This window comes from Candidatus Macondimonas diazotrophica (genome assembly GCF_004684205.1).
GTDB lineage: Bacteria > Pseudomonadota > Gammaproteobacteria > UBA5335 > UBA5335 > Macondimonas > Macondimonas diazotrophica.
In genome coordinates, this window is sequence record NZ_SRIO01000015.1 from 1 (window position 1) to 56748 (window position 56748).

General features: G+C 63.2%; 55 protein-coding genes and 1 tRNA gene (1 of these 56 only partly in view). 34 read left to right on the forward strand and 22 right to left on the reverse strand.

All coding sequences use genetic code 11. The features are described 5' to 3' along the window. Nucleotides 1-22: 22 nt before the first annotated feature. Nucleotides 23-96: transfer RNA gene (locus E4680_RS10730), tRNA-Gly, on the reverse strand. Between the two features lie 127 nt (nucleotides 97-223). On the opposite strand from E4680_RS10730, the gene thiS reads away from it, so the two are divergent. From thiS to E4680_RS10780, 10 genes are all read left to right on the forward strand, one after another. Beyond that, nucleotides 224-442: a sulfur carrier protein ThiS gene (thiS, locus tag E4680_RS10735; protein WP_135282415.1), complete on the forward strand. Its 219-nt coding sequence runs from the start codon at nucleotides 224-226 to the stop codon at nucleotides 440-442. A 17-nt stretch (nucleotides 443-459) separates the two neighbouring features. Further along, nucleotides 460-1275, forward strand: a complete 816-nt coding sequence (locus E4680_RS10740) for a thiazole synthase (RefSeq protein ID WP_135282416.1) — start codon at nucleotides 460-462, stop codon at nucleotides 1273-1275. A gap of 12 nt (nucleotides 1276-1287) precedes the next feature. Beyond that, nucleotides 1288-2007 (forward strand): tRNA (guanosine(46)-N7)-methyltransferase TrmB, encoded by a 720-nt coding sequence (gene trmB / locus E4680_RS10745; protein ID WP_135282417.1) that lies wholly within the window; start codon nucleotides 1288-1290, stop codon nucleotides 2005-2007. A 3-nt stretch (nucleotides 2008-2010) separates the two neighbouring features. Continuing rightward, a complete protein-coding gene (locus tag E4680_RS10750; protein WP_135282418.1) occupies nucleotides 2011-2928 on the forward strand; it encodes a phosphoribulokinase in 918 nt (305 codons plus the stop codon). 17 nt (nucleotides 2929-2945) lie between these two features. Next, nucleotides 2946-3992, forward strand: coding sequence for an NADP(H)-dependent aldo-keto reductase (locus E4680_RS10755; RefSeq protein ID WP_135282419.1), 1047 nt, complete (start codon nucleotides 2946-2948; stop codon nucleotides 3990-3992). A gap of 143 nt (nucleotides 3993-4135) precedes the next feature. Then, on the forward strand, nucleotides 4136-4456 hold the full coding sequence (locus tag E4680_RS10760) for a DUF883 family protein (RefSeq protein ID WP_135282420.1): 321 nt from the start codon (nucleotides 4136-4138) through the stop codon (nucleotides 4454-4456). A 28-nt stretch (nucleotides 4457-4484) separates the two neighbouring features. Next, nucleotides 4485-4856, forward strand: coding sequence for a phage holin family protein (locus E4680_RS10765; protein WP_135282421.1), 372 nt, complete (start codon nucleotides 4485-4487; stop codon nucleotides 4854-4856). Next, nucleotides 4849-5226, forward strand: a complete 378-nt coding sequence (locus tag E4680_RS10770) for a hypothetical protein (protein WP_135282422.1) — start codon at nucleotides 4849-4851, stop codon at nucleotides 5224-5226. The genes E4680_RS10765 and E4680_RS10770 overlap by 8 nt, the downstream gene beginning before the upstream one ends. 241 nt (nucleotides 5227-5467) lie before the next feature. After that, nucleotides 5468-6568: a sulfotransferase domain-containing protein gene (locus E4680_RS10775; RefSeq protein ID WP_135282423.1), complete on the forward strand. Its 1101-nt coding sequence runs from the start codon at nucleotides 5468-5470 to the stop codon at nucleotides 6566-6568. Nucleotides 6569-6802: 234 nt separating this feature from the next. Further along, nucleotides 6803-7354: a hypothetical protein gene (locus E4680_RS10780; protein WP_135282424.1), complete on the forward strand. Its 552-nt coding sequence runs from the start codon at nucleotides 6803-6805 to the stop codon at nucleotides 7352-7354. 16 nt (nucleotides 7355-7370) lie between these two features. Here E4680_RS10780 and E4680_RS10785 read toward each other — a convergent pair whose 3' ends face one another. The 8 genes from E4680_RS10785 to E4680_RS10820 form a co-directional block, all read right to left on the reverse strand. After that, entirely contained in the window at nucleotides 7371-8846 is a 1476-nt protein-coding gene (locus tag E4680_RS10785) for a PepSY-associated TM helix domain-containing protein (RefSeq protein WP_135282425.1), read from the reverse strand. Further along, nucleotides 8843-9382, reverse strand: coding sequence for a hypothetical protein (locus E4680_RS10790; RefSeq protein WP_135282426.1), 540 nt, complete (start codon nucleotides 9380-9382; stop codon nucleotides 8843-8845). The genes E4680_RS10785 and E4680_RS10790 overlap by 4 nt, the downstream gene beginning before the upstream one ends. Before the next feature lie 59 nt (nucleotides 9383-9441). Continuing rightward, on the reverse strand, nucleotides 9442-11583 hold the full coding sequence (locus tag E4680_RS10795) for a TonB-dependent siderophore receptor (RefSeq protein ID WP_135282427.1): 2142 nt from the start codon (nucleotides 11581-11583) through the stop codon (nucleotides 9442-9444). A 163-nt stretch (nucleotides 11584-11746) separates the two neighbouring features. Continuing rightward, nucleotides 11747-12940 (reverse strand): heparan-alpha-glucosaminide N-acetyltransferase domain-containing protein, encoded by a 1194-nt coding sequence (locus E4680_RS10800; RefSeq protein ID WP_135282428.1) that lies wholly within the window; start codon nucleotides 12938-12940, stop codon nucleotides 11747-11749. Then, complete coding sequence (locus tag E4680_RS10805; protein ID WP_205688904.1) at nucleotides 12937-15366, reverse strand: GNAT family N-acetyltransferase; 2430 nt, start codon at nucleotides 15364-15366, stop codon at nucleotides 12937-12939. Before E4680_RS10805 ends, E4680_RS10800 begins: the two co-directional genes overlap by 4 nt. Next, entirely contained in the window at nucleotides 15333-16520 is a 1188-nt protein-coding gene (locus E4680_RS10810; protein ID WP_135282429.1) for an MFS transporter, read from the reverse strand. The genes E4680_RS10805 and E4680_RS10810 overlap by 34 nt, the downstream gene beginning before the upstream one ends. Next, on the reverse strand, nucleotides 16517-17881 hold the full coding sequence (locus tag E4680_RS10815; protein ID WP_135282430.1) for a lysine N(6)-hydroxylase/L-ornithine N(5)-oxygenase family protein: 1365 nt from the start codon (nucleotides 17879-17881) through the stop codon (nucleotides 16517-16519). Before E4680_RS10815 ends, E4680_RS10810 begins: the two co-directional genes overlap by 4 nt. A 1-nt stretch (nucleotide 17882) precedes the next feature. Beyond that, a complete protein-coding gene (locus tag E4680_RS10820) occupies nucleotides 17883-19451 on the reverse strand; it encodes a pyridoxal phosphate-dependent decarboxylase family protein (RefSeq protein ID WP_205688905.1) in 1569 nt (522 codons plus the stop codon). A gap of 169 nt (nucleotides 19452-19620) precedes the next feature. Here E4680_RS10820 and E4680_RS10825 point away from each other — a divergent pair, with 169 nt between their 5' ends. Beyond that, complete coding sequence (locus E4680_RS10825; protein WP_135282432.1) at nucleotides 19621-21465, forward strand: ATP-binding cassette domain-containing protein; 1845 nt, start codon at nucleotides 19621-19623, stop codon at nucleotides 21463-21465. Here E4680_RS10825 and E4680_RS10830 read toward each other — a convergent pair. Continuing rightward, entirely contained in the window at nucleotides 21435-21983 is a 549-nt protein-coding gene (locus E4680_RS10830) for a Smr/MutS family protein (protein ID WP_240696191.1), read from the reverse strand. The two genes, E4680_RS10825 and E4680_RS10830, sit on opposite strands and share 31 nt — an antisense overlap. Before the next feature lie 127 nt (nucleotides 21984-22110). Between E4680_RS10830 and surE the strand changes: the two genes are divergently transcribed. The 5 genes from surE to rpoS all read left to right on the forward strand — a co-directional run bounded on the left by surE (nucleotide 22111) and on the right by rpoS (nucleotide 25954). Further along, the gene (gene surE, locus E4680_RS10835) at nucleotides 22111-22866 is read left to right on the forward strand and encodes a 5'/3'-nucleotidase SurE (protein ID WP_135282433.1); all 756 of its coding nucleotides are present in this window, start codon (nucleotides 22111-22113) and stop codon (nucleotides 22864-22866) included. Next, entirely contained in the window at nucleotides 22863-23525 is a 663-nt protein-coding gene (locus E4680_RS10840) for a protein-L-isoaspartate(D-aspartate) O-methyltransferase (RefSeq protein ID WP_135282434.1), read from the forward strand. The genes surE and E4680_RS10840 overlap by 4 nt, the downstream gene beginning before the upstream one ends. Continuing rightward, nucleotides 23522-24094: a YqaA family protein gene (locus tag E4680_RS10845; protein WP_135282435.1), complete on the forward strand. Its 573-nt coding sequence runs from the start codon at nucleotides 23522-23524 to the stop codon at nucleotides 24092-24094. The genes E4680_RS10840 and E4680_RS10845 overlap by 4 nt, the downstream gene beginning before the upstream one ends. Nucleotides 24095-24101: 7 nt before the next feature. Further along, the gene (locus tag E4680_RS10850; RefSeq protein WP_135282436.1) at nucleotides 24102-24863 is read left to right on the forward strand and encodes a peptidoglycan DD-metalloendopeptidase family protein; all 762 of its coding nucleotides are present in this window, start codon (nucleotides 24102-24104) and stop codon (nucleotides 24861-24863) included. A gap of 80 nt (nucleotides 24864-24943) precedes the next feature. Then, complete coding sequence (gene rpoS / locus E4680_RS10855) at nucleotides 24944-25954, forward strand: RNA polymerase sigma factor RpoS (protein ID WP_135282437.1); 1011 nt, start codon at nucleotides 24944-24946, stop codon at nucleotides 25952-25954. 59 nt (nucleotides 25955-26013) lie between these two features. Here rpoS and E4680_RS10860 read toward each other — a convergent pair whose 3' ends face one another. Together E4680_RS10860 and E4680_RS10865 are read right to left on the reverse strand one after the other, a co-directional pair. Further along, nucleotides 26014-26394 (reverse strand): Hsp20/alpha crystallin family protein, encoded by a 381-nt coding sequence (locus E4680_RS10860; RefSeq protein WP_135282438.1) that lies wholly within the window; start codon nucleotides 26392-26394, stop codon nucleotides 26014-26016. Between the two features lie 15 nt (nucleotides 26395-26409). Then, complete coding sequence (locus E4680_RS10865; RefSeq protein WP_135282439.1) at nucleotides 26410-26841, reverse strand: Hsp20/alpha crystallin family protein; 432 nt, start codon at nucleotides 26839-26841, stop codon at nucleotides 26410-26412. Between the two features lie 142 nt (nucleotides 26842-26983). On the opposite strand from E4680_RS10865, the gene E4680_RS10870 reads away from it, so the two are divergent. Both E4680_RS10870 and E4680_RS10875 read left to right on the forward strand, forming a co-directional pair. Then, nucleotides 26984-27919, forward strand: coding sequence for a DnaJ C-terminal domain-containing protein (locus E4680_RS10870; RefSeq protein WP_135282440.1), 936 nt, complete (start codon nucleotides 26984-26986; stop codon nucleotides 27917-27919). A gap of 4 nt (nucleotides 27920-27923) precedes the next feature. After that, nucleotides 27924-28232 carry a chaperone modulator CbpM gene (locus tag E4680_RS10875; protein WP_135282441.1) on the forward strand — a complete coding sequence of 103 codons (309 nt, stop codon included), beginning with the start codon at nucleotides 27924-27926 and terminating at the stop codon, nucleotides 28230-28232. A 28-nt stretch (nucleotides 28233-28260) separates the two neighbouring features. Here E4680_RS10875 and E4680_RS10880 read toward each other — a convergent pair whose 3' ends face one another. Beyond that, nucleotides 28261-28641: an Mth938-like domain-containing protein gene (locus tag E4680_RS10880; RefSeq protein WP_135282442.1), complete on the reverse strand. Its 381-nt coding sequence runs from the start codon at nucleotides 28639-28641 to the stop codon at nucleotides 28261-28263. A gap of 119 nt (nucleotides 28642-28760) precedes the next feature. Here E4680_RS10880 and alaC point away from each other — a divergent pair, with 119 nt between their 5' ends. The 4 genes from alaC to E4680_RS10900 are packed head-to-tail and all read left to right on the forward strand — an operon-like array spanning nucleotide 28761 to nucleotide 33475. Further along, nucleotides 28761-29969 (forward strand): alanine transaminase, encoded by a 1209-nt coding sequence (alaC, locus tag E4680_RS10885; protein ID WP_135282443.1) that lies wholly within the window; start codon nucleotides 28761-28763, stop codon nucleotides 29967-29969. Then, nucleotides 29969-31288: a homoserine dehydrogenase gene (locus tag E4680_RS10890; RefSeq protein WP_135282444.1), complete on the forward strand. Its 1320-nt coding sequence runs from the start codon at nucleotides 29969-29971 to the stop codon at nucleotides 31286-31288. Before alaC ends, E4680_RS10890 begins: the two co-directional genes overlap by 1 nt. 27 nt (nucleotides 31289-31315) lie before the next feature. Then, complete coding sequence (gene thrC / locus E4680_RS10895) at nucleotides 31316-32458, forward strand: threonine synthase (protein ID WP_135282445.1); 1143 nt, start codon at nucleotides 31316-31318, stop codon at nucleotides 32456-32458. A 6-nt stretch (nucleotides 32459-32464) separates the two neighbouring features. Continuing rightward, a complete protein-coding gene (locus tag E4680_RS10900; protein WP_135282446.1) occupies nucleotides 32465-33475 on the forward strand; it encodes a hypothetical protein in 1011 nt (336 codons plus the stop codon). Nucleotides 33476-33559: 84 nt separating this feature from the next. Here the strand turns inward: E4680_RS10900 and E4680_RS10905 are convergent, their stop codons facing one another. The 3 genes from E4680_RS10905 to E4680_RS10915 form a co-directional block, all read right to left on the reverse strand. Continuing rightward, nucleotides 33560-34792 carry a fatty acid desaturase gene (locus tag E4680_RS10905; protein ID WP_135282447.1) on the reverse strand — a complete coding sequence of 411 codons (1233 nt, stop codon included), beginning with the start codon at nucleotides 34790-34792 and terminating at the stop codon, nucleotides 33560-33562. 196 nt (nucleotides 34793-34988) lie between these two features. Further along, the gene (locus tag E4680_RS10910; RefSeq protein WP_167792478.1) at nucleotides 34989-36608 is read right to left on the reverse strand and encodes a class I adenylate-forming enzyme family protein; all 1620 of its coding nucleotides are present in this window, start codon (nucleotides 36606-36608) and stop codon (nucleotides 34989-34991) included. A gap of 224 nt (nucleotides 36609-36832) precedes the next feature. Then, nucleotides 36833-37330 (reverse strand): MarR family winged helix-turn-helix transcriptional regulator, encoded by a 498-nt coding sequence (locus tag E4680_RS10915; RefSeq protein ID WP_240696192.1) that lies wholly within the window; start codon nucleotides 37328-37330, stop codon nucleotides 36833-36835. Between the two features lie 375 nt (nucleotides 37331-37705). On the opposite strand from E4680_RS10915, the gene ectA reads away from it, so the two are divergent. From ectA to E4680_RS10940, 5 genes are all read left to right on the forward strand, one after another. Next, a complete protein-coding gene (gene ectA, locus E4680_RS10920; RefSeq protein ID WP_240696193.1) occupies nucleotides 37706-38266 on the forward strand; it encodes a diaminobutyrate acetyltransferase in 561 nt (186 codons plus the stop codon). A 60-nt stretch (nucleotides 38267-38326) separates the two neighbouring features. Next, nucleotides 38327-39601 (forward strand): diaminobutyrate--2-oxoglutarate transaminase, encoded by a 1275-nt coding sequence (ectB, locus tag E4680_RS10925; RefSeq protein WP_135282450.1) that lies wholly within the window; start codon nucleotides 38327-38329, stop codon nucleotides 39599-39601. 40 nt (nucleotides 39602-39641) lie between these two features. Beyond that, nucleotides 39642-40040 (forward strand): ectoine synthase, encoded by a 399-nt coding sequence (locus E4680_RS10930; RefSeq protein ID WP_135282451.1) that lies wholly within the window; start codon nucleotides 39642-39644, stop codon nucleotides 40038-40040. Between the two features lie 24 nt (nucleotides 40041-40064). Continuing rightward, nucleotides 40065-40985: an ectoine hydroxylase gene (thpD, locus tag E4680_RS10935; protein ID WP_135282452.1), complete on the forward strand. Its 921-nt coding sequence runs from the start codon at nucleotides 40065-40067 to the stop codon at nucleotides 40983-40985. 66 nt (nucleotides 40986-41051) lie between these two features. Further along, the gene (locus tag E4680_RS10940) at nucleotides 41052-42488 is read left to right on the forward strand and encodes an aspartate kinase (RefSeq protein ID WP_135282453.1); all 1437 of its coding nucleotides are present in this window, start codon (nucleotides 41052-41054) and stop codon (nucleotides 42486-42488) included. Between the two features lie 64 nt (nucleotides 42489-42552). Here the strand turns inward: E4680_RS10940 and E4680_RS10945 are convergent, their stop codons facing one another. The 4 genes from E4680_RS10945 to def all read right to left on the reverse strand — a co-directional run bounded on the left by E4680_RS10945 (nucleotide 42553) and on the right by def (nucleotide 47368). Then, complete coding sequence (locus E4680_RS10945; protein WP_135282454.1) at nucleotides 42553-44166, reverse strand: alkaline phosphatase D family protein; 1614 nt, start codon at nucleotides 44164-44166, stop codon at nucleotides 42553-42555. A gap of 337 nt (nucleotides 44167-44503) precedes the next feature. After that, a complete protein-coding gene (gene rsmB, locus E4680_RS10950; protein ID WP_240696194.1) occupies nucleotides 44504-45826 on the reverse strand; it encodes a 16S rRNA (cytosine(967)-C(5))-methyltransferase RsmB in 1323 nt (440 codons plus the stop codon). Then, nucleotides 45816-46748, reverse strand: coding sequence for a methionyl-tRNA formyltransferase (gene fmt / locus E4680_RS10955; RefSeq protein ID WP_135282455.1), 933 nt, complete (start codon nucleotides 46746-46748; stop codon nucleotides 45816-45818). The genes rsmB and fmt overlap by 11 nt, the downstream gene beginning before the upstream one ends. A gap of 98 nt (nucleotides 46749-46846) precedes the next feature. Further along, nucleotides 46847-47368: a peptide deformylase gene (gene def / locus E4680_RS10960; RefSeq protein WP_135282456.1), complete on the reverse strand. Its 522-nt coding sequence runs from the start codon at nucleotides 47366-47368 to the stop codon at nucleotides 46847-46849. 136 nt (nucleotides 47369-47504) lie between these two features. Here def and E4680_RS10965 point away from each other — a divergent pair, with 136 nt between their 5' ends. The 7 genes from E4680_RS10965 (at nucleotide 47505) to E4680_RS10995 (ending at nucleotide 55206) form a co-directional block, all read left to right on the forward strand. Continuing rightward, the gene (locus E4680_RS10965; RefSeq protein ID WP_167792479.1) at nucleotides 47505-48677 is read left to right on the forward strand and encodes a LysM peptidoglycan-binding domain-containing protein; all 1173 of its coding nucleotides are present in this window, start codon (nucleotides 47505-47507) and stop codon (nucleotides 48675-48677) included. Continuing rightward, nucleotides 48674-49807 carry a DNA-processing protein DprA gene (gene dprA, locus E4680_RS10970; protein WP_135282458.1) on the forward strand — a complete coding sequence of 378 codons (1134 nt, stop codon included), beginning with the start codon at nucleotides 48674-48676 and terminating at the stop codon, nucleotides 49805-49807. Before E4680_RS10965 ends, dprA begins: the two co-directional genes overlap by 4 nt. A gap of 14 nt (nucleotides 49808-49821) precedes the next feature. After that, the gene (locus E4680_RS10975; protein ID WP_135282459.1) at nucleotides 49822-50304 is read left to right on the forward strand and encodes a Smg family protein; all 483 of its coding nucleotides are present in this window, start codon (nucleotides 49822-49824) and stop codon (nucleotides 50302-50304) included. An 81-nt stretch (nucleotides 50305-50385) separates the two neighbouring features. Beyond that, nucleotides 50386-52683, forward strand: coding sequence for a type I DNA topoisomerase (topA, locus tag E4680_RS10980; RefSeq protein WP_135282460.1), 2298 nt, complete (start codon nucleotides 50386-50388; stop codon nucleotides 52681-52683). Continuing rightward, nucleotides 52673-53266 (forward strand): L-threonylcarbamoyladenylate synthase, encoded by a 594-nt coding sequence (locus tag E4680_RS10985; RefSeq protein ID WP_135282461.1) that lies wholly within the window; start codon nucleotides 52673-52675, stop codon nucleotides 53264-53266. The genes topA and E4680_RS10985 overlap by 11 nt, the downstream gene beginning before the upstream one ends. Next, nucleotides 53263-54198 (forward strand): oxygen-dependent coproporphyrinogen oxidase, encoded by a 936-nt coding sequence (hemF, locus tag E4680_RS10990; RefSeq protein WP_135282462.1) that lies wholly within the window; start codon nucleotides 53263-53265, stop codon nucleotides 54196-54198. The genes E4680_RS10985 and hemF overlap by 4 nt, the downstream gene beginning before the upstream one ends. 141 nt (nucleotides 54199-54339) lie before the next feature. Next, on the forward strand, nucleotides 54340-55206 hold the full coding sequence (locus E4680_RS10995) for an SAM-dependent methyltransferase (protein ID WP_135282463.1): 867 nt from the start codon (nucleotides 54340-54342) through the stop codon (nucleotides 55204-55206). A 379-nt stretch (nucleotides 55207-55585) separates the two neighbouring features. Here E4680_RS10995 and urtE read toward each other — a convergent pair whose 3' ends face one another. After that, on the reverse strand, nucleotides 55586-56281 hold the full coding sequence (gene urtE / locus E4680_RS11000; RefSeq protein WP_135282481.1) for an urea ABC transporter ATP-binding subunit UrtE: 696 nt from the start codon (nucleotides 56279-56281) through the stop codon (nucleotides 55586-55588). An 11-nt stretch (nucleotides 56282-56292) separates the two neighbouring features. Next, on the reverse strand, nucleotides 56293-56748 hold the 3' portion of the coding sequence (gene urtD / locus E4680_RS11005) for an urea ABC transporter ATP-binding protein UrtD (protein WP_135282464.1). It continues 369 nt past the right edge of the window; the window shows 456 of its 825 coding nt (coding positions 370-825); its start codon lies off the right edge, out of view — the gene reads right to left on this strand; its stop codon occupies nucleotides 56293-56295.

Below are 56748 nucleotides of genomic sequence, written 5' to 3' on the forward strand. Positions count from 1 at the left end.
GAGAGACGGAGACGGCTAGAAGTGGAGCGGGTGATGGGAATCGAACCCACGCCATCAGCTTGGGAAGCTGAGGTTCTACCATTGAACTACACCCGCATAGCTGCGGATTTTCAGGCGTTTCGGGCGTGATGTAAAGCGGCTGGCAGCGCACTCCCCCGCAATTCCGGGCGGGTCTTGGGGTAAAATTGCGGGTTCCGCATTTTACTGCCACCGCGGTGCCGCGATGACCGACACGATTTCAATCGAACTCAACGGCGCGCCGACGATGCTCGACGCGGATCTTACCCTGGCCGACCTGCTGCTCCGCGAGGGTCTGCTCGAGCGGCGCATCGCCGTGGAATACAACGGCGAGATCATCCCGCGCAGCCGCTACCCCGACATCCGCCTCCAGGCCGGGGACCGGCTCGAGGTGGTGCATGCCATTGGTGGTGGCGCGACATGACCGACGGAGAAGCTCCCATGACCTCGACCGACCTCAATCCGCCTACCGACCGGCCGCTGACCCTGGCCGGCCGCACCTATGGCTCGCGACTGCTGGTGGGCACCGGCAAGTATCGCGATCTCGCTGAAACCGAACAGGCGGTGGCCGCGAGCGGCGCCGAGATCGTCACGCTGGCCGTGCGTCGGGTGAACATCGGTCAGGACCCCAAGGCGCCCAATCTGCTCGATGCGATTCCGCCAGAGCGTTACACCCTGCTGCCCAACACCGCGGGCTGCTTCGATGCCGACAGCGCGGTGCGCACCTGCCGGCTGGCGCGCGAACTGCTGGGCGACTATCGGTTGGTGAAGCTGGAGGTCCTGGGGGACGAGAGAACGCTCTATCCCGACGTGCGGGCGACGCTGAAAGCCGCCGAGATCCTGATCCGGGACGGCTTCGAGGTGATGGTCTACACGAGTGACGACCCCATCGTGGCGCGCGAACTGGAAGCCATGGGTTGCATCGCCATCATGCCGTTGGGCTCGCTAATCGGCTCGGGAATGGGCATCGTCAATCCCTGGAACATCCTGACCATCGTCGAGCAGGCCAAGGTGCCGGTGCTGGTCGATGCCGGCGTCGGGACGGCGTCCGATGCCGCCTTCGCGATGGAACTCGGCTGCGACGGCGTGCTCATGAACACGGCCATTGCCGGCGCGCGCGAGCCCGTGCGCATGGCGCGCGCCATGGCGCTGGCCGTCGAAGCCGGGCGCGAAGCCTTCCTCGCCGGGCGCATTGCACGCAAGCGTTTCGCCAGCGCCTCTTCGCCCGTCGATGGGCTGTTCTTCACCCGGCCCTGAGGATCGATCGTGATGCCGTCCACCCTTCGTCCAGTGCGTAGCTTCGTGCGCCGCCAGGGTCGCATGACCCCCGCCCAGGAGCGCGCCTTCACGACGCTGATGGATTGCTACGCCGTCCCGGCGCAACCCGAAACGGTAGATCTGCCCGAGCTGTTCGGCCGGGTGGCGCCGACACTGCTGGAGATCGGCTTCGGAACCGGCGAAGCGCTGGTCGAGTTCGCACGAACGCACCCGGACTGGAACGCGCTGGGCATCGAGGTCCATCAGCCCGGCGTGGGGCGATTGCTCAATGCCGTGGACAAGGAAGGCCTCGCCCATGTGCGCGTGCACGCCGAAGACGCCGTGCCGTTTTTGTCGAATCGCCTGCGCCCGAGCCAGTTGGACCGGATCCATGTGTTCTTCCCCGATCCCTGGCCCAAGAAACGCCATCACAAGCGCCGCCTCATCCAGCCGGACTTCATCGCGCTGCTCAGCCGCCACCTCAAACCCGGCGGGGTCTTGCACTTGGCCACCGACTGGGAGGAGTATGCGTACCAGATGGCCGAAGTTCTGGGCAACCGACCGGAACTGAACAGTGCCAGCCAAGAAGCGTTCATTCCCCGCCCGCCCGAGCGGCCGCTGACCCGTTTCGAACAGCGCGGCCAGCGCTTGGGTCATGGTGTGTGGGACCTATGCTGCACCCGCGCGTCGGATGAGAACGCGGCGGACGTCCCGAGAAGTGCGGAGGGTTAAGCCATGTCGAAGCTACACCCGGTCATTGCCGTCACGGGTTCTTCCGGAGCCGGCACCAGCACCGCCCGGCTCGCTTTCGAGCACATGTTCACGCGCATGAACCTGCGCGCGGCCATCGTCGAGGGCGACAGTTTCCACGCCTACGACCGGGAAACCATGGCCCAGCAGCTGCATCGAGCCAGCGTGCGCGGCGAGCGTTTCAGCCATTTCGGCCCCTCGGCCAACCTGTTCGACAAACTCGAAGAATTGTTCCGCAGCTACGGCGCCAGCGGTCATGGCGAATCGCGCCGCTACCTGCATACCGACGCAGAAGCCTGCGCTTTCGGACAAAAAGCCGGCACGTTCACCCCGTGGACGCCCCTGCCGACGGACACCGACCTGCTGCTCTATGAAGGCTTGCACGGTGGTCTGGTGACCGACCGGGTCAATGTCGCCCAGCATGTCGATCTGTTGATCGGCCTGGTTCCCACCATCAATCTGGAGTGGATCCAGAAGATCCATCGCGACACCAACGAACGCGGCTACAGCCCCGAGCGTGTCAAGGAAACGATCCTCCGTCGCATGCACGACTACGTGCACTACATGGTCCCGCAGTTCTCCCAGACCGACATCAACTTCCAGCGCGTGCCCACCGTCGATACCTCCAACCCCTTCATCGCCCGCGACATTCCGACTCAGGATGAAAGTTTCGTGGTGATCCGTTTCAAGAATCCGCGCAAGTGGCCGGTGCATTTCCCGGAAATGCTGGCCATGGTTCAAGGCTCCTTCATGTCGCGGCGCAACACCATCGTCGTGCCTGGGGGAAAGATGGGCATGGCGATGGAAATCATCCTGATGCCGATCCTGGAGCAAATCATGCGCACTCGCGACAACGCCCGGCGCCGCAGCCGCAAAAAGATTTCGCCGCCCGAAACACGCTGAGCCATCCGGAGGTCTGCATGGACTACCGCCCCCTCGGTCGCACGCCCCTCACCACCAGCCTCATCGGGCTGGGCACCATGACCTGGGGGGAGCAAAACAGCGAAGTCGAAGCCCATGCCCAGATCGCGCAGGCGCTCGATGCCGGCGTCAACCTCATTGACGCGGCCGAGATGTATCCGGTCCCGCCGCGTGCCGAGACCCAGGGCCGCACCGAAACCATCCTCGGCAATTGGCTGGCCCGCAACCGGTCGCGACGCGATGACCTGATCATCGCCACGAAAGTGTCAGGCCGCGCGGATTGGTTGCCCTGGATTCGTGATGGACAAACCCGCCTGACGCGCGGCCAGATTACCGCTGCGCTCGATGCCAGCCTCGGCCGGTTGCAAACCGACTACATCGATCTCTATCAGTTGCACTGGCCGGACCGGGAAACCAACTTCTTCGGTCAGCTGGGCTATGAGCGTTCGGAAAGCGAAGCGGCCACCACGCCACTGTTGGAAACCTTGTCTACACTCGACGACCTGGTTCGCGCCGGCAAGATCCGGCAGATCGGCGTGTCGAACGAAACGCCCTGGGGACTGATGCGGTTTCTGGAAATTTCGGAGCGGCTCGGCCTGACGCGCATGGCCAGCATCCAGAACCCTTACAACCTGCTCAACCGCACCTTCGAGGTCGGCCTTGCCGAAATCGCCCATCGCGAGGATGTGCCGCTTCTGGCCTATTCGCCGCTGGCCTTCGGCGTGTTGAGTGGAAAGTACCTGGATGGGGCGCGCCCGCCCGCCGGCCGCCTCACCCGCTTCGAACGCTTCCAGCGCTACACCAACCCCCAGGCTGAAGCCGCTACCGCCGCGTATGTCGAGCTGGCGCGATCCCACGGACTGGAACCGGCGCAAATGGCGCTAGCCTATGTGCTGTCCCGGCCGTTCGTGAGCTCTGCCCTGATCGGCGCAACCACGACCGCTCAACTTGCCAGCAATCTTGCGGCGAGCGAGATTCGATTGCCCGATGCGCTCATCGCCGAAATCGAAGCCATTCATCGAGAACACCCCAATCCAGCCCCTTGACCCGAAAAGTCTCTCTTTTTCGAACTTTTCCGGCGTTTCCAGCCGCAGTTCCGCGGAACTTCAAGGACTTCAGTCGGTCCATTTGAACGAATCACGCCATTTGACTCGCTGGAACAGCGAATACCCACTGCGGGAGGTACCTCATGTTCGGACAACGCAAATCGATGACCGACCAAGCCCGTGCCAAAGCGCGCAAGGCCAGCCAGGAACTGAATCTGGATGCGCTCGATGACCTGCTCGATGACTTTGAAGCGATCACCATGGAGCGGTTGCAATCCCTGCGCGACAGCATTCGCAAGCGCACGGATCAGCTCCGCTGGGACGATTTGCGCGACAACGCCCAGCAGGAATTCAATCGGGCCAGTGAACAGACCGGTCGCTATGTTCGGCGCCATCCATGGCAGGCCGTTGGGCTGGCGGCCTTGGTGATCCTCGCGATCACGAGCCTGAAAGATCGCTCCTGAGCGGCAAGACCACCCAAGGATCCCAACGATGGCCACTCCCACACTCGGCGTTCAGGTCCGCCGTCTCGTCGCGCTTCTGGCCGAGACCGCCGGGACCCGAATCGATTTGGCGCGGCTGGAAATGACCGAATGGCGCGGCCACTGGGCTCGGGTCCTGGTGTTTTCCATCGGCGCATCGCTCAGTGGGTTCTTTGCAATCCAGACTCTGGTGATCGCCATTCTGGTGGAATGCTGGGACAGCTGCCGGGAAACCGCGGCGTGGTCGCTGGCGGGGGCGTTTGGCCTGGCGCTGCTGATCTGCCTCACCGGCCTGTATTTTGGGATCAAGGGCGGTCGCCGGTTTCTTCCCGCGACGCTCGAAGTATTGCGGGAAGATCTGGAGAACCTGAAAGATGAATAACAAGCGCCCATCGTCCACACAGACTCGAGCATCCGACAAAGCCCGGCTGCTGCGCCGGGCGGAACGCCAGCGCGGCCGCCTGCGCAGCCAGGCCGATCGGTTGCGTTCCCGGCTGGACCCGCGAACCCTGCTGAGCGGCGATCAACGCCCCGGCGCCGAACGGGCCGTCGCGTCGTCCTCGTCGAAGTTCTATCCGCTCGTGGTAGGCGCCGTCGGCTTGATCGTTCCGCGCTTGATCCGGCGCCATCCGGTGCTGCGAGTCGCTGCTTTGGGATGGAGCGCGTACCAATTCCTGAGCGGGTTTCGGCGCGAATCCGGGTCCACGCAGCCTGGCAGGCGCGGCCGGACCCGCGCTGAGCGCATCGACTAAAACGCTCGCGGGCTCGCGGGTCCGCACGAGGGGCGACTCGAAACGACGTCACTTGGCCACGCGGCACGGGGGTGCGATCATTGCCCCCGGGCCGTGCGCTGTCGGTGATGCGCCCCCCAAACGGCCAGGCCGCTGGGAACACATCGCGCTGGACCGCCCGGGCGATCCAGCATTTGCGGCCGAAAAGAAGAATTCCGGAAAGGATTCCGGGAGCGAACCGTGACCCAAGGAAGGATTGATCATGAAATCGCTGCTGCATGGGCTCGCCATCCTGATCGCGGGCGGCTTGCTGTATCTCATCGGGCTAATGGTCTGGGTCGAGATCCAGCGACGCGGGGATCGTTACTTTGCGCGCCCGCTCGCCGAGCGGCGCCGGTTCGTCCAGCGCCTCAAATGGCACGCCCGCTACGTTCGACCGATCTTCGAGGCGATCGCGCGCCTCAAGCGCCCGACCAAAGTGCCGCTCATGCGCTACGGCCGGGTTACGGGACCTTTGATGATGAGCAGCAAGAAATCCTACGCGGGCACGCTGCATTACCAGCCGGAGGCGGCTGACATCTTCATCGCCACCCAGATGAAATGCGGCACCACCTGGATGCAGCAGATCGTCTTTGAAATCCTGCACGGCGGCGCGGGCGATCTGTCCGACGCCGGCTATCGCCACATGTACGCGGTGAGTCCCTGGATCGAGACCAGCCCGACCTCCAGCGTGCCGATGGCGCGCGCTCCGCTCGTCGGCCCGCGCCGCAACCGCATCATCAAGACCCATATGCCGGCCCAGCTCATTCCGCACAGCGATCTGGCCAAATACATCTACGTCACGCGCCATCCGGTCAGCTGTTTCGCCAGCTGCGTGGATTTCATCTATAAGGGCATGGGGCCGCTGACACCAACGCGCGCAGACATGCTCGACTGGTTCTGCAGCGACGACATGTGGTGGATGTCCTGGCCGGACAACGTCGAGAGCTGGTGGCAGCGCAGCCAGCAGCATGCCAACGTGCTCTTCGTGCATTACGAGGATCTGAAACGCGATCTGGAAGGCGGAATCCGCCAGGTGGCTGCCTTCCTCGCGGTCCCGCTGACCGACGCCCAGGTCGCCACGATCGTGCACAAGGCCGGTTTCGACTACATGCGCGAGCACGAGGAGGAATTCGAGATGTTCGCACCCAATCTGTTCAGCGTGTCGACCCCCGAAAACATCCGCTACATGCAATCGGGCGCGCTCGACCGGCACAAGGACGCCGGGCAAGCCGAACGCGAACGCATTCTCGCCTTCTGCCGGGCCCGGCTCGCCAAGGCCAGCTACCCGGCGGAGCGGTTCTATCCTGACCTCGCACCATAGCGTCGAACGGAGAGCGGTGTGACCGGATTCGCCTGCACCCGACGGGATCCGGTCTGCGGACATCCACAGCCCGCGTGGTGGCCGAATCCGCTCAGTTTGATTACTGTTTCATGACAGCCCGCGCCGCCGTGCCGCTCCTGAAAGGTCGGTCAACCCGTGAAACACGCGAAACTCCCCGATCGCCGCCGATGGTCAGCGTGGCGCCTGGTGCGCATTGGCTTGACATGCGGAAGCGTGGCATCGATCAGCGTGGTGCTGACCGGATGTCAGGGATTGCTGCCGCGCACCTCGAGTGAGGTGCGTGATTCCTGGGCCGATTTCGGGCAGGCCCATGACGCCATTGAACGCATCGTGCCGTATGACACCGAGCGCGCCGAACTCGCCGCCAAAGGTCTGGAACCGGGAAAGAATCCCGCCATCACCCTGCTCAGCTTTGCGGACGTTTCCCAGCGATTCGCTTTGGGCAGCGCACTGACACCCGAGTCACTCGATCGGGGCCTGTCGGACTGCTTCGCTGCCGGCAAGCGCTGCACGGGCTATTCCGTCTCGGTGCATCAGGTCAAACGCCGCCGGGTCGGCAATTTCTGGCTCGATGCCTTCAACTTCGTTCGCATCACCGACTCCACCGGCTGGACATTCAATGCCTTGGTTCTTTTCGTGGACGATCAGGTCGTCTACACCTTGATGGGCGGTCAACCCCGCATCAGCGAACGGGATCAGGTCCGCAATCCGCTGGGCCCGCTGCAAAGCTGGGGCGACGTCCTCGCCAAGCGATCATTGAACTGACGCGACGGGACGCTGTTCACCGTGCCGCTCGACCGTGTCCGGCAGGTCTCGGCTGCGGTGTGGCCGCGTGGCGCTGTTGCCGGCGCCAGGCCATGAACGCGAGGATCGCGCCGAGGGCAATCGCACCATTGACCGCCCCGGTGGCCGGGTTGCCGGGCCGGTAGCCGAAAGTTGCCAGATGCGTGGCCAGAACGGCGAACAAGGCGACGGCCAGACTACCGATCAGGCGACGCCGGAGCGCAACGGCATCCGGCCCCAGCCCACTCGCTGACAACGCAAAGGCCAGGGCGGCCATGAGTCCCCACCACGGCCCCACGCCCAGCAGCGCTGTCCACGCCGCCCCGGCGAGCGCCAACGGCCAGCCCCACACCCAGGCGATCCACCCCCGATGCATCCAGCTCTCGTGCGCCCGTTTGGTGATCCACAGATTGACCCCGGTCACGCACAGCACCGTCAGTCCCAGACCCAGCAGGCCATACAACCACGGTGTCAGCCAGCCGCCGAACTGGCCGAAATGCAGCCGGTACACCGAATAGGCCAGTTGCCGCCCGACCGGTCCGCTAGCCAGTGCCTGATCGTCGATGAAGCGGCCATCCCGCGTGAATCGATAGATTTCCGAATAGACCAGTCTGCCCGGCAAGGTGGCTGCGATCTCCACGAGGGCGCGCGGTGTCCCCGGGTTTTGCAGCGCGATGTAGATCGGCTCGGCCGCAGGTTCGCGCGCGCGCAGCGCCTGCAGCGCCCGCCCGAGATCCAAGGGCGCCGCAGCATCTTGCGCAGGCTCGATGTCCGCGCCGTAAACGAGATCGTAGACCGCTTCGCGGTCATTCTGGTGGAACACGGCGGCATAGCTGCTGAAAAACACGCCGGCCAGCCCCATGAAGGCGCCGGTCAAGGCGATCATGAGCGCGAAAGGCAGGCCCCACACACCGATGCGATTGTGCAGATCCACCTGGAAAAGCCGCCCGGAAGCGCCACTACGCCAGCGAAAGGCGTCGCGGACGAGATTGGGATGGGCCAGAACGCCGGACAGCAGCAGGGCGCCCAGCATGATGCCGGTTATGCCGACCAGGATCAGTCCCCAGGTCTCGGCCAGATGCAACCGGACGTGCAGGGCCTGAACCAGACTGCTCCAGGGCGCCGCAAGCCGCTCGCCCAATGCGCCATCAGCTGTCACGAACCACTCGTCCTCCAGACCGCTGATATGGACATGCAGTCGCGGCGCGGTGGCCGTTGGCAGGATGAGGTAGAGCGTGTCGGGCGGCGTGGCCTGTTGCGCAAGAGCGGCCGCGACGGCCTGATGGAGCTGGGCCGGCGAGTACGCGAGGCGCTCGTCGATGTGCGGTTGCTCCCAGCGTTCGAAATCGCTGAAGAACACGGTCAGCGTGCCGGTCAGGCACACCACATACAGCAACGCGCCCAGCGCCAGGCCCAGCGCAGAATGCGCCTGCAGGGATTGCCGCACGGTGGCGGCCGCACGAATCGCCTTCATCCGGGCACCGCCATGTGCAGCACCAGACCGCTGGCGCCGGCCAAGCCGACCATGGTCATCAGCGGCCGCACCCTATTGGGGGCAGCCAAAGCCCAGAAGGTCAACGTTGGCCAAATCACGAGAAACAGCAGCATCGCCACCACCAGCCGGTCGGCAGGATCACCGGGAAGACCCGCAGCCCCTGCCACCCCGACCAGCAATGCCGCCAGCCCAGCCAAGGGACCGGCCAGCACGAACGGCCCGATCGCTCGCCCGGCCTGCGCCAAGCCCGCACGGGGTGCACGCTGCCGGGCCTTCGGCTCGACGGGCGCATGCCTGAACTCGCGGTTCAGAAATACCGCCACCCAAGCCAAAACGGTCCAGGAAACCAGCCAGTAGACGGCCGCGTACTCGGGGCCATCCCGACTGACCCATAAGATCAGCGCTGCAAGGGTGGCGATCAACGCCACCCCCGCCGCGACCGGGCGGCGCTGTTTCCAGGAGAAAAACAGCGCCGCCACCGCCAAGAGCTGCAGCGAGAGGATGATCACCGCCATGGGTGATCACCCGGGCCTGCCACAGCGGTACGCCCATTGCTGTTCACTTATAAAGCCCCTCAGAAGCTGTAGCGCAAACCTGCCGTGACCGTGCGCTCCTCGCCGAACCAGCAATTGTTGGCGTCATAGCAGCTGTAATAGCGCTCGTCGAACAGATTGGTCGCGGTAAGAGACGCCGTGAAGCCCTCCAGACTGCTCGACACCTGGCCGAGGTCATACAGCAGATTCATGTCCACTAGGGTGTGCGATGGCACGGTATCGGTATTGAGGGCATCGAGCTGGGTCTCGCCCAGATAACGCACGCCAGCGCCGAGTTCGGCACCGGCCACTGCGCCCTGCGTGAACCGGTAGGCCACCCACAGCGCAGCCATCTCCTCGGCGACCCAGACCGGTGTCTTGCCTTCCAGGCCATTGTTGTCCTTGGTGATTTCCGCGTCGAGCACGGTGGCGCTGAATGCGACCGCGAGATTGGCCAACGGCCGGCTGGTGAGATTCAACTCAACCCCCTGAGAGCGCGTCTCCCCGGCCTGGATGAGATCGTTGGGACCACCATCGGGATCGCGGGTGATGTCGTTTTCCTTGGTGATGGTAAAGCCGGCCAGCGTCGCACTGTGACGACCGTCGCCGGAGGTAAACTTGAGGCCGGTTTCCCACTGGGCTGCTTCGGCCGGGTCGAAGCGCTCGCCCCGGCGATTGCTGCCGGCCAGCGGCTCAAAGCTTTCCGAATAGCTGACGTAGGGCGCCCAGCCATTGTCGAACTGATACAGCGCACCGACGCGCCCGGTGAAATCGTCCTGATCAAAGTCATCATCCACGGAGGACCCATACTTGTCGCCGGATTCGCTCGATTCGTAGCGGTCGTAGCGGCCACCGCCGAGGAAGACCCACCGACCGGCCCGAACCTGGTCCTGGAGGTAGACCCCGGTCTGCTCATACGACAGATCGAAATCCGCACCAAAGGCGAAACGGGAGTTGAATGCCAGCGCCTGCGGATCGATCGCGCGGTTGTTCGGGTTGAACAGATCGATGGGAACCGTCGCCGCATCCTTGTACAGGATGCTGGAATCGAGCTTCAGATAATCAACACCCACCAGCAGATTGTGCTGGACACGTCCCCAATCAATCCGGCCGGAAAGTTGGTTGTCGATGGTGATGCCCTCGCTTTCCTCATCGGTGAGGTAGGCACGCCGCCCCAGTGTGCGATTGTCGGCCGCCAGGCCGGTGTTGTAGGTGTTTTCCTGATACACGCTGCCATCGAAGTAGCGCGCGTTCTGCAGGAAGTTCCAGCGATCGTTGAACTGGTGGCTGATCTTGTAGCCTGGCATCAGAACGTCGCGGTCGAAGGTGTTGTAGTTGGCATCGCCTGCGTAGAAGTCCGGATCCAGTCGCCCGTTGGGATTGTCGTAGACGGTGCCACGGGCGGGAATGGCGTTGTAGATTCCCGCCGACGGGTCCTGCTGCAGATAGAGGTTGAAGTTCAACAGCGTGGCATCCGTCACCTGCCAGTTCACGGACGGCACGAACAGATAGCGTTCCTCCTCGGAGGTCACCGCCTGCCCGTCGCGCTGGCGTCCCAGCGCCACCACGTTGTAAGACACGGATGGATCACCGATGGTGCCGGTGAACTCACCCTTGGCCTCGAGCAATTCACGGGTTCCGAATTCGACTCGCAGGTCGTTGTAGCGGGCCGTGTCCGGCTGCTTGGCAATCAGATTGACCAGCCCACCCGGCGGCTGGTTGCCGTAGAGCACCGACGTCGGCCCCTTGAAGACCTCGATTGCCTCCACGGCCCACGGATCGATCTGCGGCACCAGGTTCCAGCCGTTGTTCAGCAGCAGCAAGCCGTCATAGGCCGTCTTGGCTTCCTGGAAACCGCGAATGCTGTATTGATCCAGCCGCGTCACCGCCCCACCGCGCAACTCCGGCGTAACCCCCGGCGTGTAGCGCAAGGCCTCGCTGATCGAATCACCTCCGCGCGTTTCGATCGCCTCGCGATCGACCACATCCACGCTTCCCGGCGTTTCCGACGGCTCCAGCGCTGACTTGGTGGCGGTGCTGCGAGACAGGTCCCCCTGTACGATCACCGGCACCAGCGCCGTGTCCTCATTCGCAGATTGCGCCGCGACGGGATTTGCCACACCCGACATCACGCCCACGGAGACCAGGGTGAGGGAAAGCGGCATCGATGAGATGGACGACATGGCGTTGAGCTTCCTTCTATTTAATGCTGACGCAAATGATAACTAGAATCATTATATAAATTAAGAGCAATGAAACCACACTCACCTCCTCCCCTACAGGCCAACCCCAGCCACCGGTGTTCCATCCGGCTTCAGCCGCGGCGCAGGACCGGCCCGGAATCGGTCAGTCGGGCTGGCCGCGGCCCCGTGGCACGCCGTCAGGCACGGCCGGAACGTCCCCAATCGCCCATCCGCCGCGCATCAACCCAGCGGCGCGGCGCACGGCGTATTCGATCAGCAGGGTGGCGGCGATCATGACGGGCATCATTCCGGCGACCTGCCAAACCCCCAAAGTCTGATATCCGATCAGGCCCATGGCCCAACAGATCAGGGTCCACTGCACCACATAAAGCGTCGTGACATGCCGACTCAGATAAGTCAGGGCAGCACGAAACCCGCGCTGATGGCGCAAAGGCACGGCGAGAAACCGAGCGCCGAGGTAGAACACGCACAGCCCGGCACCGATCAGGTACACCGCCCCACCCGGCCCGGTGTGGAAAAAGTCATTGAAGTGATAATCCCAGTCGGTCATCGTCACCAGGCCACCCCCGATCAACAGGATCAGCCCAAGTGCGCCAGCCGCGCGCAGCAACGCCAGCTCGTCTCGCCCGTGCTCCCGATAGACCATGCCCAAAAACATCCCCACCAGAATGTTGGCAATCCAGGGAAACACCGGGAAATACACGTTCCACTCGGTTCCCCACAACAGATCCAGGACGGCATCCACCGGCGGATACCCGATACGTGTTCCGCGGACCAGCGCCGAAAATCCGACGGCCCCGAAAGCGAGCGCCAGGACGCCATATTTGTGGGTCACGAAGTGCCGAACCAGGCCGATCAGGAAGAACGAGATTCCCGCCATGGCCAGGATATCGCCCGTGCCGATCAGATAAAGGGCCTGGGTCAGCGTCAACGGCGAGTGCCAGCCGTAGGCCGCGATGAATGCCTCGGGCATGGTGCCGAAAACATAAATGGGCACGATGAACTTCAACACATTCAGGCCGTAGGCCACCAGCAGAATGACGGCGCCGCGGCGCAGCGCGCTGCCGAGACGCTGATCGCGCACCACCATGAACGAGAACCCCATGGTGATCAGAAAGGCGCAAGCCCCTTGCCCGGCGACGTGCACCCAATGCCCGAAGCTCGAATCCGCCTGCGCCTCACGGCTTCCGAACATCCACAGGGTGTGCACGGCGATCATGAAAAAAACCGCAGCGCCGCGCGCCAGATCAATGGAAAACACCCGCTGGCTAGCGGCGGGTGGCGCAGTATCCGGCACCACGTCCGTGTGGACCAGCGGATCGGCACGAACCGTCATGATGTGCTCCAAGGGGTTGGGCGGTGAGCCGCAAGAGGGTTGTCCAGCTGTCCGGCAAAGGACAGTCCTTCGAAAGGATCAGCCAGATCGATCAGCTGCTGGTTGTTCCGCAGTTGAAGCCGGTTCAGACAGGACAGATCGAAGCGCTCGACGAACAGGTCCCGTTCGGCAAACCGCCCGGCGAGCTCCGGATGCGCCTGCTGGTAATCGATCACACAATCCGCCACCCGAGCCCAGAAGCGGGCCGGGGAATAGCCTGCCTGATCGAGCAGAATGGCACTCAGGTATCGGAAAAAGCAGTCGAACACATCAGTGAAAATGGACAGGGTTTCCTTGTCCTCGGGCATCTTGACCGCGATCCGGGCGATTTTTCCCGGAACCGGAGTGTGCCCATTGAGCACGGCAACTTCCTCGCCGATGTCTTTCATGATCGCCCCAACCGGCACATCGTCTTCGATCACCAGGATGACGTTCTCGCCATGGGGCATGAACGCCAGCCCATAGCGGAAGTAACAGTGCATGACTGGCACGAGGTAGGCCCGAAAATAGCGGCTGAGCCACGCATCCACTGATTGCCCCGAACGCTGGATCAATGCCGGCAACAGAGCATCGCCGCGCGCATCGATGTGCAGCAGGGCGGCCATGGTCATCAGGCGTTGGTTGGCGCCGAGCCGGGACACCGGGCTCTCTCGCCACAAGGCGGCCAGTGTCTTGTTCAGATGACCGCGGCGCAGCGACGCCGCAGCGTAGGTCGGATGGCGGTAGCCGATGCCCGCAACCTCCCGCAATACGCTGAATCCCTGCCGCTGCAACTCGGCATCCTCCGCCACCAGTTTTGCCACCCAGTCGTTGACGGCCGGATTGGTCTGCATGTAGTCAGCCGACAGCCCGCGCGTGAACCCCATGTTCAATACCGACAGCGCCATCTTGACGTAGCGTTTGCCGGGGTTGCTGATGTTGAACAGGGTCCGGATGGACTGCTGAGCCAGATAGGCATCATCCCCGGGACCCAGATACACCAGATCGCCGGTAGCCAGTTCCCCCGCATACAGGTGCGAAAGCTTGTTGACCCATTGCCAGGGGTGGACGGGAATCCAGAGATAGTCTTCCGGCGCCCGCCCCTGATCGGTGAGCTGCTGCTCGAAACGCCGCCGCGTCGTCAGATCCAGCTCCTCGCCCATCAGCTGCTGGTAATCCAGATCCCGGCTGCCGGTGAACCGCGCGCGGCTCCGATGCGCAGCCAACCAGACGAGCTGCATCGGCGCTGCGGCCTCCGGCGCATAGCGCTGCATGTCGCGGGCATCGAAGCCGATCCGGCCACTGTTGGCGATGAATGCCGGATGCCCCTCGGTCATGGCCGTCTCGATGGTCTGCAGGTCTGCCCCGGCCAGCTCCTCCGCCGACCATGGGCACGCCTGGTATTTCCGCGCCCGGGCGGCGGCCGTGGCCGCGATTTCCTCGACGTATACCGGCAGGTTCTGCGGCTTGATCCCGAGCGTCTCGGCGAACTCCACGATGAACTCGGCGGCGTCCAGCACCCCAGGCTCGCCGTGGACGCGTCGCTGGATGGAGGCCGGATCGATGTCCCAGTGATCGAGTGGCAGCCGTCGGGCCTTGAAGGTGTACCGGACTGCGCCATCCGGGCTGGTCAGCTCGTAGCGTCCCCATTCGCCCTGCCAACCGGTCTGCAGCGGCCGGACGATGCGCTCGTGGGAAAACTCCGCCAGCGCTTTGCGCACCAACGCGCGATTGGCCGTCTGCCAGTGCATGCTGTCAATCATCTGGACCGCGTCAGCAGTCGCCACGGGGGTATCCTGGTTGGCCAGCGCCGTGCGCCACCGGCAAGCCGCCTCGAACTGGTCTCGCGTGCAAAACGCCAGATAGGCGGTTTTCTCGCCCATCTGCACCACCTGCCGATGAATGAATCCAACGCGCCGGTTCAAGGCATGAATCTTGTGATTCCGCCAGTCCGGCTCGACCACCACGCGACGCGTCCCAGGCAAGCTGAACAGATAGGCCATGACCGTGCGCATCACGGCCAGACTGAACCCGTGCAGCGGCTGATCGGCCGGCGCGATGAGCAGATGCATGCCCACATCGCCCGGCCGGACGCTGTAGCAACCGCCCACCGGATCGGTGGCCGGATCATAGCGTTCCACCAAAAAGGCCGGCGCGTCGTTGAACAGGCCAATGTAGGCGGCACAACCCGACTTGGCCTTCAGCTCAGCGTAGAACGCCGCAACATCCGACACCGAAGACTCCGGCATGCCCCAGTAGCGCGCATAAGGCGCACTGGTCCAGCGCTGGACTTGCCAGGCATCCTGCTCCGGCACCAGAGGGCGTAGGGAAAATTCACCGAGCGGATCGGTGCGGCAGAACAACCCCGGGGCATTCAGGCCGAGGGCATGCGTGCGAGTGATGGCCACAGGCGACTCCCGAACAGCACAAGGAAAACAGCAGCGGTCAGCGTGAATCCAGCCAGGGCGACGAAGAACGGCATCTGCAGACTGTACCCAGACACCACTGATCCAACCGCAAACGATGCCATGAGCACCCCGACATTCTGGAAGATGTGGATCTTGCTGAAATCAATGGCGTAGTGATGGCGACTGCTCAGCTCGAACACCAGCACTTCAAGCCGCACAGTGCCCTGGAACAGCGCCCAGCCGAAAATGACGCGACCCAGGACAATGGCCACCGGATGCGGCACGCTCTGAATGGCTGCACCGATCATGGCGACGACCAGCGCCTGGAGTACGATCGAAAAGCTGCTCCGCTCACGTTTGGAGCGGCTGTTCAGCCACAAACCCACCAAGGCCACCCAGGCCGGAATGGCGTAGATAATCCCGGCCACGAGTTCGCTGCCGCCCAGGGCGACCGATTCCCAGTAGCGGGAAAAGAACGGCCGCATCATGAACGCGCTGAGATAGAACAACAGACTGATCACGCCCAGCTGGATGATCAGCGGATTGCCCGTCGTTGCGACCGGCTCTACCTCCACCGGCGTGTCGAGAGGCGCTTGCCGCCAGGCGATGGCGCGCGCGCGGATGATCAGGCTGCACACGACGACCTGCAGCGCGTCAGTTGCGGCCATGATGAGATAGATGACGCGCGGCTCGGCAAACTCCAGCATGGCCCCACCGAGTAGCGCGCCGCCGATGGCACCGAAGTGCATCAGTACCGAGAACATTCCGGCCACACCCAAATGCCGGTCCTTTTCCTCCAGCCGCATCACCATTGGATAGATCAGCAGGTAGCTGGCCTTGAACACGAGCATGGTCTGGGTGATGACCCAGAAGTGCAGCAGCGATTCGGTGAAATACGCGGCAATCCCGAGACTTCCCGCAGCAATCTGCGTCACCACCCAGATATGGAACTCGTTGATGCGTCGCGCCAGCTTGGCCCAAAACGGCAGCGCCACCATCACCGTGAAGCAGCAGGCGGCGATGTAGAATCCAACATGCTCCGGGCTGGTGTTGCCGAATTCCCGGGCGAAGAACTGCGGATAGAACGGCAGCAGCATGGTGTCGGCCACTACGGACACCAGCGTCAGCAGGATCAGACCGTGTTTGAGCGTCATGAGGCCACCCGATCGAGCGCACGCGAAGGGGTCGCCAGATCGCCCGGCACGCCGAACTCCTGGAAGGCGATGCGTTCTTCGATGGGATAATGTTCCACCCCGGTCATCGCCCTGATGATGTGCGAATTGCGATAGCAGGCCATGCCCAGATCCGGCGTGACGAAGCCATGCGTATGCAGCTCGGCGTTCTGGACGAAGATCTCCTCGCCGGCACGGTCGATGGTGTAGTTCTGCGCAACGGCGAAGCGACCAGCCGTGTCGAAGCGGATCCGTCCGGCAATCCCGGCCAGGAAGGCCGGCGGGGTGTATCGATAGCCGGTTGCCAGGATCAAGCCGTCGGTGCCCAGCACATAGTCACAGCCCTGCTCGGTGTGGTGCAGCGATAACTGAAGCTCGCCGCCGACCCGCACCAGGCCGCGCAATTCACTGTTGGTGAACAGCCGAACCCGCTGGCCCAGATCCTCGCCCCGCGCATCCATGACCAGCCGCTTCTGGTAGAGCAGCTCATGGATGTCGTTGATCAACGAGCCGTTGATGCCCTTATAAAGATTGGTCTGGCTGGCGATCAGCGTATCGCGCGTCCGGGTGGGCAGGGCATGGAAATAGCGCACGTATTCGGGCGAGGTCATCTCCAGGGTGAGCTTGGTGTATTCCAGCGGCACGAAGCGCGGCGAGCGCGTCACCCAGTTGAGCGTGTAGTCGTGGCGCTCGATGCCCTGCAAGAGATCGACGAAGATCTCCGCCGCACTTTGGCCGCTGCCCACCACGGTGATCTGACGCAAGCGCTTGAGCGCTTCGTGCCGGTTCAGGTAGTCGCCGGCGTGATGCACATGGGCAGCCTTTCGGATCTCGGCTTCACAGCACGTCGGCCACCAGGGCGCGGGACCCGTCCCGAGAACCAGCCGTGCCGCCCGGTATGTGACCGGCGCACCACTGCGCACATCGCGCGTGGACACCTCGTAGCAGCCGCCGGGCTCGTCGTAGCGGATCGCTTCGACGCGCGTATTCCAGCGGATGCTGCCCAGCTGCGCTGCCGCCCATCGGCAATAGCGGTTGTATTCGCGCCGCAGCAGGAAAAAGTCCTCCCGGATGTAGAACGAATAGATCCGGCCCTGGCGCTTGATGTAATTGAGAAAGCTCAGTGGATGGGTCGGATCGGCCAAGGTCACCAGATCCGACAGAAACGGCGTTTGCAGGTGCGCGTCATCGAACATCACGCCGGGATGCCAATCAAATTCGGGATTCTGGTCGACGAAGATTCCGTCCAGTCCCGCGATGGTCGAGGTCAGGCAGGCCAGGCTGAGGTTGAACGGCCCGACGCCGATCGCCAGGAAATCGTGGATTCGTTGCGCGGCGCTCATGTCAGTTGACTCCACAGATCCGGGCGTCGCCCTGCAGTGCAGGCGAACAGGCATCCAGAAACGCCTGACCGTGCGTGCGCAATGCGCTCAGCACTGCCCGAATGTCGGTCAGCGTGGTTGCCGGATTGAGCAGGGTGAACTTGAGATACGACCGACCCGCCTCCCGGGTGGCGGCAACCAGTGCCCGGCCATCCCGCATCAAGGCCTTGCGGATGGCGGCATTCAACTCGTCGAGCAGCGCCGGATCGGTTACGCCCGCGGGCCGGTAGCGGAACACCAGCGTGCTAAGCTCAGGCCGGTGCAGGACCTCGAAATCCGCATCCTGTGTCAGCAGGGTGTGCGCCGCCTGAGCCAGCGCCATGACCTGCTCGAACGCCTCCCCCAACTTGTCGGGCCCCAATACCCGCAAGGTCATCCAGAGCTTCAAGGCATCGAAACGGCGTGTGGTCTGAAGGCTCTTGCACACCAGATTCGGCGTCTTCTCTTGGGTTTGGCTGCGCGGGTTGAGATAGTCGGCGTGATAGGTCAGACAGGACAGATGATCGCGGTCCTTGACCATGAACGCGCTGCAGCTCACCGGCTGGAGAAAGGACTTGTGGAAATCCACCGTGACCGAATCGGCCTGCTCGATGCCCGCCAGTCGTTCGCGACAGTTGGGAGACACCAGCAAACCGCAACCATAGGCCGCATCGGCATGGAGCCACAGCCCCGCCTGCCGGCAGATCGGCGCCAGCTCCGCGATGGGATCGATGCTGCCGAAGTCTGTCGAGCCCAGCGTCGCCACCACGGCGATCGGCGTGTGCCCGGTTCGTCGGCATTGATCGATGGCGTTCGTCAGCGCCACCGGTGACATCCGGTAGTCGGCATCGCAGTCCACCGGAACGACGGCGTCGGCCCCGAGACCGAGAACGGAAGCCGCTTTCTGCAGGCTGAAGTGAGCGATTCGCGAGGCCAGGATGCGGAAGCGCGCGGCCTCGGCCGGGAGCCCCTGCTTCTGGATGCTGTACCCGTCGAGCCGCACCAGACTGTAGTGGTCCCGGGCCAGCAGCAGGGCCATCAGGTTGGATTGCGTCCCGCCGCTGGTGAAAACCCCGTCTGCCCGGGCATCGAAACCGATCCGCCGGGCCGTCCAATCGATGAGGTGCTGCTCGATCAGTGTCGCGCCCGCGCTCTGGTCCCAGGTATCGACCGACGAATTCACCGCCGCAGTGATGAGCTCCGCTGCCACCGCCGGATAGGCGATGGGGCAGTTCAGGTGCGCCATGTAGCGCGGATGATGGAAATACACCGCGTCATGCAGATACAGCTTTTCGAGTTCATCGAGCGCCGCTTCGAACGACGCCAGAGGCTGGTCGAGCCCGACGGCTTCGAACGCGGTCGCCAGCTCGGCCGGTAGAACGCCCGAAAACGGCTGCTGAACCTGATCGAACCGCCCCAACAGAGTCTGCGTCACCTGCCCGACGGCGCTCGCGAAATCGGCTGCATTGCGGCCGTTGAGTAGCCCGCTGTCGATCCAGTCCTGTGAACGACCCCATGGCGCATCGTCGATCACCTCAACCCGTTTCCCCATCGACATTACACACCCCCAAAGCGGATCATGGTTACGTGCCGTAGATTATAATGATTCTCATTCGCTATTCAACAAGATTATTTTTCTCACTTGTAGGGCATCTGCGGGTAACGGTTACCCAAGCACCGCGGCGGGTTAAACTAGCCCTTTAGGCACCCCCCTGACCCTCATGCTGCTATCTCTGCACAACGTCGATCTGCGCCTGGGCGGCCCCATGCTGCTGAATCAGGCGTCGCTCACCGTGAATCCCGGCGAACGGCTCGCCCTACTGGGGCGAAACGGCGCCGGAAAGTCGTCTCTGTTGCGGCTCATCGCCGGCACGCTGACGCCGGATGCCGGGCACTGCCGGCTTCAGAGCGGCGCACGCGCGACCCTGCTGGCCCAGGAGGTCCCCACCGAGTGGACGGGAACCGTCGCCGCAGTCATCGAGGCGCTGTTCGCCGCTGCACATGGCGCCGACGCCCCGCCAACGCCGCCCTGGCACACCGAGCGCTGGCTCTCGGAGCTGGGTGTCGATCCGGCAGCCGACTTTGCCGCGCTATCGGGTGGCATGAAGCGCCGCGCCCTGCTGGCCCGCGCACTGGCCGATGAACCGGATCTGCTGTTGCTCGACGAACCCACCAACCACCTCGATCCCGCCCAGATCGAATGGCTGGAGAATCTGCTGCTGCAACGCTTCAAGGGCAGTCTGATTTTTGTGTCCCACGATCGCCGCTTCATTCGCCGCCTGGCCGGGGGCATCCTGCACCTGGATCGTGGCCAGCTCACCCGCTGGCCTGGGGATCTCGATCACTACATCGAGGAGCGCGAGGCGGCTCTGGCCATTGAAGATCGACACAACGCGCTGTTCGACAAGCGGCTGGCTCAAGAGGAGCAATGGATTCGACAGGGCATCAAGGCGCGCCGCACACGCAACGAAGGCCGGGTTCGGGCACTCGAAGCCCTGCGGCGTGAACGTGCGCAACGACGCAACGCCATGGGACAGGCCCGGATCGAGCTCGAGGCGGCCACGCCATCGGGGCGGCTGGTCGTGGAGGTCGACAGCATCGGTCATCGCTTCGATCCGACCCGCAACCTGATCACCGACTTTTCGACCACCGTCATGCGCGGCGACAAGATCGGCATTGTGGGACCGAATGGCTGCGGCAAGACCACGTTGCTGCGCATCCTGCTGGGCGAACTCGCGCCGGATCAGGGACAGGTGCGCCATGGAACGCGGCTGGAAGTCGCCTATTTCGATCAGCTCCGGACCGCACTGAATGATGATGAACGGCCGATCGATATCATCGGAGGCGGCAAGGAGACGGTGACGATCAATGGGCGCGAGCGGCATGTGATCGGCTATCTGCAGGATTTTCTGTTCTCCCCCGAACAGTCCCGCGCCCCCATTGCCAAACTCTCCGGTGGTGAACGCAACCGCTTGCTGATCGCTCAGCTTTTTGCCCGGCCCGCCAACCTGCTGGTGCTTGACGAACCGACCAATGATCTCGATGTCGACACCCTGGAACTGTTGGAAGAACGGCTCGTCGCCTTCGACGGGACACTGCTGATCGTGAGCCACGACCGTGAGTTTCTGGATCGCGTGGCCAGCAGTTGCATCGTTTTCGAAGGCGCTGGACAGGTAAGCGAGTACATTGGCGGTTACAGCGACGCTCTACGGCAGAGCGAAGCGCGCGCAAGCGCGACCCAGCCTTCCGCGGCGTCACCCGCCGCGCCCAAGCCCGTGCCGCCATCGCCGCCCAGCAGCAAGCGCAAACTCAGCTACAAGGATGAGCGGGAGCGCCTCGCGCTCCCCGAACGCATCGAACGCCTCGAAGCAGATCTGGAGCGCCTGGGCTCGCGCATGGCCGATCCGGATTTCTACCGCCGCGATGCGGCGGATATCGCCGCCGACCAGCACACGCTGCAGGAGCTGGAAGCTGCCCTTGTTGAGGCCTATGAACGCTGGGAATCGCTGGAAGCCCAAGCCCAGAGCGTACGCGCTCAGGAACCTGAACGACGCAGCAGCACATAAAGCGCGCCGGTTCCGCCATCGGATGACGGTGCCGAACAGAACGCCAGCACTTGGTCGCAACGCGCGAGCCATCGATTGACTGCGGCCTTGAGCACGCTGCGGCCCTGCGGCGACCGCAGGCCCTTACCGTGCACGATGCGCACGCAATGGATCTGCTGCGTGCGACATTCGCACAAGAACTGGTTGAGCGACTCATGCGCCTGGGCTTGCGTCAGGCCGTGCAGATCGATTCCGGCCTGGATGGCATAGCGACCCCGGCGCAGCCGCCGCAACAACTGGCTTTGCACGCCAGCACGCAGGTAGCGCAACTCCTCGCCGGTTTCCAGGTCGGGGTCGATGGGGCCATACAGCGATTCATGGAGCACCGCCGCTTCACCTGCTTGGTGACGGTGGGCCCGCGCGGGGATCGGCGGGAGCGTGACGGCACTGAACGTGTGAGTAAGTGGCACGACATCGGCCACAGCCTCGCGAAACAGGGCCGCATCGTCATCCGGCAAAGAGTGGTCGGATTTCGCCATGAGCATTCCCACGCAACGCGCCGCTACCGACTGAAAGAGCGCTTCCAGTATAGTGTGTTCCCATTCCACATGGACACCGGAGTGGCTCCGATGCCCGCGGCGTCCGGCTCAACATGGGACCTTGATCGTGCGCATCTTGCTGAGCAATGACGACGGCTGCCAGGCCCCCGGACTGCGGGCGCTGCACCACGAACTCGCCCGCTTCAACGAAGTGGTCGTGGTTGCACCGGACCGTAACCGCAGCGGGGCCAGCCATTCCCTGACCCTGAGCCGCCCCCTGCGGGTGGCCCGCCATGGTGAAGACCCTGTGTATTGCGTCGATGGGACACCCACCGACTCGGTTCATCTGGCGATCACCGGCCTGCTCGACCACACGCCGGACATGGTCGTCTCGGGCATCAACGACGGCGCCAACATGGGCGACGACGTGCTCTATTCCGGCACGGTCGCCGCCGCAATCGAGGGGCGCTCGCTGGGCTATCCGGCTATGGCCATCTCTCTGGTCGGTGAGGAATGCCGACATTTCGACAGCGCGGCACGGGTCGCCCGCGTACTGGTCGAGCGACTCGCACACACGCCGCTGCCCGCCGACACCATACTCAACGTCAACGTCCCGGATGTCCCCTTCGAGGCCCTGACAGGCTTCGAATCCACGCGGCTGGGCCGGCGGCACCGGGCCGAGGGCGTGATCTGTTCAACCGATCCCCGGGGCCGACCCATCTACTGGATCGGCCCGGCGGGAAGCGAGGCCGATGCCGGCCCCGGGACCGATTTTCATGCCGTGACACATGGCCGCGTCTCGATCACACCGGTTCAGGTCGACCTGACCCAATACACGGGCATCGATACCGTCGGCCGCTGGCTCGCCGGACTCGGGTCATGAGCGAAGCGGTTCTGCGCGGCAGCGGCATGACTTCGCTGCGCACGCGCAAGCGCATGGTGGAGCGCCTCGTTGCGCGCGGCATTCGCGATGAGCGGGTGCTGGATCTGATGGCTCGCATGCCGCGCCATCTGTTCGTGGAAGAAGCACTGGCCAGTCGAGCCTATGAAGATCTGGCATTGCCGATCGGCTTCGGACAAACCATTTCGCAGCCGTACATGGTAGCGCGCATGACCGAAGCGCTGCTGCAAAATGGACCGCTTGAGCGGGTCCTGGAAGTGGGAACCGGCTCGGGGTTCCAAACGGCGCTACTGGCCAGTCTGGTGCCGCAGGTCTACAGCGTCGAACGCATCGCGCCACTGCTGGAACAGGCGCGCCGCAGATTGACCCGGATGCGCATCGCCAACGTACGCTTTCATCACAGCGATGGACATTGGGGCTGGCCGGAACATGCGCCCTTCGATGCCATTCTGGTGGCAGCCGCGCCGAACGAGATTCCCGAGTCCCTGCTCATGCAGCTCAGGATCGAGGGCGCCCTGGTGATTCCCGTCGGCAGCGGCGTCAACCAGCGCCTGATGCGTTACACCCGCACGCCGTTCGGTTTTGCGGATGAAACCCTGGAAACCGTCCATTTCGTACCTCTACAGGAAGGCGTCGGATGAAGCTCTTTACCTGGCTCTATGATCGGATGATCCTGGCCGCAGCCCATCGTCGAGCACCGTGGTATCTAGGCGCCGTGAGCGTGGCCGAGTCCTCGTTCTTCCCCATCCCGCCCGATGTGATGTTGATGCCCATGGTACTTGCCCGGCCCCAACAGGCCTGGCGGTTGGCAACCCTCACGACCGTATGCTCGGTGCTGGGCGGCGTCCTGGGTTATGCCTTGGGATATTTCGCGGTGGAAAGCGTGCTGCCGCTCATCGAGCGGGCGGGTTACGGGGCGGGTTGGCACCAGGTCCAGACGCTTTACCTGGAATGGGGAATCTGGATCGTTTTCCTGGCGGGATTCTCACCTATCCCCTACAAGCTGTTCACCATCGCTTCGGGGTTCATGGCACTGCCCTTGATTCCGTTTATCCTGGCATCGCTGGTGGGGCGCGGCGGGCGATTCTTCCTGGAAGCCATTCTCGTCTCGCGCCTCGGCCCGCGCATGCAGGACAGCGTACGCCGCTCGATGGAGTGGATCGGTTGGGGCCTGGTGGCCACCGCGATTCTGTTCTACCTGATCGTATAGATGACCCATGGCCGAAGTTGATCGATTTCCCAAATGGATGAACCAGTGGACCGGGCACGGATTGGCGCTGGTCCTGAGTGTCCTGCTCGCTGGCTGCGCCGGCGCCTTGAACTGGCCCACACGAAGCGACAGTGGTGCGCCCCCAACCGCCCCCGTCACACGTGCGCCCTCACCGCCCTCAGCCCTCCCCCCGGAGCCGACCCACTGGCAGACCTATACCGTGCGGGCAGGAGAAACCCTGAATCTGATCGGTGCCCGCTATGGCGTGACCGGCGAGGATCTCGCCCGCTGGAACCGTCTCAGCAACCCCAACCTGATTCATGTCGGCCAACGCATCAAGGTACCCGCCACGGCCGCCTCGTCTTCTCCCGCCTTCCGGACCGGCGAGCCCATTGCGTCGGGCATCGACTGGCAATGGCCGGTGCGCGGTTCGGTGCTGACCCTGTTCCAAGGCGAAGGCGGCAGCAAAGGAATCGATATCGGCGGCTCGACCGGCATGGCCATCGCGGCGGCCGCCGATGGTCGGGTGGCCTACGCGGGGAGTGGACTCAAGGGTTACGGCGAGCTTATCATCATCAAGCACAACAATAATTTCCTGAGTGCTTACGCATACAACAGGACGTTGCATGCGCAGGAAGGAGACACGGTGCAGGCCGGCCAGACGATTGCCGAGATGGGAGAGGGCCCGAATCGGCAACCGAGCCTGCATTTCGAGATTCGTTACAACGGGCAGCCGGTCGATCCGCTCCAGTATCTGCCGGCACGCTGACCGTCGACGAATCAGGTCGTCCTTCTGCATCTCGGGTTGCGTGAAACCGAGGAGCCCCGGCAAGGGCAAGGAGGACGATCATGGATGACGTCAATACCACCCCCACGAAATGGAACGAAACCGAAACGCTTGCCTTGACGCATTTCGGTAACAGCGATGAAAACGACGAAGAACGCGATGACCCAACGGAGGGCGCGCTGGCCTCGCCACTGAGTGAGGAAGACGCCGCCCTCGAGTCCTGGGGCATCGACGACAGCAAGTCGCTCGACCTGACTCGCCTTTATCTGAACGAAATCGGCCATTCCCCGCTACTGACCGCCGCAGAGGAAGTCTACTTCACCCGCAAGGCCCAGCAGGGCTGCGGGGCCTCGCGGGCGCGCATGATCGAGAGCAACTTGCGCCTGGTGGTCAAGATCGCCCGACGCTATCTCAATCGCGGCCTGCCCCTGCTCGACTTGATTGAGGAAGGCAATCTCGGCCTGATCCACGCAGTCGGCAAATTCAACCCCGAACTCGGCTACCGTTTCTCGACGTATGCGACCTGGTGGATCCGCCAGACCATCGAACGAGCCTTGATGAACCAGACGCGCACGGTTCGGCTGCCCATCCATATCATCAAGCGGATCAACGGCTATCTGCGCACCGGCCGGCAGCTGAGCCAAGCCAGCCAGCGCGCGGCGTCCATCGACGAGATCGCTCGCGAGATGGAATGCCCCGTGCAGGAGGTCGAACGCATGTTAGGGCTCAACGAGCGAACCACGTCCATCAGCACGTTCAGCTCAGCCACCGACGAACGCTCGCCTCTCGACACCGTCGCGGATGAAAATGGGGTCGATCCGGCCCTTTATGTACAGGACTCCGACCTCAAGCACGGCCTTCGGGGCTGGCTCGACCGGCTCTCCGCCAAGCAGCGCGAGGTCATCGAACGGCGTTTCGGGCTCAATGGCCACGAACGCGCCACCTTGGAGCAGGTCGGCAAGGATATCGGCCTGACCCGCGAGCGGGTCAGGCAAATCCAGGTCGAGGCGCTGGGCCATCTGCGCCGCATCGTCGAGAGCGAGGGATTGACTGGCGATACGCTGTTCTGCTGAGGCCAATCGCCACCTCGCACCTCCCGAGTGGTGACCGTCGCGTCATCATTCAGGATCGGTCAGGCGATCTGTACCGCAATCTTGTGCGGTTGCGCATGTTCGGCCTTGGGTATCCGCAATTTCAGTACGCCATTGACCAGTTCAGCCGTCACTTTTTCGGGATCCAACTCCTTGGAAAGCGTGAACACACGCCGATAGCGGGGCAGCGCCACTTCCGTATGATGGACCGCCATCCCGTCGGGAACATCCAGCGCCACCTGCCCTTCCAGCGCCAAGGTATCCCCGTCGATATGGATGTCCAGCGCGTCTTTCGGAACACCGGGCATGTCGGCCATCAGGGTGATGCCGCCGGCGTCCTCGACCACATTGACCAGAGGCAGTAATGTCGCCATGCCTTCGTCGGACGCGACCGCTTTGCGCGTTTCGATCTGTTGATTCATCGCACTCTCCTCCGATTATTGGATGGTGATCCGACGCGGCTGAGTTAGCTCGCGGCGTGGAATTCGCACATGCAGGACACCATCGCGATAGCGTGCTTCAACCGCACTCGGGTCGACATCCTCGGGCAGACTCACCACACGACGAAACCGGCCTGAGAATCGTTCATCAATATGAACCATGGCTTGCGCCGGAGCCGGTTCTTCGGCGCGCTCGCCACTGATGGTCAGCACGCCTTTTTCGATCTGAACATCGAGGCTCGCTGGATCCAGGCCGGGCGCAAAGGCATACACCTCGACCGAGGCCGGCGTGGAACCGACGTTCATTGCCGGATAGCGGCGCGCCACACCGCGGATTGTGGGCGAATAGCCAGCGGCACGATCCAGTTCATTCTGCATGCGCTCGAACTCTGCAAACAGATCGCGCGGGAAAATGCTGCGATAGATCATGATTCATCTCCTCATTCAGGGGGTGAGCGTTTCCTGTCCCCATTGCATGACGCAAGATGTGTCCGATGCCACCGTGTTTCAAGCCCTTGATATCATCAAAACAAGCCGCACATCGCGAGCATCATCACTGTGGAGGCGATGCATGCAATATCAGGACTATTACAGCGTTCTCGGCGTGCCTCGGGATGCCACGGCTGCCGACATCAAGAAAGCCTTCCGCAAACTGGCCCGCAAATACCACCCGGACATCTCGAAGGAAGCGGACGCCGAACAGCGCATGAAGGAGATCAACGAAGCCAACGCTGTGCTGTCCGATCCGGATAAGCGCGCCGCCTACGATCAGCTGAGCCAGAGCTACCGGCCGGGACAGGATTTCCGACCACCACCGGACTGGGATGCCGGCTTCGAATTCTCCGACGGTACTTTCAATTCGCGTGAAGCGGCCGATTTCTCGGACTTCTTTGCCGAGTTGTTCGGACAGATGGGGGGCGGCCGTCAGCAGCAGCACGGCTTCCGCGCTCGCGGCCAGGATCATCACGCCAAGGTGTATCTCGATCTCGAGGACACATTCCATGGCGCCGTACGGGAGATCAGTCTGCGGACACCCAAAATCGATCCTCAAGGCCGCGTCACCCTCGGAACCCGGACCTTGAGCGTGCGGATTCCGAAGGGGGTCCGTGATGGCCAGTTGATCCGGCTCTCGGGACAGGGCGAGCCGGGGCTCGGCGGGGCGCCTGCCGGCGATCTGCTGCTGGAAGTGCATTTCAAGCCGCATCCGCGCTTTCGCATCGAGGAGCGCAATCTGTACCTCGACCTGCCCGTGACGCCGTGGGAAGCGGCGCTTGGCGCAATCATTCCCATCGACCTGCCCGGCGGCACCGTCAAGGTTCGCATCCCAGAAGGATCGCAGAGCGGTCGCCAGCTTCAGGTTCGCGGCAAGGGCATTCCAGGCGAGCCGCCGGGAGACATGATTCTCGACATTCGGATCGTGACGCCACCGGCCAACACCGCCCGTGCACGTGAACTCTATGAAACGATGGCAAGGGAATTGGCATTCAATCCGAGGCAGAGGAGCTGATGCAATGAATGACGACCAGATCTCAACCGACGATCCCCTGGTGCAGGATGAGCTGACGGCAGAACAACTGGCGGCCATCTGCTGCGTCGAAGATGCCTGGGTGATGACCCGCGTCGAACTGGGACTGTTTCCACAGGCCCATCAGGCCACCGGTGCCTGGCGACTCCCCTCCTCGTCCTTGCAGCGCGCACGCCGCATGCGCCAGATCGAACGCGATTTCGAGGCGGTCCCGGAACTCGCCGCCCTGATGGCTGATCTCCTAGAGGAAATCGATACGCTTCGAGCACGGCTGCGGCGAGCAGGGAGGATGTGAGGCCCTCCCCCAAACGCCCGGCTGAGGTTCAACCTCCCGCTTCAAGCATCAGCAGCGCCACCACCACGCGATCCTCGGCGAGCAGGACATTGAATGTCCGGCACGCCGCGCCGGTATCCATGACTTCGATGCCGACCCCGCGCGATTGCGGCTCGAACAGGAGTTCGCGCGGCGGGAAAATCAGGCGCGATCCAGTGCCGAGCAGGATGATTTCAGGTGCATGAGCGAGCAACCGCTCCAAGTGGCGTGATTTGAGCTGCGCCACGTCCGATGGTATCCCATCGAGTTCCAGCGCCTGAGGCGCCACGATCAGGCTCTGGTGATAACTCACCTCGTTGATGCGGATCTCGCCGCTGCCATACCCCCGGATGCGATTCTGGGCGTTGGGATTGTCCCGGTGCAGTTTCATGGGCTCGACCTCGCGATCATGCGAAATGATTGACAGGGCAACACACGGGCTTTACGTTTGATCATTTTACAAATTCGCCTTTGGCCAAGAGGCCGGGCCCCACTTGGACCACTACCTCCGTGATCGAAGATTTTCCCCGTATCCAGCGGTTGCCGCCCTATGTTTTCGCCATCGTGACGGAACTGAAAAACGCCGCACGCGCCAGAGGCGAGGATATCATCGACTTCGGCATGGGCAATCCCGACCAACCCACGCCGCAGCACATTGTCGACAAATTGGTTGAGGCAGTGCAGCGCGAGGACACCCATCGCTATTCCCAGTCGCGCGGCATCCCCCGCCTGCGCCGAGCGATGGCCAATTGGTACCAGCGCCGCTACGACGTGCAGCTCGATCCACAGGACGAGATCATCGTGACCATTGGCTCGAAGGAAGGTCTCGCGCACCTCGCACTGGCGACCGTCGGGCCCGGCGATTCGGTCCTGGTGCCCAATCCCGCCTATCCCATCCATCCCTATGGCTTCGTCATCGCCGGCGCCGACATCCGCCATGTACCGCTGGTGCCCGGCATCGATTTCTTTGCCGAGCTCGACCAAGCCATCCGCAATTCCTGGCCCAAGCCCAAGATGCTGGTACTCAACTTTCCGGGCAACCCGACCACGCAGTGCGTGGACCTCGATTTCTTCGAGAAAGTGGTGGCCATCGCGCGCGAGCATCAGATCTGGGTCATTCATGATCTCGCCTATGCGGATTTGGTGTTCGACGGCTACGTCGCACCCTCCATTCTGCAAGTCCCGGGAGCCAAGGATGTGGCGGTGGAGTTCTACACCCTGTCCAAGAGCTACAACATGCCCGGCTGGCGCGTCGGCTTCATGTGCGGCAACCCCACTCTGGTGGCCGCGCTGGCCAAAATGAAGTCCTATCTGGACTACGGGATCTTCACGCCGATCCAGGTTGCCGCCATCACCGCGCTGGAGGGACCACAGGACTGCGTGGAGGAAATCCGCCGCACCTACCAGCTGCGCCGCGACGTTCTGTGCGAAGGACTGAATCGGCTGGGGTGGGAAGTGGAGAAGCCCCGCGGGACGATGTTCGTCTGGGCGCGCATCCCTGAACGCTACCGCGACATGGGATCCATCGAGTTCAGCAAGCTTTTGCTCAGTGAAGCGAAGGTCGCCGTATCCCCCGGCATCGGTTTCGGCGAGTACGGGGATGATCATGTACGTTTCGGCCTGATCGAAAATGAACACCGCACTCGCCAGGCGGTCCGGGAGATGCGCCGCCTGTTCCGACGCACCCCGGCCGGCAGCGCTCAAAGCCAGGGAATCTAATGGACAGCGAAACAGTCAACATCGCCCTTCTGGGTCTAGGAACGGTCGGCGGCGGCACGCTCCAGATCCTCCAACGCCATGCGGATGCCATCGAGCGGCGCACCGGTCGCCGGGTGAAAGTCCGGCGCGCGCTGGTGCGCGACCCCAGCAAGCCGCGGCCGCCAGAAGCGGCGGATATCGCCGTGACCACCGACATCAACGAGATTCTGGACGATCCGTCCATCAGCATCGTGGCCGAACTGGTGGGCGGCTGCGACCCGACCCGCGATTGGATCATGCGCGCCATCACCAGCGGCAAGCACGTTATCACCGCGAACAAGGCACTGATTGCGCAACACGGCAACGAGCTCTTCGCCGCCGCCGACAAGCATGGCGTCATCGTCGCGTTCGAAGCCGCTGTCGGGGGGGGCATTCCGATCATCAAGACCATACGGGAAGCCTTGGCCGGCAATGACATTCAGTCCGTCGCCGGCATCGTCAACGGCACCACCAACTATATCCTCACCCAAATGCGCGACTGCGGGCTGGATTTCTCCGAGGCCCTGGCACAGGCCCAGGAACTGGGCTACGCGGAAGCGGATCCCACGTTCGACATCGGGGGTATCGACGCGGCACACAAGCTGACCATCCTTGCAGCAATCGCCTTCGGCACGCCCTTGAATTTCGCCAATGTGGCGATCGAGGGCATTGACACCATCAGCGCCGAAGATATCGACTACGCCGAAACCCTCGGGTACAGCATCAAGCACCTGGCCATCGCGCGCCGGGATGCCGAGGCGGTCGAGCTGCGCGTGCATCCCACCCTGATCCCTCAGCGGCATCTGCTGGCACGAGTCGATGGGGTGATGAATGCCGTCTTGATCGAGGGTGATGCGGTCGGCGAAACGCTGTTCTACGGCGCCGGAGCCGGCGCCCTCCCCACAGCCTCGGCCGTCGTTGCCGATCTCGTCGACATCCTCCGCCTGCTGTCCGCCGAACCGGATCACCGGGTTCCCTATCTGGGTGTGCGTCCCGGTGCCATCGCGGATCTGCCGCTGCGTCCCCTGGCGTCCATCCACTCGGCCTACTACCTGCGCCTGGCGGTCGAGGACCATCCCGGCGTGGTTGCGGACATCACCCGCATTCTGGCCGATCATGCCATCAGCATCGAGGCCATGCTGCAGCGCCCCGATCCCGCGCATCTGGACACCATGCCCATCATCCTGCTCACTCATCGGGTCTGGGAACACGCCATGGATCAAGCTCTTGAAGCCATTTCGCGGCTTTCCAGCGTGCGCGGCGCCATCACTCGCATCCGTGTCCAGACCGATGCGGCGTGATCCCCCATTTCCTTCTGCGAGATCCTTATGACCACCGCTTCGCTCTATACCGGATTGATCGACAAGTACCGCGATCGGCTGCCGCTCCCCGCCGACGCCCCGGCAGTAAGCCTGTGCGAAGGGCAAACACCGCTGATCCGTCTGGCCAACATCGAGCGCGATCTGGGCGGCGATCTGGCGATCTACGCCAAGTTCGAGGGACTCAACCCGACTGGATCCTTCAAGGATCGCGGCATGACGGTGGCCGTGACCCAGGCGGTGGCCGAGGGTAGCCGCGCCATCATCTGCGCCTCCACCGGCAACACCTCGGCCTCGGCAGCCGCCTATGCCGCCCGCGCCGGACTGACCGCCTTCGTGCTTATCCCGGAGGGCAAGATCGCGCTGGGCAAACTGGCCCAGGCCATGGCGCACGGCGCGGTGGTGCTGCAGATCCAGGGCAATTTCGACGACGGCATGCGCCTGGTGCGGGAGGTCGCGGCCGAGGCACCCATCACCATCGTCAATTCGATCAATCCTTTCCGCCTGCAGGGCCAGAAGACTGCCGCCTTCGAAATCGTCGAGGCACTCGGGCGCGCGCCCGACTATCACTGCCTGCCCGTCGGCAATGCCGGCAACATCACCGCCTACTGGATCGGCTATTCGGAGCTGGCTACGGCGGGCGGCGAAACGACCACGATCGGCTGCAGCCACTGCGCGGGCCAGTGCCCCTATCCGCGCGAGCCCGTCATCACCGCGCGTCCGCGCATGCTGGGCTATCAGGCCACGGGTGCCGCCCCCTTCCTCAAGGGTGGCCCAGTCGAGCACCCCGAGACCGTGGCCACGGCGATCCGCATCGGCAACCCCCAGAGCTGGTCCGGCGCGCTGGCCGCACAACAGGAATCCGGCGGCTGGTTCGCGGCTTTCACGGATGATGAAATCGTGGAGACACAGAAGTACCTCGCACGGCGCGAGGGCGTGTTCTGCGAACCGGCTTCGGCGGTCTCTCTGGCGGGCGCATTGACCGATATCCGCGCCGGTCGGATCGCCCGTGGGAGTACGATCGTGTGTACCCTGACGGGCCATGGCCTCAAGGATCCGGACTTGGCGATTGCACGCATGCAGGGCCCAGTGGTTCGGGTGGCGGCCGAGCGTTTGGCCGTCGAGCAGGCCCTGCTTCCTCATCTGAGCTGATTTCACATGACACGCAGCTCGGTAACCCTGCTGGTGCCGGGGCTGGCCGAGCCGCCCCGGGATGTTGGCGATTTCCCCGCGACGCCGGCGCTCGACCGGCTCTTTGCACGGGCACGGGCGACCCCAGATCCGGAAACGGGTTTCGAGCGCGCACTCGTCCAGGGATTTTTCGAGACAGCCCAGGCACCCTGGGCGGCGCTCTCCTCGTGGGGCGATACCGGCGCCCCGCCCCGGGGGGCCGTGCTCCGGGTCGAGCCCCTGCACTTGCAGGCCGGCACCCATCATCATGTGCACTTCGATCAGGCGCGCCTCGATCTCGACGCCCAGGAAAGCGCTGCCATCGTGAATCGCCTGAACGCCTTCCTGGAGGCAGAGGGCATGACCCTGAAGGCGCCGTCACCCGGACGCTGGTATCTGCATTTGCCCGCCGCGCCCGCCATGACGACCCAACCGCTGCATCACGGTCTGACACCGGGCACCTCACTCTGGATGCCCACCGGGCCTGATGCGGCTGAGTTCAAACGCCTCGTCACCGAACTGCAGATGCTATTGCACGACCATCCGGTCAATGTCGCGCGCGAACGGCTGGGTCAGCTGCCTGTCAACAGCCTGTGGCTATGGGGTGAGGGCACGCTTCCCCCAGATGGTCGCGCACCATTCGATCTCATCGTAGGCGCCGAGGCGATCGGCCGGGGACTGGCCCAGGCAAGCGGCGCGGCCTGGTACGCCAACGGGTCCACGCTGGGCCAATCCATTCCGATCCTGCCGCAGCGCGTCCTCTGGGTCGTCGACGCATTGCTGCGCCCGGCGCTCTGGAACGAACCGGAAGACTGGGTGCGCGCGCTGGTTCGGTTTGAACGCGATCTCGCAACACTGACCAGAACCTGTTTTCACCACGCGAACATCACACTGCGCCCGCTGGCGGGCCACGCTTATCACGCCCGTCCAGGGTCTTTCTGGCGCTCGTGGCGTCGGGCGCGCCCCTTCATTCGGCGACTTGGCCCGTCGCAGCCCTGAGGCCCGGGGACATTCGACCTCATCCTGCGCACAAGGAACCGCCGGCGTCGAGACCGGCGGTTGTCGATCCGGGGTGGGGGTGCCTCAGGTGGCGACAGCGAGCGCCTCCTCGTGCGCTGCGGCAGCCAGGAGTTCGGGCCGTCCGCTGCGCAGATTGGCTTCGTGCGCCAGCTGCCGTTCTTCCGGCGAGGCATAGACCCGATCCCATTCGAGCAGCGCCGGCGACCAGGTGCGATGCCACAATGCCGGGATGATGGCCAGACCAATGGCCCGGAAATAGCCCATGTTGTGGGGCAAGCGCGGCGCGTGCACATCCTCCAGACGCCAGAACTCACGCTGGGGGTCCAGATGATGCTGGGAATGGCGGCCGATGTTGTCGACGAACCAGTTGGTCACGCGATTGAACGAATCCCAGGAATGGTGCGCCTTGATCTCCGATCCGGGCACGCGAACGATGCCGTAGTGCTGGCTGTAGGTGCCGAGCTTGTAGCCGAAATGAGCGTTGAGCACGGCGAGCAGGAACCAGAACAGCCCCAACAGACCACTGACTGCAAAGACGAACAACACCAGTGCGGCCTCCGCCACCCACCCCTGCAGCAAACGGTTGCGCCAGCTCATGGCCGCTAGCCCCATCTTGTCCAGCCGATCCTTCTCGATGGCCCAGGCCGTTTGATAATCCTGGGGCGCGGTGCGCAGGAAATAGCGATATACGCTCTCACCGCGGAAGGCCGTGCTGGAATCAGCTGGCGTTCCGACCGTGAAATGGTGGCCATAGGGGTGCTCGATGGCGTAATAGGTAAACAGCCCAAAGAGGGAGCAGGCGCGCGAGCTGAAGACCGAATAGGGCTCCCAAGTGCGGTGGGACAGCTCATGGCCAATGGATACCGAGCCGATCGAGGCGATCTGAGAAAACAGCAGCGCACCGATGAGGTAGCTGCCCCAGCCGTCTCCGGCATGGGCGGCAACCATGTCGAACCCGCTCAGGGACTGCACCCACGTGGCCAGACCGAGCAGGTCGCCGCCGTTGTGTCCATGCGCCAGCATCCAAATGAACGCCCAGAAAGCCACGAGGCTGACGGGGAGATAAGTCCAGAGCATCCACACGAAGATGCGCGGGTGCCCATAGGCACGGGTCTGCTCGTCATTGCCGGACACCCGTTCGGCCAGGGAAAGTCCCAGAAGAACGGCAAGGACGCCGACCAGGACATTGGCCGGCCCGACGATGAGCGCATAGATCACGCCCAGAGACAGGGCGATCGGAACAAAAAAACGCAGGTAAGCCCACCCCGAACGGGCAAGCGCCATGATGCCGTCCATGTTGTCTCCTCCTGGACCACGCCCAATCCGCTGGGTGGCCTCGTTATATGAATATCAATCCCACTTCAGCTTGCGCCCACCGTTCAGCGCCGTCAAGCACCTGATCTTCAAGGTGATCGGCATCTCCGATGCGGACAAGCTGGCCGGGATCCAGAGGGTGTCATGGCCTTGCTGGGCCGCAACACCCTCGTGATCTTCAGGCTTCCTGCGCCTTCAGATCCAGTACATAGTCACGATAGCGCTGACGCAGATCCGCCTTGAGGATCTTGGCCATGGCGTTCTTGGGCAGCTCGTCCACAAAGACGACATGGCGTGGACTCTTGTAGTCCGCCAGATGCTGCCGGCAGAAGGCATTGATGGCCTCGGGGGTCAGAGAGCCCTCACCGCCCTTGAATCCCGGTTTCGGTGCGATCACAGCCAAGACATCCTCGCCGAGATCCGGATGGGGCACACCAATGACAGCCGCTTCCAGCACCTCAGGCATCTCCAGCAGCACGCGTTCCACCTCGACGGCAAAGATGTTGTAGCCGCCGCGCAGCACCATGTCCTTCTTGCGATCTGTCAGATACACGTAGCCGTCCGGCGCGATGTAGCCCACGTCGCCGGTATGTAGCAGCTCGCCGCGCCAGAGTTCCTGAGTGTTTTCCTCGCCCTTGTAGTAGCTGCGCCGCTCGATCCCCGAGCGGAAGCAGATCTCGCCGATCTCGCCCTGCGGCAGGGTGTTGCCGTTGTCATCGACGATCACCACCTCGCAGCCCACCGGTTTGCCCACCGAGCCCGGGTGATCGAGGATGTCGCGTGGGTTGGGCCCCAGCATGCAGGCTGCACCGGCGCCGCCCTCGGTCAAGCCATAGCCGTTGAGCATCATCACCTTGGGCCAGACTTCCAGCATCTTGCGCACCGTGTCCGGCTGGATCGGCGCCGCGCCGAAGAACACGAACTTGAGCGAGCTGTAGTCGTAGTCCTTCACCGATGGATGCTTCATGGCGAGATTCAGCATGGTCGGCACGCCCATGATCGAGGATGCGCGGTGCCGCTCGATCGAGGCCAGCAGCTGCTCCGGATCGAAGCGTGGCAGGACCAGCTGCGTAATGCCGGCGCGAATGCTCATCAGCATCAAGCCGTGGCAGCCAGTGAATCCGAACAGCGGCACGGCGTGCAACAAGCTTTCACCGAACAGTGCGGACAGGATCTGGGCCAGATTCTGCTGACCAGGCTGGTCCGCGAGATTACCTTCGGGCACCAATACCCCTTTGGGCATTCCCGTCGTACCAGAGGTGTAGAGCAGGTCGGCCGGATCCCGATCGGTCGGGGGTGGATCGAGCAGTGGAACATCGGTCGACCCCTCGCTCACGACGTTTCCCAGCGGCGTAAAGCCATCGATCGCCTCGCTACCGGTCACGAAGAAGTGCTTGAGATTGAACTGCCCCGGCCGGCCTTCGATCTCGACCGGCTTGCCTTGGGCGAGGGGAATCAATGCTTCCAGATGGCGCGGACCGCTGATCAGCGCCACAGCATCGCTGTGCTCGAGCACGAAGTACTTTTCCGGCATGGCCCAGCGCGTGTTGATTGGAACCGGCACCGCGCCGAGCTTGTGAATCCCAAAATAGCTCGCATTGAACAAGACCGCCTGGTCATTGGCGAGCACCAGGGCAACCTTGTCGCCGCGCTTGACGCCGGCCTTGTGCAACTGATGCGCAATGCGGCTGCTGGCCACATCGAGCTCGTGGAATGTGACCTCGCCATCCTGGGCGATAACCGCCTTTTTGTCGGGCTTTTTCTGAACGGATTGATGCAACAGATCGATGACGGCCATGACGTTCTCCTCCATGACTGAGCTGGCCAGCCGGCAGTGCGGCCTTCCTCTCTTCTTTCGGCCGACTATCCTGCGGCCTTGATGGCGAATCTACCATACTAGTCGTTCAAGAACGGGGCGTATAGCGTCGGAGTACCGCGCGCCGTATTGGCTGCGGAGCAGCGTGCCCAATAAGCGCTGACGGCAAGCAGGCTCGCCGGTGAAGGGCACCGCCCCGAATCAGGTCACGATTCGGGGCTCGAGGAGAGCTCTTGCTGATCCAGGGCGCCGATCGCCAGCATCGGTGCCGCATCGATATGCCCGGCGTCCATCATCCCGGCAACCCTCTGCAGTGCAGCCAGGATCATGTGCTGTTCCCAGCTCTGCAGCGCGTTGAATTCACGAATGAAATGCTCTTGGAGCGGCTGCGGGGCATCACGCAAAACATCCTCTCCGTCCGGCCCCAAACGCAAGAACACCTTCCGCTTGTCACTGCGCGCCCGCTCTCGAACGATGAGCCGGCGTGCGGACAAGCGATCGAGGATGCTGGTCACAGTGCCTTGGCTGAGACTGATCTGACGCGCCAGATCGCCTACGGTAATTTCACCCTTCTGATGAATCGTTCGCAGCACCAGTAGTTGCGGGGCCGTCAGCCCAGCGGTTTTCATGAGATGACGGGAGCGCAGATCGGTCGCTCGCATAATGCGACGCAGCGCGACCAAGACCTCAGCAATGACCTCCACAGAAGACTCCCGTGAGATTCGGCAATGGCGAGACCACGATTCTAGCAGCGCGCCGAGGTCCGCAGACCATGCAGCCTGACGATCGCGCCACGATGGATTCGTCATAACGACGCGGCACCTGCCCAGCGGGTCTGGAGTGCGGCCCAGTGACCAAGTTGCCCGGATAAAGAATTTTGTATACAATGGATTTTTTCGGCGTGAATTGTACCCGCCAGAAACTGACACACAATAGCCAAGAAAACAAAAGCTGCATAGACAATAATATATCACCATGCCCGACACGGATCAGCGCTTGGCGAAACTGTTTACCAAGTTGAACTCTCGGGTATTTGCATTGCATAGAAACGAGTTTATTCGAGAAACCGAGATCGAATCATGAAACCCTCTCATCATCCCGAGCCTTACCCTATGGGGAACGGCGCCGGCGATGCCCATCCGGCGCTGCACCTGCGTAGCCCCACTCCGGACGATGGCGTGGCGGTTTTCGAACTGATTGCCCGCTGCCCCCCTTTGGATCCCAATTCCCGTTACTGCAATCTGCTGCAGTGCAGCCACTTTGCCCAGACCTCGATCATCGCGCACGCGGAAAACGCCGCGAAGGCTTTGGGTTTTGTCTCGGGCTATCGGGTTCCGGACCGCCCCGACACCCTCTTTGTCTGGCAGGTCGCAGTGGATGAGGCAGCACGGGGCACCGGCTTGGGCTCACGCCTGCTGGAGGCACTACTCACCCGGCCTGCGCTGGCGGATTGCCGTTATTTGGAGACCACGATCGGCCCCGACAATCGGGCATCCTGGCGACTGTTCGAGCGGCTGGCCAAGCAGTTCGGCGCGGTAATCGAGACGACCACTTTGTTTGAATCCCAACGCCATTTCTCCGGGCTGCACCCGGATGAAATCCTGCTCCGGATCGGACCGCTCGAACGAATCGCGGACTGATCACATCTCGTCAAAGCCAATAAGAACAACACAACACAATCCACCGTGGAGGTATGACCCATGGAGATTTTCAACGAACTTGAATCATCCGCGCAGTCTTATGCGCGTTCTTTCCCGACGGTTTTCAACCGCGCCCAAGGCGCCGCTCTCCATGACGAGAACGGCATGAGCTACATCGACTTTCTCTCGGGTGCAGGCTCACTGAACTATGGCCACAACCATCCCGTGTTGAAAAATGCCTTGCTGGCCTACATCCAGAACGACGGCATCACCCACGGGCTGGATATGCATACCGCAGCGAAAGCGGATTTCCTGCGCGCGTTCCGCGACTGCATCCTGGTCCCGCGCTCGCTGGATTACCGCATGCAGTTCACCGGACCGACCGGCGCCAATGCGGTCGAAGCGGCGCTGAAGCTGGCCCGCAAGGTCAAAGGCCGCTCTTCGATCATTGCCTTCACCAACGGTTTCCATGGCGCCACGCTGGGCGCGCTGGCCGCCACCGGGAATCAACATCACCGAGGTGGCGCCGGCGTCCCGTTGACCGGGATCACCCGCATGCCATATGCCGGCTATCTGGGTCGCGACGCCGATACCCTGCGTTATCTCGACAAGATGCTGTCCGACCCGTCGAGCGGCATCGATCACCCGGCAGCGGTCCTCGTCGAAACCATCCAGGGTGAAGGCGGACTCAACGCGGGCAGCCCGGTGTGGCTGCAAGGCCTGCAACGGCTATGCCGCAAGCACGATATGCTCCTGATCGTCGATGACATCCAAGCTGGATGTGGACGAACGGGCACCTTTTTCAGCTTCGAGCCTGCTGGCATCACGCCCGACATGGTGACGCTGTCCAAATCCCTGAGTGGCTACGGCCTGCCGATGGCCCTGCTGCTCTACCGGCCCGAACTCGATATCTGGAAACCCGGCGAACACAACGGCACGTTCCGCGGAAACAACCACGCCTTTGTTACCGCGACGGCGGCGCTGGAGCATTTCTGGCGTGACGAGACGTTCGCCGAATCGGTGCGCGCCAAAGCAGCCCTGATGACCCAAGGGCTGCAGCGGATCAGCGAGCGCGTCGGTGTCACGCATCTGCGCGTCAAGGGCCGCGGTCTGATGCAGGGGCTGGAATGCAATGACGGCGAGACCGCCTCGCGCATCAGTCAGGCCGCATTCCAGCGAGGGCTGATCATCGAGACCTCCGGCAATCGCGGACAGGTGCTCAAATGCCTGTGCCCGCTCACCATAACCGACGCCGAACTGGGTGAAGGATTGAGCCGGCTGGCTGACAGCGCCCTAGAGGTGTTAAGCGGCACGTTGGCCGCCTGCGCCTCCTGAACCGGCTCCGCTCCAATCACGAACAAGAGGCCATTCAAGCATGATCGTTCGCCATCTTCCTGAAGCCATCGCATCCGGCCGTCGCATCCAGAGCACAGGGTGGGAAAGCACCCGGCTCGTGCTCAAGAATGACAATGCCGGTTTTTCGTTCCATATCACCACGATCTACCGTGGCGCCGAATTGCCGATGCACTACCGCAACCACATCGAATCGGTGTACTGCATCAGCGGCAGCGGCGAGATCGAAACCGTCGCCGATGGGAAGATCTATCCCATCGCCCCGGGCACGATCTACGTGCTGGACCAGCACGACCAGCACATCCTGCGCGCCGAGACCGAAATGGTCATGGCTTGCGTATTCAACCCACCGCTACACGGCACCGAGGTTCATGACGCCGATGGCGTTTACCCGCTCGAAGCCGAAGCGGTGACTGACTAAGCAGCAAGACTCAGGAGATGACTGATGCCCTCGGAAGCGATAGACCGCTATCCCTCCCGCGCCGGACGCCCTGCTTCGGTGACGCCTCGGACAGATCCCGTCGTTTATGCAGACGCGAATCGGGAACCACCCCTAGCGCGGCGCACCATCGCCAACTATGAGAATCAGGGATTTCTGAATCTTTATACCTTGTTCACCGATGCGGAGATCACCGCCATGCAGGCCGAACTCGCGCGCCTGCGCCATGACGCGCTGATCATGCAACGCAGCGAGGCGATCCGTGAACAGGAAACCGGCGACCTACGCTCGTTGTTTCGCGTTCACCAGCTCAGCCCGCTGTTCGCCGCCGTTGCCGCCGATCCGCGGCTGGTGGACCTGGCCCGCTACATCCTTGATGACGAGGTTTATATCCACCAGTCCCGGCTTAATTACAAGCCTGGCTTCGGTGGCAAGGAGTTCTATTGGCATTCGGACTTCGAAACCTGGCATGTGGAAGATGGGATGCCGCGTATGCGGGCGCTGAGCGTCTCCATTTCGCTCACACCCAATCACGCCCACAATGGCCCCCTGTTGCTGATTCCCGGCTCCCATCGCCGTTACGTGGTGTGCACCGGCGAAACACCGGAGAACCACTACCAGAAGTCCTTGGTGAAGCAGGAAATCGGTGTCCCAAGCAAGCGTTGCCTCCGTCAGCTCGCCGAACAGGGCGGTGGCCTGGTCGCGGCGACCGGCCCAGCCGGCACGGTCACCGTGTTCGACTGCAATACGATGCACGGCTCCAACGGCAACATCACGCCTGATCCGCGCAGCAACGTGTTCTTTGTCTATAACGCCATGAGCAACCGCCTCTGTGAACCCTATTGTGGCCACCCGCCTCGACCTGGATTCATTGCGGCCCGCGGCGAAGTCGAGCCCGTCCGCCCCACTCCGTTGCGGATTGGCTGAGATGGCTGAGCCGCGGGCTCGCCGGTCCCTCCTCGGGGACCCACGAATACAAGGAAAATCAACACCATGACCCATACGGTGGAAAAGATCGGCGGCAGCTCGATGAGCAACTATGCTGCCGTGCGAGACAATATCATTCTGCGTCCCGGTAACCGATACAACCGCATCTTCGTCGTCTCGGCTTACAGTGGAATCACCAACCTGTTGCTCGAACACAAGAAAACGGCCCAGCCCGGGGTATTCGGTTCGTTCGCTAATGCCCGTGATGAAGCGGCTTGGCGCGGCGAGCTGGCCAAGGTTCGCAAGCAGCTGCTTGAGATCAATCACGCCCTATTCACCGCCGCCATGGATCGCGCCGCGGCAAAATCCTTCATCGAGGAACGGCTGACGGCCGCCGAAAATTGCCTGAGCGACCTGGACCGTCTGTGCCGACACGGGCATTTCCAGCTCGACAGCCATCTCGCCACAGTCCGCGAAATGCTGGCCAGCCTCGGGGAAGCCCACAGCGCGTGGAATCTCAGCCGACTGCTGGCCAATGAAGGGGTTCGCACCCGCTTTGTCGACCTCACCGGCTGGCATGCCGATGCCGACGCACCGGTTCCTTCACTGGATGAGCGAATCCGCCGCAGCTTCCAGAACATCGACCTCGCGCGCGAGCTGCCGATCGTCACCGGTTACGCCCATTGCGATGAAGGACTCATGGCGCGCTTCGATCGCGGTTACAGCGAAATGACGTTCAGCCGAGTCGCCGTCGTGACCGGCGCTGCCGAGGCCATCATTCACAAGGAATACCACCTGAGCAGCGCTGACCCGCTGGTCGTGGGTGCCGAACGCGTCGTCCCGATCGGGCGGACCAACTACGATGTCGCCGACCAGCTCGCCAACCTGGGCATGGAGGCGATCCACCCCCGGGCCGCCAAAGGCTTGCGGCAAGCCGGCATTTCCCTGCGCATCAAGAACACCTTCGAACCCGAGCACGGCGGCACGGTGATCACGCATGACCACGTCAGCGAAAAGCCCTGCGTCGAAATCATTGCCGGGCGCAAGAACGTCTATGCGCTGCAGCTGTTCGATCAGGACATGATGGGCCGTTTCGCGCATTACGATCACGCCCTGCTCACCACGCTGGAGCGCTTTGGTGCCGACATCATCACCAAGGACTGCAATGCCAACAGCCTGACACACTACTTGGCGTGCAACCTCAAGACCGTCAAGCGAATCCAGAAAACACTCGTGGAGCGTTTCGGGGAAGCGGAAATCGACGTACGCCGCGTGGCGCTGGTGTCCGCCATCGGCAGCGACATGCAGGTGCCGGGCCTGTTGGCGGAAACTGCCGCGGCCCTGGCCGAGGCAGGCATCTCCATCCTGGCCATGCACCAGTCGCTGCGGCAGGTCACCATGCAGTGCGTCATCGACGAGCGCGATTACGACACGGCGATCCGGGCGCTGCACCGCCGATTGATCGAGCCGCACGACCACGGCATCGCGATCTGCGCCGCCTGATCCCGGCCAGCGCCACCGCTCCGACCCCAAGGCTGTAGCCGGTCGGGGCGGGGGAGCGCCGGTATCAGGACACCCCCCGAACGGGCTCCAGCACCTGTTCGAACAGGGTGGCTCCGTTCAGATCCTTCAAAGCCACTGTCATGATGTTGCTTTCAGCATCGATGTCGACTTGGCCGAAGAACTGCAGGCCGGCCGAGGGTGGCAGATTGGCCTGACCGGCCGGCGGGGATTTCTCAAACACCACCTCGGGACCAAACGTTCCATCCAGCTTACCTGGCCCGAATGTGCCGGCGTTCAGCGGACCGCTGACGAACTCCCAGAAAGGCGAAAAATCACGAAACGCAGCCCGATCCGGATGGTAGTAATGCGCCGCTGTGTAATGCACATCCGCGGTGAACCACACGACGTTGGCAATCCGGTGGCGGTGGATGAAGCGCAATAGCTTGGCGACCTCCAGTTCGCGGCCCGCTGGGCGACCGTCGTTGCCGTTGGCGCCGTTCTCGAAGAAGGTGCCGTCGCGCACGATCAAGCCAATGGGCATGTCCGAGGCGATGATCTTCCAGGTCGCGCGCGACCGGCGCAGGGCATCCATCAGCCAATCGAGCTGTTCGCTGCCCAGAAAATCCGCCTCGGGCCCCGAACGCCGTTGGTCATTGAGGCTATTTGGGCCACGGAAACTACGCAAATCGATCCGGAAGACCTCCGCGCTGGATCCGCATGGAAAACTCTGATAGAGCCGGCCCCGCTCGCCGAAGCGCACCGGCATGTAGTCGACAAAGGCCTGGTGTCCGCGCGCTGCCAATAGATCCACACGGGTTTCGGTATATCGCGCATCGTTCAGAATTTCACCCGGATACCAATTGTTGACGACCTCATGGTCATCCCACTGCGCGATGATCGGCACTTCGGCATTGAAGCGCCGCAGATTCTCGTCCATGAGGTTGTACCGATAGTTGCCGCGAAACTCGTCCAGTGTTTCGGCGACCTTGGACTTCTCCGGCGTCACCACATTGCGCCAGGTTGATCCATCCGGAAGCGCCACTTCGGCCTGAATCGGCCCATCGGCGTAGATGCAATCCCCAGAGTGAATGAAAAAATCCGGCTCCACCGCACGCATGGTTTCGAAGATCCGCATTCCGCCAAGATCCGGATTGATGCCCCAGCCCTGCCCGTTCACATCGCCGGACCAGACGAAGCGAACGCCCCGTTGGTTGCGGGCGCGCCACCCGAGCCGGGACAGCCCCGGCAACGCCGGCACACTCAGACGCCCCGAAACCTTCTCGCTCCGCAATGCCTCACCCAACAGATCCTCAAAAAAGACCCGGTAGTGAACCTCCTGGCCTGGATTCAGGCCGGCGACATCCAGCTTGGCGGTGAAATCCCCCTCGGGCAACGCCGCCGGACCGCGCAGCAGACGCGCACCGCGAAAATCCGGGCGATCGGCGATCTCGACCCACATGCGCGCGGGCCGATCCGCACGCGACCAGATGATCGCCCGGTCGAAACGCACATCCCCCGCCTGGACGCCATAGGGCATGGCGACCTGACCGCCGGTCGGTGTCGCGCCCAGCACGCGAAGCGGCAAACCGCCCAGCGTGGCGACACCGGCCAGCGCGCCGGCCTGCTTGAGCAGTCGGCGACGTGAAGGATTGGCGACGAATGATGGCTTGCAGGTCATGGCGCTTCTCCCGAGCGAATCCGAAGGAATGGATGACAATCCACGAACGCCATTCCAGGAACAGCGCCCGAACCAATCTCGCGGAAAGGCTTTACATCGCCTTGACAACCGTATTGCAGGTCGTTGTCAGTGACCGGGGAAGTCCAACCGGGCGCATTCGAGGGAGAATCCGGATCGGGATGGGCGTCCGCGCAGGCGCGCGTCCGGCCGATCGGGCACGCAGCGCCTTAGAGCAATGCGCTGCAGCGGGGCTCATGGGTAACAGGGAATGGGCGACCCCGCGTTGCCTGGGAGCCCGTGTCAGGCCAAAGCGATGAGCCGGGCCAAGCGCCAGCGCTCAGCGGTGCAAGGAGACCCGGCGCAGACGTGCATAGAAAAACCCGTCGGCCTCGTCCTCACCCGGCAGATTCTGCCGGCCCGCGCCGGCCAGATGGCCCCAGGTGGTCACCAACGGCTCGACCACCGCCTCGGGATGTCCGGCAAGGAACGCGCTGAGCACCGCTTCGTTTTCGGCCCGCAGGACCGCGCAGGTCGCATAGAGCAGCACGCCATCCGGCGCCAGCAGGTTCCACGTCGTTTCGAGCAGTGCCTGCTGGCGCCCGGCCAGATTGGTGATGTCCGCGGGGCGGCGCAGCAGTTTGATATCGGGATGGCGACGGATCACGCCGGTCGCGGAACAGGGTGCGTCGAGGAGAATGCGATCGAACGGCCGACCGTCATGCCAGGTCTCCGGCATGGACAGATCGGCGCAGCGGATCTCGGCGGTGAGCCCAAGCCGGCTCAAGGTGTCCTGGACGCGTTGCAGTCGCGCCGAATCGATGTCCAACGCCACCAGATCAAGATCCGTCGTTCGCTCCAGAAGATGCGCCGTCTTGCCGCCCGGCGCCGCGCAGGCATCGAGCACCCGCATGCCGGGCGCTGCATCCAGAAGCGGCGCAGCCAGCTGAGCGGCGCTGTCCTGCACGCTGACCCAACCCTGCTGGAAACCCGGCAGCTGGTCGACGGCTACCGGAGAGGCGAGGATCAGGCCGGTTTCGGTATGCGGGGCCGGATGGCTTTCGAGCCCGTCGTCCCGCAAGCGCGCGGCGTAGGCCGCACGATCCATGTGCCGGGCATTCACGCGCAAGGTCATCGGGGCCTGGCGATTGTTGGCGGCCAGGATGGCTTCCCAATGCGCCGGCCAGTCATGCCGGATTTGCGTGATCAGCCAGTCCGGATGGGCATGACGGGCCTGGACATCGCTCATGCGCTCGGGATCGAGCACCGCCGAATCGCGCAGCACGTTGCGCAACACCCCATTCACCAGGCCGCGTGCCCAATCCTTACCGAGCAGGCGGCACGCGCCAACCGTGGCATGCACCACCGCATGTGGCGGCATACCCAGCGCGTCGATCTGGTGTAAACCGACCCACAACAATGCTTCCAGATCGACGTCCCGCGCCTTGAGCGGTCGAGACATCAACTCGCCCAGTACCGCACGGTAGCGCAGACCAAAACGCAGACTCCCATAGCAGAGCTGTTGCAGCAGGCCACGCTCTGCCGGTGCCACGGCGGCCAAGGCCGGCGGCAGCACCGTACTCAGGGATGCGCCGCGACCCACCACAGCAGCGATCACGCGCGCCGCCTCGGCCCGCAACTCAGAACCGCGCTCAGCACCCAAGGTGGATCCCCAGCAGCGGCCGACCCCGTGCCAACTCGATGGCCGGCAACGGGCGTCCGCCAGGAAGCTGCGCCTGATCCAACCACAAACGGCCCGACCCGGTGGCGACGGCAACACCGTCGCGGTTCGCCTGCACGACGACACCCGGGGCAGCGCCCGGACAGGGAGTTGCGTCCGGATGCGCCCGCCAGATGCGCAAGACCTGGCCTTCAAGCCGGGTTTGCGCCACAGGCCAGGGATTGAAGGCACGGATCTGCCGATCGATCAGCACGGCGGGCTGCTGCCAATCAATCCAGGCTTCGGCCTTTTCCAGCTTGGCGGCGTAGGTCGCCCCCTGCTCGGGCTGCGGTTCGGCGATCAAACGCCCATCGGCGAGTGCCGGCAACGCCGCCATCATCACTTCGGCCGCCAGCCCGGCGAGCCGATCATGCAGTTCTCCGGCATTCTCGTGCGCACCGATGGCACATGCCCGGCGCATCAGCATCGGGCCGGTGTCGAGCCCCAATGCCATCTGCATCAGGGTAATGCCGGTTTCGGTATCGCCAGCCAGGATCGCCCGCTGAATCGGCGCGGCGCCGCGCCAGCGGGGCAACAAGGAGGCATGCAGATTCACGCAACCGAGCGTCGGCAAATCGAGCACCGGCTGCGGGAGCAGCAAGCCATAGGCAATAACGATCATCAGATCCGGCGCCAGCGCCGCAAGCTCGGCCTGAACCGCCGGATCGCGCAGCCGGGTGGGCTGAAACACCGGTAGGCCCAGCTCGATTGCCAGCGCTTTGATCGGGGACGCCTGGAGGTGTCGCCCGCGTCCAGCCGGACGATCAGGCTGGGTGTAGACGCTGGTCAGTTCGTGCCCGCTCTGTGCCAGAGCCTGAAGCGTGGGAACCGCAAACTGCGGTGTGCCGGCAAAGACGATACGCATGAAAACTCCGCTCGAAGGCCGCGCGAAGCGACGTCAACTGCTAGGGTGGGGCTGTGGGGTCAGACGCCGCTCATGAACGGCACGCATGCAGCTGGATTCTAGCCGGAGATCCCTGCAGGCTCAGCAGCACGCTGCTGTTTACGCAGCTTTTTCTGGATACGCTGCCGCTTGAGTTCCGAGAGGTAGTCGACGAACAGCTTGCCGTCGAGGTGATCGATCTCATGCTGAATACAGACCGCCAAAAACCCATCGGCATCGAATTCGAGCAGCTCGCCATCCCGGCCCAGCGCGCGCACCCGGATCTGCTCGGCTCGCCGCACGGACTCGTAGAATCCGGGCACCGAGAGGCAGCCTTCCTCGCTTTCCTGCAGTCCGTCGCGAGCAACAATCTCCGGATTGACCAGATATAGCGGCTGGTCGCGCTCGTCGGACACATCGGCCACCAGCATGCGCTGGTGAATATTCACCTGCGTGGCCGCCAATCCCACCCCTTTGGCCTCATACATCGTTTCCAGCATGTCATCCAGCATGCGGCGCACGATGTCGTCAACCTGGGCTACCGGTACGGCGCGGCGACGCAGGCGGGGATCGGGAAAATGAAGAATATCGAGTATGGCCATGGCGTTTCGTAAAGTCGGCAGCAGTTGCGTCGTTAACCTTATCGGCATCCGGCGGTCGAGCCCGATCCGGATTCCGGGAATGATGTTCATTATACCCTTGTTACACAGGGGGCACGCACGCAAGAGGGATGCTGTGTTGATCCTGAAACCACCGCAGCCGATATCTGGTCTCTTGACTGGCGCCTTGGCGACGCTATTGATCGCCTGCACCGCTCCCGCCCCATCGGACGAGCCGGCGCGCGCGCCTCTGGCACCCCCGGAACTTCGCTCACCGCCCGCCGAATCGGCGCAGGCCGTTCCCATCGGCCAACCATCTGCGTCCGCGTCGACGCCCTCTGCGCCAATCGTCTGGCGCCCCGATCGCCCGCTCCGTTACACCGTCCGCAAGGGCGATACGCTATGGGATATCGCCGGACGCTTCCTGCGTGATCCATGGCGTTGGCCGGAGGTCTGGCACGCCAACCCGCAGGTGCGCAACCCCCATCGCATCTATCCGGGCGACGTGCTGGAGTTGGCCATGGTCAATGGCCAGCTCATGCTGCAACCCGCAGAGCCACCGATCCCTGTCACCCGGCTGTCACCGCGGATCCGGCGCGAACCCCTGGATGAGGCCATCCCGGCCTTGCCTTATGAGCGGATCGAGCCCTTCCTGACCCAGACGATGCCCATTGATCGCGAGGGACTGAAAAATGCGCCTTATGTTCTAAGACCAATGCACGCCGAACAACTCATCATGGGAGCCGGCGACCGGCTGTACGTCCGCGGCACCGATGCTCCGGCAGGATCGGCATTTCAAGTGGTCGAGGACAAAGGTGTCGCACTGATCGATCCGGACAACCGGAAACGCCTCGGTCATCAGGTCGACGTTCTGGGAACGATTCGCATCCTGCAGGCTGGCGATCCGGCCGAAGCACTAATTATCCAGAGTCGCCGCGAAGTGCGCGTCGGCAATAGACTGCTCCCGGTACCGGAATCGCCGATGACGCCCGATCTGCTGCCCGGTGCGCCCACCAACCCTGTTTCGGGCCGGATCCTCCTGCTGTCCAACGCGATCGCCCGGGCCGGACAGTATCAGTCTGTCACGCTGGGCCTCGGGAGCGCCGAAGGTTTGCAAGTCGGACATGTCCTGAGCATCTATCGCGGTGAACGCTCCATGCGCGATCCCGTGCGGGGCGGACAGGTCACCCTGCCTCCGGCAGTCATCGGCGAGGTCTTGGTATTCCGGGTTTCCGAGCACTTCAGCCAGGCGCTGATCGTGCGCAGTACGCGCGGCATTCAGGTCGGTGATCGGGTCGCCAACCCTTCATGAGCCGATCCGGCGGCACCGATCAGGCTGAACAGGCCGCAGCGCTGGCCCTCGTGCGCATGCCCGGCGTGGGGCCGGCGACTTTCGACCGGCTGATCACGCATTTCGGAAGCTGTCAGGCTGTGCTCAGTGCAGGAGAACCGGCGTGGATACGGGCCGGTGTACCTGCGCCGATTCGAGCCGTGTTACGGGCACCGAACTGGCCCTTGGTTGAAGCCGATCTGCGCTGGCTGGAGCATCCGGGCCATCATCTGTTGCCGCTGGGAGCACCACACTACCCGTCCCAACTGGCCTCCCTGCCAGACGCCCCGCCACTCCTGTTCATCCGCGGCGATCCGGACGTGCTCAGCCACCCGGCCGTGGCCATTGTCGGAAGCCGTAATCCCACCGGCAACGGCCGCCGCCTGGCCACTGAATTCGCCGATGGACTGGCGCGCTACGGGCTCGTCATCATCAGCGGCCTGGCGCTCGGGATCGATGCCGCCGCCCACCGCGGCGCATTGCGTGCTGGCGGCCTTTCGGTCGGCGTATGTGGCACCGGATTGGACATGGTCTACCCGCGAACACATGCCGCACTGGCCGAACAACTGGTCGAGGAAGGCGCACTGGTCAGCGAATGGCCACCCGGAACCCCCGCACTGCCCGCCCATTTTCCGCGGCGCAATCGCATCATCAGCGGTCTGGCGCTGGGGACTCTGGTCGTCGAGGCCGCGCCGCGCAGCGGATCGCTGATCACCGCCCGGCTCGCCGCCGAGCAAGGTCGCGACGTTTTTGCCATCCCCGGGAGCATCGACAACCCCCTCGCTCGCGGCTGCCACGCACTGATCCGCCAGGGCGCCAAACTGGTCGACTCAGTCTCCGACATTCTTGAAGAGCTGCCGGCGCAGCTCTCCGATGTGGTCCACGATCCGTCGTTCGAAGGACCTGCGCACCAAGGCGAAGTCGCCGACACGCGGCTTTCGCCTGAGACACAAAGCCTCCTTGAAGCGATGGGTTACGACCCCATCAGCCTGGATGAGCTGGTCGAGCGCCTCGGATTGACGGCGCAGACGCTTTCCTCCATTCTCCTGAGCATGGAATTACAGGGTCTCGTGGAGACCTTGCCCGGCGGACGCTTTGGGCGGCTGCGCTAATGACGGGGAGAATGATGAAAGAGAGCATGCTCGATGTGCTTATTTACTTGTTCGATCACTACATGGACGAGGAAGCGGATCTGGGTGCCGATCGTGACAATTTGACCGAAGAGTTGGAAGCCGCCGGCTTCCGGGATGGCGAAATCCATAAAGCTTTCGAGTGGCTCGATGCTCTGGCCGCTCACCGGGAGCGCAGCGAATGCGAGCCCCCTGTAAGCCAGAATCAGTCGGTTCGGATCTTTTCCGATCGGGAAATGGAGCATCTCGACGCCGAGATGCGCGGCCTGCTGCTCTACTTGGGACAGAATGGCATCCTGACCCCCCTTCACCGTGAAATCGTCATCGAACGCGTCATGGCACTGGAAGAGGACGACATCGACCTGGAACAGGTCAAATGGGTCGTTCTCATGGTGTTGTTCAACATGCCGGGGCAGGAAGGGCCCTACGCCTGGATGGAGGATTTCATGTTCGAAGAGCAGGTTGGCCTCTTTCATTGACCTACCCCACAAACCGCCCCTTTGCGGTCTTTTCCCCAGCCGTCCCTGTTGGGGACCTCAGCCATTCCAGAATATGTCCTCATGAGTCATTACCTCCTCATCGTCGAATCTCCCGCCAAGGCCAAGACCATCAACAAATATCTCGGCAAGGACTTCCAGGTCCTGGCCTCCTATGGCCATGTGCGCGACCTGATCCCCAAAGAGGGCGCCGTGGACCCCGCGCACGGCTTCGCGATGAAGTACGAACCCATCGCCCGCAGCAGCAAGCACCTCGACGCCATCGCCAAAGCCCTTGAAAAGACCGATATCGTTTACCTGGCCACTGACCCGGACCGGGAAGGCGAAGCGATTTCCTGGCATTTGCAGCAGCTCTTGGCCGACAAGGGTCTGCTCAAAGACAAACCGGTGCAGCGCGTGGTGTTTCACGAAATCACTCAGCGCGCGGTCGCCGAGGCCATCCAGCATCCGCGTGATATTTCCACCGATCTGGTCAATGCCCAGCAGGCGCGCCGCGCCCTGGATTATCTGGTGGGCTTCAACCTCTCCCCCCTGCTCTGGCGCAAAGTGCGACGCGGCCTGTCCGCCGGTCGGGTCCAGAGCCCTGCCTTGCGGCTGATTGTCGAACGGGAAGAAGAAATCGAGCGCTTCGAGGCACGCGAGTACTGGTCAGTCCAGGCACAACTCGCAATGGAAACCCATCGCTTTCCAGCCCGGCTGATCCAGTTCGACGGTGAGAAGATCGAGCAATTTTCCATCACCGATCAATCATCCGCCGAGCGGGTGCGCAGCCGCTTGCTGGAAGCAGCCCAAGGCGCGCTATCCGTGGAACAGGTGCTGCGCAAACAGAAGCGACGCAACCCGGCCGCGCCTTTCATCACCTCGACCCTGCAGCAGGAAGCCGCACGCAAGCTTGGCTTTACGGCCAAACGCACGATGCAGATCGCGCAGCAGCTCTATGAAGGGATTGATCTGGGCGGTGAACAGGTCGGTCTGATCACCTACATGCGCACCGACTCGGTGGCATTGGCACAAGATGCGGTACAGGAAATCCGCACCTTCATTGGCGATCGCTATGGTGCCGATCAAATTCCAGCCCAGCCACGTGTTTACAAAACGCGCGCCAAGAACGCGCAGGAAGCGCATGAGGCAATTCGCCCCACCTCGGTCGAGCGGGATCCGGACACTCTGCGCCGTGCCCTGAGCCCCGATCAGGCCAAGCTCTACGACTTGATCTGGAAACGCACGGTTGCCAGCCAAATGGTGCACGCCACCTATGACACCGTCGCCATCACGCTGAAGGCCGGCGATGCCGGTCAGTTTCGCGCCACAGGCCAAACGCTCGTGCATCCAGGCTTCATTGCGGTCTACCAGGAAGGGCGCGACGAACAAAGCGACGAGGATGAGAACCGGGAGTTGCCAGCGCTTGCCGAAGGACAGGCGGTTCCCCTCGAAGACATCCAGAATGAACAGCATTTCACCGAGCCGCCCCCGCGATTTTCCGAAGCGACACTGGTCAAGGCGCTCGAAGAATTCGGCATCGGTCGACCATCGACTTACGCCAGCATCATTTCCACCCTGCAGGACCGCGAATATGTGGTGCTGGACCGCAAGCGCTTCGTGCCGACCGATGTGGGCCGCATCGTCAACCGCTTTCTGACCCAGCATTTCACCCAGTATGTGGACTACCAGTTCACCGCGCGGCTGGAGGATCAGCTCGACGCCATTTCTCGGGGCGAGCGCGACTGGGTGCCGGTGCTGGAAGACTTCTGGGCCCCGTTCAAGCACCGGGTGGATGAGACGCTGGAGAATGTCTCCCGAGCCGACGTCACCACCGAAGCGCTGGAAGAAGCCTGTCCCAAATGCAGCAAGCCGCTTGCCATTCGCCTAGGCCGGCGCGGCCGCTTCATCGGCTGCAGCGGCTACCCGGACTGCGACTACACCCGCAATCTCGAGGACAAGGGCGAGGAAGCCCCGCCCGAGCGGGTGGAAGGACGTGTCTGCCCCGAGTGCAGCTCGGCCCTTGAAATCAAACACGGCCGCTACGGCAAGTTCATTGGCTGCAGCAGTTACCCCAAGTGCAAGCACATCGAGCCCCTGGTCAAGCCACTCGAAACCGGTGTCACCTGTCCGGAATGCAAGGAAGGCGAATTGCTGCAGCGTAAGTCCCGCTACGGCAAGCTGTTCTATTCCTGCAGCCGGTATCCGACCTGCAAATATGCCGTCTGGAATCCACCGCTGGCCGAACCCTGCCCGCAGTGCGGCTGGCCGATTCTCACCCTCAAAACTACCAAGCGCCGCGGCACCGAAAAGGTCTGTCCCCGCAAGGAATGTGGCTACGCGGTCTCCGCTGAGGATACGGCGCTGGCGAATGCTGACTGAATCGGTCCCGACCCGCCAGCAGTTGCGCCATGCGGGCTCCCTACTGCGCAGCGGGGCAATCCTTGCCTACCCCACCGAGGGTGTCTACGGTCTGGGTTGCGACCCGGAATGCCCGCAAGCCCTGCGCCGATTGCTGGCACTCAAGGGACGCCGGGAAGACAAGGGCCTGATCCTGCTGGCGGCGAACATCAACCAGCTCGAAGCCTATATGGGGCCTCTGCTGCCCGCGCAGCGCGCTCGCCTCGAAGCCAGCTGGCCGGGTCCGGTGACTTGGATCGTTCCGGCCCAGCCGGACCTCGATCCCCTGCTCACCGGGGGGCGGCGGACACTGGCGATGCGCGTGACCGCCCACAATCCCGCCGCTGCGCTGTGCCGGTCTTTTGGTGGCGCCGTGGTGTCTACCAGCGCCAATCGCAGTGGTCACCCACCCGCGCGTTCGCGCGTCGCCCTACGCCGCGCGCTGGGCAACCTTCCCTGTCTGCCCGGGCCGCTCGGCGGTCTCCCCGGACCGACCGGCATCTATGATTTGGCAACGGGCCGCTGTCTGCGTCCCGCACCCGCCCCCCACAAGGAAACGCCATGAGTACCGATCGGGTCGATGTCGCGGCGGTCAAGGCCTATTTGCTGGATCTTCAGTCGCGTCTGTGCAGCGCAGTCGAAGCCGTCGAAGACGGCACGCGTTTCCACGAGGACCTGTGGGAACGCCCGGATGGCGGCGGTGGCCGCACCCGCGTGCTCGCGGATGGCCCGCTCATGGAACAGGCCGGGATCAACTTTTCCCACGTACACGGCCATCAGCTGCCGCCGTCGGCGACCGCCCAGCGGCCGGAACTGGCCGGCTGCTCCTTCCAGGCGCTTGGCGTATCCTTAGTGTTCCATCCCCGCAACCCGCATGTCCCCACGACCCACGCCAACGTACGCCTGTTCGTAGCCGAGCGCCCCGGCGCCGCGCCGGTGTGGTGGTTCGGCGGCGGCTTTGACCTCACCCCCTACTACCCTGTCCACGAGGACGTCCTGCACTGGCACCGCACCGCGCGTGCGGCCTGTGCCGACTACGCGCCCGACGCTTACGATCGTTTCAAGGCGGCCTGCGACCGCTATTTCTATTTGCCGCATCGCGGCGAAACCCGCGGGGTCGGCGGGCTGTTCTTCGATGATCTGAATGAAGGCGGTTTCGATCGCTGCTTTGCCTTCCTGCGCCAGGTGGGGGATCAGTTCTGGCCAGCCTATGCGCCGATCGTCGCCCGGCGCCGTGACACACCTTATGGCGAGCGGGAGCGATCCTTCCAGCTCTACCGCCGTGGGCGCTATGTGGAATTCAATCTGGTCTATGACCGCGGCACGTTGTTCGGGCTGCAATCGGGCGGACGCACTGAGTCCATCCTGATGTCGCTGCCGCCGCTGGCACGCTGGGCCTACGACTGGCATCCGGCGCCCGACAGCGCGGAGGCCGTGCTTATCCGCGATTATCTGAAACCGCGCGACTGGTTACAGGAGACTGGCGAAACGGCTTGAGCTAGACCATGCTCGATACCGTCCGGTCTTATCCGGCACTATCCCATTCCCGGTCGGGCGGAGCGAACCCGGTAATCTTGCAATCCGCCCCTATTCAGGGCAATTTTGACCGCCCACGGATCCACAGGAGCAGCAGAGGCCATGAGCCAGGGAACCAGCAAGGATTACGAAGCCTCCATCGTCCAGTATTACGATGAAAGCGCTATTGACTACCGCATGCTGTGGCGCTTGGATCGATGCATGGCGCTACACTTCGGTTACTGGGATGAAACCACCAAAGGTGTTTCCGACGCGCTGTTGCGCGAAAACCAGATTCTCGCCGAACGGGCCGGTATCACCGACCAGGACACCGTGCTCGACGCCGGCTGCGGCGTGGGCGGCAGCGCCATCTGGCTGGCGCGTGAGAAAGGGGCGCGGGTCACGGGCATCACCATCACGCCTCATCAGGTCGATGCCGCCTACAAGAACGCGAAACGCCACAACGTCAGCGACAAGGTGATGTTTGAGCGGCGCGATTTCGTCGCCACGGGCTACCCCGACGCCAGCTTCGACGTGGTTTGGGCCGTTGAATCGGTCTGCCACGCCGAAGACAAAGCCGATTTCGTGCGCGAGGCCTATCGTGTGCTCAAGCCGGGTGGCCGGCTCATCTTGGCGGACTTTTTCGCGGCGCGCGACCGGTTCAAGCCTGAGGAACAGCAGCTCATGGATGAGTGGGCCTCGGGCTGGAGCGTCAAGGCCTTCGGCTACAGCGGCGCATTCCGTGACGCGCTGGAACAAACCGGTTTCACCGACATCCAGATGCAGGACGCGAGCGACAACATTCGCCCCTCTGCCAAACGGCTCTATCAATACGCCGTGCTGTCCCGCTGGGGCGGCAAGCTCCTGATGTTCCTGCGCATCCGAACCAAGGCCCAGGACGGCAACATCCGCGCCGTACATCGCCAGTGGAAAGCCCTCAATCAGGGTCTCTGGCACTACTGCATCTTTCAGGCGCGCAAACCCGCCTGATCAAGGCCTCCAAGCGCGGGCAGCGAGCGGCTGTCCGCGCTTGCGGTATTCGCTCACCATTCATGTGTCCGTCGAGCCGGTATTGATGTCGATAGCCGGTGGGTGCGTCCGGGGCTTTTCTTGGCCATCCGACTGGTGATGAGTTGGCGATCCAGAATGCCGCTCACAGACCAAATGACGTCAGACGCATCAGCTCGATTCACCGCCACCGATCCCTACGCCACGTCGGCCCCGCGAAGTACCCGGATCAAAAGACGAACCAGACTGCAACGCAACACCATTGGAAACAACCGATTCGATGGACGGCCGATTGGGAACGCGTGGGCCAGAGGATTGCCGAGATTGACGCCCGTGGCGGAGCGCGACCCAAATGGGTCACTTAAACGCTGAGATGGGCCTGAACGAGCGTGTCAGTCAAGCCGTCGATGGCGCCGCCAGCCACCACCCGCCCCCGTTCAAGGATATGGAAGTGGCTGGCCGTGCTGCGCGCGAAGGCCAGCTTTTGTTCCACCAGAACCACGGTCAGGCCTTCCTCGCGATTAAGGCGGCGAATGATGCGACCAATGTCGGCGACGATGTTGGGTTGGATGCCTTCGGTGGGCTCGTCCAGAATCAGCAGCCGCGGGCGCAGCACCAGCGCGCGGCCGATAGCGAGTTGCTGCTGCTGGCCGCCCGACAGATCACCGCCGCGCCGATGACGCATTTCATGCAGCACCGGGAAAAGCTCGTAGATGCGATCCGGAATCCCCCGGCCGCGGGGGCGCGCCGCTGGAAGCCCGATCTGAAGGTTTTCTTCCACCGACAGTCGGGGAAAGATTTCTCGCCCTTGCGGCACGAAACCGATACCGCGCCGCGCCCGGTCATAGGCTGGCCGCCCGCCGAGATCGACGCCGTCGAAAAGAATCTTGCCCGCCCGGGCAGCCAATTGCCCCATGATGGTCCGCATCAGCGTGGTCTTGCCAACCCCGTTGCGCCCCATGACACAGGTACATGAACCTTCTGCGATATCCAGATCGATATCTGAAAGAATCCGGCTCTGCCCGTAAGCCTGATTGAGACCCACGAGGCGCAGCAGAGGCGCTGTGTTCATCCCATCACCTCCCCCAGATAGACTTCCTGTACCCGCGGATCGGCCTGAATCTGATCCATGCTGCCTTCGGCCAGCACACTGCCTTGGTGCAACACGGTGACCTTGCGGGCGATGGCGCGCACGAAGGCCATGTCGTGCTCGACCACGATGACCGAATGCTTGCCCGCCAGGGTATTGAGCAACTCGGCGGTGCGCTCCACTTCACCGGGTGTCATTCCGGCCACCGGCTCGTCCACCAAGAGCACCCGGGGGTTCTGCATGAGCAGCATCCCGATCTCCAGCCACTGCTTCTGGCCGTGGGACAACAAGCCGGCCAGCCGGTCCCGTTCAGCTGCAAGGCCCGTCAGCCCCAGCACCTCGTCGAGCTGCTGACGCTGCGCCACCGTGGGACGCGCGACGAGGCTGACGCGCACCCGCTTGTCCGCCTGCATGGCGACTTCCAGATTCTCAAA

What these genes read in the sequence shown, in the direction of transcription:
- E4680_RS10810 (WP_135282429.1), bottom strand. Translation starts at nt 16,520, where the DNA reads ATGACGCTCAAACACGGTCTGATCCTGCTGACGCTGGTGTCCGTAGTG.
- thpD (WP_135282452.1), top strand. Translation starts at nt 40,065, where the DNA reads ATGCCCTCGGAAGCGATAGACCGCTATCCCTCCCGCGCCGGACGCCCT.
- thiS (WP_135282415.1), top strand. Translation starts at nt 224, where the DNA reads ATGACCGACACGATTTCAATCGAACTCAACGGCGCGCCGACGATGCTC.
- E4680_RS10755 (WP_135282419.1), top strand. Translation starts at nt 2,946, where the DNA reads ATGGACTACCGCCCCCTCGGTCGCACGCCCCTCACCACCAGCCTCATC.
- rpoS (WP_135282437.1), top strand. Translation starts at nt 24,944, where the DNA reads ATGGATGACGTCAATACCACCCCCACGAAATGGAACGAAACCGAAACG.
- E4680_RS10875 (WP_135282441.1), top strand. Translation starts at nt 27,924, where the DNA reads ATGAATGACGACCAGATCTCAACCGACGATCCCCTGGTGCAGGATGAG.
- ectA (WP_240696193.1), top strand. Translation starts at nt 37,706, where the DNA reads ATGAAACCCTCTCATCATCCCGAGCCTTACCCTATGGGGAACGGCGCC.
- E4680_RS10825 (WP_135282432.1), top strand. Translation starts at nt 19,621, where the DNA reads ATGCTGCTATCTCTGCACAACGTCGATCTGCGCCTGGGCGGCCCCATG.
- E4680_RS10860 (WP_135282438.1), bottom strand. Translation starts at nt 26,394, where the DNA reads ATGAATCAACAGATCGAAACGCGCAAAGCGGTCGCGTCCGACGAAGGC.
- E4680_RS10940 (WP_135282453.1), top strand. Translation starts at nt 41,052, where the DNA reads ATGACCCATACGGTGGAAAAGATCGGCGGCAGCTCGATGAGCAACTAT.
- ectB (WP_135282450.1), top strand. Translation starts at nt 38,327, where the DNA reads ATGGAGATTTTCAACGAACTTGAATCATCCGCGCAGTCTTATGCGCGT.
- E4680_RS10820 (WP_205688905.1), bottom strand. Translation starts at nt 19,451, where the DNA reads ATGGGGAAACGGGTTGAGGTGATCGACGATGCGCCATGGGGTCGTTCA.
- E4680_RS10770 (WP_135282422.1), top strand. Translation starts at nt 4,849, where the DNA reads ATGAATAACAAGCGCCCATCGTCCACACAGACTCGAGCATCCGACAAA.
- E4680_RS10910 (WP_167792478.1), bottom strand. Translation starts at nt 36,608, where the DNA reads ATGGCCGTCATCGATCTGTTGCATCAATCCGTTCAGAAAAAGCCCGAC.
- E4680_RS10840 (WP_135282434.1), top strand. Translation starts at nt 22,863, where the DNA reads ATGAGCGAAGCGGTTCTGCGCGGCAGCGGCATGACTTCGCTGCGCACG.
- topA (WP_135282460.1), top strand. Translation starts at nt 50,386, where the DNA reads ATGAGTCATTACCTCCTCATCGTCGAATCTCCCGCCAAGGCCAAGACC.
- E4680_RS10945 (WP_135282454.1), bottom strand. Translation starts at nt 44,166, where the DNA reads ATGACCTGCAAGCCATCATTCGTCGCCAATCCTTCACGTCGCCGACTG.
- E4680_RS10900 (WP_135282446.1), top strand. Translation starts at nt 32,465, where the DNA reads ATGACACGCAGCTCGGTAACCCTGCTGGTGCCGGGGCTGGCCGAGCCG.
- E4680_RS10750 (WP_135282418.1), top strand. Translation starts at nt 2,011, where the DNA reads ATGTCGAAGCTACACCCGGTCATTGCCGTCACGGGTTCTTCCGGAGCC.
- E4680_RS10930 (WP_135282451.1), top strand. Translation starts at nt 39,642, where the DNA reads ATGATCGTTCGCCATCTTCCTGAAGCCATCGCATCCGGCCGTCGCATC.
- E4680_RS10830 (WP_240696191.1), bottom strand. Translation starts at nt 21,983, where the DNA reads ATGGCGAAATCCGACCACTCTTTGCCGGATGACGATGCGGCCCTGTTT.
- E4680_RS10870 (WP_135282440.1), top strand. Translation starts at nt 26,984, where the DNA reads ATGCAATATCAGGACTATTACAGCGTTCTCGGCGTGCCTCGGGATGCC.
- hemF (WP_135282462.1), top strand. Translation starts at nt 53,263, where the DNA reads ATGAGTACCGATCGGGTCGATGTCGCGGCGGTCAAGGCCTATTTGCTG.
- def (WP_135282456.1), bottom strand. Translation starts at nt 47,368, where the DNA reads ATGGCCATACTCGATATTCTTCATTTTCCCGATCCCCGCCTGCGTCGC.
- E4680_RS10880 (WP_135282442.1), bottom strand. Translation starts at nt 28,641, where the DNA reads ATGAAACTGCACCGGGACAATCCCAACGCCCAGAATCGCATCCGGGGG.
- dprA (WP_135282458.1), top strand. Translation starts at nt 48,674, where the DNA reads ATGAGCCGATCCGGCGGCACCGATCAGGCTGAACAGGCCGCAGCGCTG.
- E4680_RS10815 (WP_135282430.1), bottom strand. Translation starts at nt 17,881, where the DNA reads ATGAGCGCCGCGCAACGAATCCACGATTTCCTGGCGATCGGCGTCGGG.
- E4680_RS10760 (WP_135282420.1), top strand. Translation starts at nt 4,136, where the DNA reads ATGTTCGGACAACGCAAATCGATGACCGACCAAGCCCGTGCCAAAGCG.
- E4680_RS10775 (WP_135282423.1), top strand. Translation starts at nt 5,468, where the DNA reads ATGAAATCGCTGCTGCATGGGCTCGCCATCCTGATCGCGGGCGGCTTG.
- thrC (WP_135282445.1), top strand. Translation starts at nt 31,316, where the DNA reads ATGACCACCGCTTCGCTCTATACCGGATTGATCGACAAGTACCGCGAT.
- fmt (WP_135282455.1), bottom strand. Translation starts at nt 46,748, where the DNA reads ATGCGTATCGTCTTTGCCGGCACACCGCAGTTTGCGGTTCCCACGCTT.
- E4680_RS10790 (WP_135282426.1), bottom strand. Translation starts at nt 9,382, where the DNA reads ATGGCGGTGATCATCCTCTCGCTGCAGCTCTTGGCGGTGGCGGCGCTG.
- trmB (WP_135282417.1), top strand. Translation starts at nt 1,288, where the DNA reads ATGCCGTCCACCCTTCGTCCAGTGCGTAGCTTCGTGCGCCGCCAGGGT.
- E4680_RS10800 (WP_135282428.1), bottom strand. Translation starts at nt 12,940, where the DNA reads ATGACGGTTCGTGCCGATCCGCTGGTCCACACGGACGTGGTGCCGGAT.
- E4680_RS10995 (WP_135282463.1), top strand. Translation starts at nt 54,340, where the DNA reads ATGAGCCAGGGAACCAGCAAGGATTACGAAGCCTCCATCGTCCAGTAT.
- E4680_RS10865 (WP_135282439.1), bottom strand. Translation starts at nt 26,841, where the DNA reads ATGATCTATCGCAGCATTTTCCCGCGCGATCTGTTTGCAGAGTTCGAG.
- E4680_RS10795 (WP_135282427.1), bottom strand. Translation starts at nt 11,583, where the DNA reads ATGTCGTCCATCTCATCGATGCCGCTTTCCCTCACCCTGGTCTCCGTG.
- E4680_RS10845 (WP_135282435.1), top strand. Translation starts at nt 23,522, where the DNA reads ATGAAGCTCTTTACCTGGCTCTATGATCGGATGATCCTGGCCGCAGCC.
- E4680_RS10975 (WP_135282459.1), top strand. Translation starts at nt 49,822, where the DNA reads ATGAAAGAGAGCATGCTCGATGTGCTTATTTACTTGTTCGATCACTAC.
- E4680_RS10850 (WP_135282436.1), top strand. Translation starts at nt 24,102, where the DNA reads ATGGCCGAAGTTGATCGATTTCCCAAATGGATGAACCAGTGGACCGGG.
- E4680_RS10785 (WP_135282425.1), bottom strand. Translation starts at nt 8,846, where the DNA reads ATGAAGGCGATTCGTGCGGCCGCCACCGTGCGGCAATCCCTGCAGGCG.
- E4680_RS10890 (WP_135282444.1), top strand. Translation starts at nt 29,969, where the DNA reads ATGGACAGCGAAACAGTCAACATCGCCCTTCTGGGTCTAGGAACGGTC.
- E4680_RS10905 (WP_135282447.1), bottom strand. Translation starts at nt 34,792, where the DNA reads ATGGACGGCATCATGGCGCTTGCCCGTTCGGGGTGGGCTTACCTGCGT.
- E4680_RS10740 (WP_135282416.1), top strand. Translation starts at nt 460, where the DNA reads ATGACCTCGACCGACCTCAATCCGCCTACCGACCGGCCGCTGACCCTG.
- E4680_RS10985 (WP_135282461.1), top strand. Translation starts at nt 52,673, where the DNA reads ATGCTGACTGAATCGGTCCCGACCCGCCAGCAGTTGCGCCATGCGGGC.
- E4680_RS10765 (WP_135282421.1), top strand. Translation starts at nt 4,485, where the DNA reads ATGGCCACTCCCACACTCGGCGTTCAGGTCCGCCGTCTCGTCGCGCTT.